This window comes from Methyloversatilis discipulorum (genome assembly GCF_000527135.1).
GTDB lineage: Bacteria > Pseudomonadota > Gammaproteobacteria > Burkholderiales > Rhodocyclaceae > Methyloversatilis > Methyloversatilis discipulorum.
Genome location: NZ_AZUP01000001.1, coordinates 1637739 through 1692124, shown reverse-complemented (window position 1 = coordinate 1692124; position 54386 = coordinate 1637739). Strand labels below are relative to the sequence as shown.

The 54386-nt window shown below is 66.8% G+C and carries 61 protein-coding genes and 1 tRNA gene (2 of these 62 cut by a window edge); 49 read left to right on the top strand and 13 right to left on the bottom strand.

Annotated features, from left to right (window positions below; all coding sequences use genetic code 11):
- The 28 genes from METFAM1_RS0107820 to METFAM1_RS0107675 all read left to right on the top strand — a co-directional run.
- On the top strand, window positions 1-1276 hold the 3' portion of the coding sequence (locus METFAM1_RS0107820; protein WP_024300562.1) for a radical SAM protein. It extends 101 nt beyond the left edge of the window; 1276 of the gene's 1377 nt are visible here — the last part of the coding sequence; its start codon lies off the left edge, out of view; it ends in the stop codon at window positions 1274-1276.
- Window positions 1276-3288, top strand: a complete 2013-nt coding sequence (locus tag METFAM1_RS0107815) for a phage terminase large subunit family protein (RefSeq protein ID WP_019919052.1) — start codon at window positions 1276-1278, stop codon at window positions 3286-3288. The genes METFAM1_RS0107820 and METFAM1_RS0107815 overlap by 1 nt, the downstream gene beginning before the upstream one ends.
- A gap of 2 nt (window positions 3289-3290) precedes the next feature.
- On the top strand, window positions 3291-3575 hold the full coding sequence (locus METFAM1_RS0107810; RefSeq protein WP_019919051.1) for a Mor transcription activator family protein: 285 nt from the start codon (window positions 3291-3293) through the stop codon (window positions 3573-3575).
- The gene (locus METFAM1_RS0107805; protein WP_019919050.1) at window positions 3575-3910 is read left to right on the top strand and encodes a hypothetical protein; all 336 of its coding nucleotides are present in this window, start codon (window positions 3575-3577) and stop codon (window positions 3908-3910) included. Before METFAM1_RS0107810 ends, METFAM1_RS0107805 begins: the two co-directional genes overlap by 1 nt.
- 59 nt (window positions 3911-3969) lie before the next feature.
- Window positions 3970-4584 carry a hypothetical protein gene (locus METFAM1_RS0107800; RefSeq protein WP_024300561.1) on the top strand — a complete coding sequence of 205 codons (615 nt, stop codon included), beginning with the start codon at window positions 3970-3972 and terminating at the stop codon, window positions 4582-4584.
- A 25-nt stretch (window positions 4585-4609) separates the two neighbouring features.
- On the top strand, window positions 4610-4801 hold the full coding sequence (locus METFAM1_RS20815) for a hypothetical protein (RefSeq protein WP_157256680.1): 192 nt from the start codon (window positions 4610-4612) through the stop codon (window positions 4799-4801).
- Between the two features lie 365 nt (window positions 4802-5166).
- A complete protein-coding gene (gene gpW / locus METFAM1_RS0107790) occupies window positions 5167-5415 on the top strand; it encodes a gpW family head-tail joining protein (RefSeq protein ID WP_019919047.1) in 249 nt (82 codons plus the stop codon).
- A gap of 17 nt (window positions 5416-5432) precedes the next feature.
- Window positions 5433-7001 carry a phage portal protein gene (locus METFAM1_RS0107785; protein ID WP_019919046.1) on the top strand — a complete coding sequence of 523 codons (1569 nt, stop codon included), beginning with the start codon at window positions 5433-5435 and terminating at the stop codon, window positions 6999-7001.
- Window positions 6998-8326, top strand: a complete 1329-nt coding sequence (locus METFAM1_RS0107780) for a S49 family peptidase (RefSeq protein ID WP_024300560.1) — start codon at window positions 6998-7000, stop codon at window positions 8324-8326. The genes METFAM1_RS0107785 and METFAM1_RS0107780 overlap by 4 nt, the downstream gene beginning before the upstream one ends.
- Before the next feature lie 39 nt (window positions 8327-8365).
- Entirely contained in the window at window positions 8366-8731 is a 366-nt protein-coding gene (locus tag METFAM1_RS0107775) for a head decoration protein (protein WP_019919044.1), read from the top strand.
- A 34-nt stretch (window positions 8732-8765) separates the two neighbouring features.
- Window positions 8766-9782 (top strand): major capsid protein, encoded by a 1017-nt coding sequence (locus METFAM1_RS0107770; RefSeq protein WP_024300559.1) that lies wholly within the window; start codon window positions 8766-8768, stop codon window positions 9780-9782.
- A 5-nt stretch (window positions 9783-9787) separates the two neighbouring features.
- Window positions 9788-10123, top strand: coding sequence for a hypothetical protein (locus tag METFAM1_RS0107765; protein WP_019919042.1), 336 nt, complete (start codon window positions 9788-9790; stop codon window positions 10121-10123).
- Window positions 10120-10560, top strand: coding sequence for a hypothetical protein (locus tag METFAM1_RS0107760; RefSeq protein ID WP_024300558.1), 441 nt, complete (start codon window positions 10120-10122; stop codon window positions 10558-10560). The genes METFAM1_RS0107765 and METFAM1_RS0107760 overlap by 4 nt, the downstream gene beginning before the upstream one ends.
- An 11-nt stretch (window positions 10561-10571) precedes the next feature.
- On the top strand, window positions 10572-11078 hold the full coding sequence (locus tag METFAM1_RS0107755) for a hypothetical protein (protein ID WP_019919040.1): 507 nt from the start codon (window positions 10572-10574) through the stop codon (window positions 11076-11078).
- A gap of 12 nt (window positions 11079-11090) precedes the next feature.
- Entirely contained in the window at window positions 11091-14129 is a 3039-nt protein-coding gene (locus METFAM1_RS0107745) for a sialate O-acetylesterase (protein WP_051102785.1), read from the top strand.
- Window positions 14126-14488, top strand: coding sequence for a phage fiber-tail adaptor protein (locus METFAM1_RS0107740; RefSeq protein ID WP_019919039.1), 363 nt, complete (start codon window positions 14126-14128; stop codon window positions 14486-14488). Before METFAM1_RS0107745 ends, METFAM1_RS0107740 begins: the two co-directional genes overlap by 4 nt.
- An 11-nt stretch (window positions 14489-14499) precedes the next feature.
- On the top strand, window positions 14500-15261 hold the full coding sequence (locus METFAM1_RS0107735) for a phage tail tube protein (RefSeq protein ID WP_019919038.1): 762 nt from the start codon (window positions 14500-14502) through the stop codon (window positions 15259-15261).
- Window positions 15258-15638, top strand: coding sequence for a hypothetical protein (locus METFAM1_RS0107730; RefSeq protein WP_019919037.1), 381 nt, complete (start codon window positions 15258-15260; stop codon window positions 15636-15638). The genes METFAM1_RS0107735 and METFAM1_RS0107730 overlap by 4 nt, the downstream gene beginning before the upstream one ends.
- A 104-nt stretch (window positions 15639-15742) precedes the next feature.
- The gene (locus METFAM1_RS0107720) at window positions 15743-18613 is read left to right on the top strand and encodes a tape measure protein (RefSeq protein ID WP_019919035.1); all 2871 of its coding nucleotides are present in this window, start codon (window positions 15743-15745) and stop codon (window positions 18611-18613) included.
- Window positions 18610-19134 carry a hypothetical protein gene (locus METFAM1_RS0107715; RefSeq protein WP_024300555.1) on the top strand — a complete coding sequence of 175 codons (525 nt, stop codon included), beginning with the start codon at window positions 18610-18612 and terminating at the stop codon, window positions 19132-19134. Before METFAM1_RS0107720 ends, METFAM1_RS0107715 begins: the two co-directional genes overlap by 4 nt.
- Window positions 19134-20084, top strand: a complete 951-nt coding sequence (locus tag METFAM1_RS0107710) for a hypothetical protein (protein ID WP_019919033.1) — start codon at window positions 19134-19136, stop codon at window positions 20082-20084. Before METFAM1_RS0107715 ends, METFAM1_RS0107710 begins: the two co-directional genes overlap by 1 nt.
- Window positions 20084-22012 (top strand): hypothetical protein, encoded by a 1929-nt coding sequence (locus tag METFAM1_RS0107705; RefSeq protein WP_019919032.1) that lies wholly within the window; start codon window positions 20084-20086, stop codon window positions 22010-22012. The genes METFAM1_RS0107710 and METFAM1_RS0107705 overlap by 1 nt, the downstream gene beginning before the upstream one ends.
- The gene (locus tag METFAM1_RS0107700; protein ID WP_019919031.1) at window positions 22009-22413 is read left to right on the top strand and encodes a hypothetical protein; all 405 of its coding nucleotides are present in this window, start codon (window positions 22009-22011) and stop codon (window positions 22411-22413) included. Before METFAM1_RS0107705 ends, METFAM1_RS0107700 begins: the two co-directional genes overlap by 4 nt.
- 2 nt (window positions 22414-22415) lie before the next feature.
- Window positions 22416-22736: a hypothetical protein gene (locus METFAM1_RS0107695; RefSeq protein ID WP_019919030.1), complete on the top strand. Its 321-nt coding sequence runs from the start codon at window positions 22416-22418 to the stop codon at window positions 22734-22736.
- On the top strand, window positions 22733-24142 hold the full coding sequence (locus tag METFAM1_RS0107690) for a hypothetical protein (protein ID WP_157256679.1): 1410 nt from the start codon (window positions 22733-22735) through the stop codon (window positions 24140-24142). Before METFAM1_RS0107695 ends, METFAM1_RS0107690 begins: the two co-directional genes overlap by 4 nt.
- Window positions 24143-24151: 9 nt before the next feature.
- A complete protein-coding gene (locus METFAM1_RS0107685; RefSeq protein WP_019919028.1) occupies window positions 24152-24388 on the top strand; it encodes a hypothetical protein in 237 nt (78 codons plus the stop codon).
- Complete coding sequence (locus tag METFAM1_RS0107680) at window positions 24381-24893, top strand: glycoside hydrolase family protein (protein ID WP_024300554.1); 513 nt, start codon at window positions 24381-24383, stop codon at window positions 24891-24893. Before METFAM1_RS0107685 ends, METFAM1_RS0107680 begins: the two co-directional genes overlap by 8 nt.
- Complete coding sequence (locus METFAM1_RS0107675; RefSeq protein ID WP_019919026.1) at window positions 24893-25408, top strand: DUF2514 family protein; 516 nt, start codon at window positions 24893-24895, stop codon at window positions 25406-25408. The genes METFAM1_RS0107680 and METFAM1_RS0107675 overlap by 1 nt, the downstream gene beginning before the upstream one ends.
- A gap of 180 nt (window positions 25409-25588) precedes the next feature.
- Here METFAM1_RS0107675 and METFAM1_RS0107670 read toward each other — a convergent pair whose 3' ends face one another.
- On the bottom strand, window positions 25589-25828 hold the full coding sequence (locus METFAM1_RS0107670) for a hypothetical protein (protein WP_157256678.1): 240 nt from the start codon (window positions 25826-25828) through the stop codon (window positions 25589-25591).
- 239 nt (window positions 25829-26067) lie between these two features.
- On the opposite strand from METFAM1_RS0107670, the gene METFAM1_RS20350 reads away from it, so the two are divergent.
- The 12 genes from METFAM1_RS20350 (at window position 26068) to rpoS (ending at window position 33895) form a co-directional block, all read left to right on the top strand.
- Window positions 26068-26913, top strand: a complete 846-nt coding sequence (locus tag METFAM1_RS20350) for an LPD29 domain-containing protein (RefSeq protein WP_051462231.1) — start codon at window positions 26068-26070, stop codon at window positions 26911-26913.
- A gap of 48 nt (window positions 26914-26961) precedes the next feature.
- Complete coding sequence (locus METFAM1_RS0107660; RefSeq protein ID WP_019919023.1) at window positions 26962-27153, top strand: hypothetical protein; 192 nt, start codon at window positions 26962-26964, stop codon at window positions 27151-27153.
- A 53-nt stretch (window positions 27154-27206) separates the two neighbouring features.
- Entirely contained in the window at window positions 27207-27401 is a 195-nt protein-coding gene (locus METFAM1_RS0107655; protein ID WP_019919022.1) for a hypothetical protein, read from the top strand.
- Window positions 27398-27628 carry a hypothetical protein gene (locus METFAM1_RS0107650; RefSeq protein ID WP_019919021.1) on the top strand — a complete coding sequence of 77 codons (231 nt, stop codon included), beginning with the start codon at window positions 27398-27400 and terminating at the stop codon, window positions 27626-27628. The genes METFAM1_RS0107655 and METFAM1_RS0107650 overlap by 4 nt, the downstream gene beginning before the upstream one ends.
- Before the next feature lie 94 nt (window positions 27629-27722).
- Window positions 27723-27866, top strand: coding sequence for a hypothetical protein (locus tag METFAM1_RS21010; RefSeq protein ID WP_198291417.1), 144 nt, complete (start codon window positions 27723-27725; stop codon window positions 27864-27866).
- A gap of 80 nt (window positions 27867-27946) precedes the next feature.
- The gene (locus METFAM1_RS0107640; RefSeq protein ID WP_019919019.1) at window positions 27947-28261 is read left to right on the top strand and encodes a hypothetical protein; all 315 of its coding nucleotides are present in this window, start codon (window positions 27947-27949) and stop codon (window positions 28259-28261) included.
- A 115-nt stretch (window positions 28262-28376) separates the two neighbouring features.
- Window positions 28377-28694 carry a hypothetical protein gene (locus METFAM1_RS0107635; RefSeq protein WP_198291416.1) on the top strand — a complete coding sequence of 106 codons (318 nt, stop codon included), beginning with the start codon at window positions 28377-28379 and terminating at the stop codon, window positions 28692-28694.
- A 331-nt stretch (window positions 28695-29025) separates the two neighbouring features.
- Window positions 29026-30360: an SLC13 family permease gene (locus METFAM1_RS0107630; RefSeq protein ID WP_232419682.1), complete on the top strand. Its 1335-nt coding sequence runs from the start codon at window positions 29026-29028 to the stop codon at window positions 30358-30360.
- A 220-nt stretch (window positions 30361-30580) separates the two neighbouring features.
- Window positions 30581-31324, top strand: a complete 744-nt coding sequence (surE, locus tag METFAM1_RS0107625) for a 5'/3'-nucleotidase SurE (protein WP_019919016.1) — start codon at window positions 30581-30583, stop codon at window positions 31322-31324.
- Window positions 31321-31977, top strand: coding sequence for a protein-L-isoaspartate(D-aspartate) O-methyltransferase (locus tag METFAM1_RS0107620; RefSeq protein ID WP_019919015.1), 657 nt, complete (start codon window positions 31321-31323; stop codon window positions 31975-31977). The genes surE and METFAM1_RS0107620 overlap by 4 nt, the downstream gene beginning before the upstream one ends.
- Window positions 31974-32936 (top strand): peptidoglycan DD-metalloendopeptidase family protein, encoded by a 963-nt coding sequence (locus tag METFAM1_RS0107615; protein WP_019919014.1) that lies wholly within the window; start codon window positions 31974-31976, stop codon window positions 32934-32936. Before METFAM1_RS0107620 ends, METFAM1_RS0107615 begins: the two co-directional genes overlap by 4 nt.
- A 5-nt stretch (window positions 32937-32941) precedes the next feature.
- On the top strand, window positions 32942-33895 hold the full coding sequence (rpoS, locus tag METFAM1_RS0107610; RefSeq protein WP_019919013.1) for an RNA polymerase sigma factor RpoS: 954 nt from the start codon (window positions 32942-32944) through the stop codon (window positions 33893-33895).
- 223 nt (window positions 33896-34118) lie between these two features.
- Here the strand turns inward: rpoS and fliR are convergent, their stop codons facing one another.
- The 5 genes from fliR to METFAM1_RS0107585 form a co-directional block, all read right to left on the bottom strand.
- Window positions 34119-34892 (bottom strand): flagellar biosynthetic protein FliR, encoded by a 774-nt coding sequence (fliR, locus tag METFAM1_RS0107605; protein WP_019919012.1) that lies wholly within the window; start codon window positions 34890-34892, stop codon window positions 34119-34121.
- A 1-nt stretch (window position 34893) separates the two neighbouring features.
- Entirely contained in the window at window positions 34894-35163 is a 270-nt protein-coding gene (gene fliQ, locus METFAM1_RS0107600) for a flagellar biosynthesis protein FliQ (protein WP_019919011.1), read from the bottom strand.
- 13 nt (window positions 35164-35176) lie between these two features.
- Entirely contained in the window at window positions 35177-35929 is a 753-nt protein-coding gene (fliP, locus tag METFAM1_RS0107595; RefSeq protein ID WP_019919010.1) for a flagellar type III secretion system pore protein FliP, read from the bottom strand.
- A complete protein-coding gene (fliO, locus tag METFAM1_RS0107590; protein ID WP_157256677.1) occupies window positions 35926-36327 on the bottom strand; it encodes a flagellar biosynthetic protein FliO in 402 nt (133 codons plus the stop codon). Before fliO ends, fliP begins: the two co-directional genes overlap by 4 nt.
- Window positions 36328-36436: 109 nt before the next feature.
- The gene (locus METFAM1_RS0107585; RefSeq protein ID WP_019919008.1) at window positions 36437-37126 is read right to left on the bottom strand and encodes a Crp/Fnr family transcriptional regulator; all 690 of its coding nucleotides are present in this window, start codon (window positions 37124-37126) and stop codon (window positions 36437-36439) included.
- Between the two features lie 133 nt (window positions 37127-37259).
- Between METFAM1_RS0107585 and METFAM1_RS0107580 the strand changes: the two genes are divergently transcribed.
- Window positions 37260-38084: a quinoprotein dehydrogenase-associated SoxYZ-like carrier gene (locus METFAM1_RS0107580; RefSeq protein WP_019919007.1), complete on the top strand. Its 825-nt coding sequence runs from the start codon at window positions 37260-37262 to the stop codon at window positions 38082-38084.
- A 9-nt stretch (window positions 38085-38093) separates the two neighbouring features.
- On the opposite strand, the gene METFAM1_RS0107575 is transcribed toward METFAM1_RS0107580, so the two are convergent.
- Window positions 38094-38285 carry a YqaE/Pmp3 family membrane protein gene (locus tag METFAM1_RS0107575; protein WP_020163964.1) on the bottom strand — a complete coding sequence of 64 codons (192 nt, stop codon included), beginning with the start codon at window positions 38283-38285 and terminating at the stop codon, window positions 38094-38096.
- Between the two features lie 138 nt (window positions 38286-38423).
- On the opposite strand from METFAM1_RS0107575, the gene METFAM1_RS0107570 reads away from it, so the two are divergent.
- Window positions 38424-40625: a RelA/SpoT family protein gene (locus tag METFAM1_RS0107570; protein ID WP_019919005.1), complete on the top strand. Its 2202-nt coding sequence runs from the start codon at window positions 38424-38426 to the stop codon at window positions 40623-40625.
- A gap of 23 nt (window positions 40626-40648) precedes the next feature.
- Here METFAM1_RS0107570 and METFAM1_RS0107565 read toward each other — a convergent pair whose 3' ends face one another.
- From METFAM1_RS0107565 to METFAM1_RS0107555, 3 genes are all read right to left on the bottom strand, one after another.
- Window positions 40649-41629 (bottom strand): hypothetical protein, encoded by a 981-nt coding sequence (locus METFAM1_RS0107565; protein ID WP_019919004.1) that lies wholly within the window; start codon window positions 41627-41629, stop codon window positions 40649-40651.
- A gap of 82 nt (window positions 41630-41711) precedes the next feature.
- Window positions 41712-41786 (bottom strand) — tRNA-Arg (locus METFAM1_RS0107560).
- A gap of 30 nt (window positions 41787-41816) precedes the next feature.
- The gene (locus METFAM1_RS0107555) at window positions 41817-43247 is read right to left on the bottom strand and encodes a glycosyltransferase family 39 protein (RefSeq protein ID WP_019919003.1); all 1431 of its coding nucleotides are present in this window, start codon (window positions 43245-43247) and stop codon (window positions 41817-41819) included.
- Between the two features lie 86 nt (window positions 43248-43333).
- On the opposite strand from METFAM1_RS0107555, the gene METFAM1_RS0107550 reads away from it, so the two are divergent.
- The 4 genes from METFAM1_RS0107550 to METFAM1_RS0107535 all read left to right on the top strand — a co-directional run bounded on the left by METFAM1_RS0107550 (window position 43334) and on the right by METFAM1_RS0107535 (window position 48544).
- A complete protein-coding gene (locus METFAM1_RS0107550) occupies window positions 43334-44338 on the top strand; it encodes a glycosyltransferase family 2 protein (protein ID WP_019919002.1) in 1005 nt (334 codons plus the stop codon).
- Window positions 44335-45267 (top strand): lysylphosphatidylglycerol synthase transmembrane domain-containing protein, encoded by a 933-nt coding sequence (locus METFAM1_RS0107545; RefSeq protein ID WP_019919001.1) that lies wholly within the window; start codon window positions 44335-44337, stop codon window positions 45265-45267. Before METFAM1_RS0107550 ends, METFAM1_RS0107545 begins: the two co-directional genes overlap by 4 nt.
- Window positions 45268-45331: 64 nt before the next feature.
- Window positions 45332-47221 (top strand): ATP-binding cassette domain-containing protein, encoded by a 1890-nt coding sequence (locus METFAM1_RS0107540; protein WP_024300553.1) that lies wholly within the window; start codon window positions 45332-45334, stop codon window positions 47219-47221.
- Window positions 47222-47410: 189 nt separating this feature from the next.
- Entirely contained in the window at window positions 47411-48544 is a 1134-nt protein-coding gene (locus METFAM1_RS0107535) for a PEP-CTERM sorting domain-containing protein (RefSeq protein ID WP_019918999.1), read from the top strand.
- Between the two features lie 73 nt (window positions 48545-48617).
- On the opposite strand, the gene METFAM1_RS0107530 is transcribed toward METFAM1_RS0107535, so the two are convergent.
- Both METFAM1_RS0107530 and METFAM1_RS0107525 read right to left on the bottom strand, forming a co-directional pair.
- Window positions 48618-49487 carry an HDOD domain-containing protein gene (locus METFAM1_RS0107530; protein WP_019918998.1) on the bottom strand — a complete coding sequence of 290 codons (870 nt, stop codon included), beginning with the start codon at window positions 49485-49487 and terminating at the stop codon, window positions 48618-48620.
- 116 nt (window positions 49488-49603) lie between these two features.
- Window positions 49604-49813: a hypothetical protein gene (locus METFAM1_RS0107525; RefSeq protein ID WP_019918997.1), complete on the bottom strand. Its 210-nt coding sequence runs from the start codon at window positions 49811-49813 to the stop codon at window positions 49604-49606.
- A 115-nt stretch (window positions 49814-49928) separates the two neighbouring features.
- Between METFAM1_RS0107525 and earP the strand changes: the two genes are divergently transcribed.
- From earP to METFAM1_RS0107510, 3 genes are all read left to right on the top strand, one after another.
- Window positions 49929-51059, top strand: a complete 1131-nt coding sequence (gene earP / locus METFAM1_RS0107520; protein ID WP_019918996.1) for an elongation factor P maturation arginine rhamnosyltransferase EarP — start codon at window positions 49929-49931, stop codon at window positions 51057-51059.
- Between the two features lie 80 nt (window positions 51060-51139).
- Complete coding sequence (gene efp, locus METFAM1_RS0107515) at window positions 51140-51697, top strand: elongation factor P (RefSeq protein ID WP_019918995.1); 558 nt, start codon at window positions 51140-51142, stop codon at window positions 51695-51697.
- Between the two features lie 594 nt (window positions 51698-52291).
- Complete coding sequence (locus METFAM1_RS0107510; protein WP_019918994.1) at window positions 52292-52543, top strand: hypothetical protein; 252 nt, start codon at window positions 52292-52294, stop codon at window positions 52541-52543.
- Between the two features lies 1 nt (window position 52544).
- Here METFAM1_RS0107510 and METFAM1_RS0107505 read toward each other — a convergent pair whose 3' ends face one another.
- Window positions 52545-54386: the 3' portion of an ABC transporter ATP-binding protein gene (locus METFAM1_RS0107505; protein ID WP_019918993.1), read on the bottom strand. Its footprint extends 45 nt past the window's final position; 1842 of the gene's 1887 nt are visible here — the last part of the coding sequence; its start codon lies beyond the right edge, outside the window — the gene reads right to left on this strand; it ends in the stop codon at window positions 52545-52547.

The following is a 54386-nucleotide window of genomic DNA, read 5'->3' as shown; positions in this document are numbered from 1 at the left end:
CCTGAACAAGCCCGATCGCGTGTCGGAGCCGAACGACATCGCGCGCGTGCTGAAGTGGTTCGACACCGGCTCCACGGCCATGGAGTTCGAACTGCTGAAGATGGGTCACCCGATCCTGATGAGCAACGACAGCGACCCGTGTGCGAAGAGCAACGCGGCGATTCACCGCTGCATCGTCGAGGCGCTGTCGCCGCTGGGCGTGCGCTTCGCTTACCAGACCCGCGGCGGCGTGCCGGAAGAGGAGCAGCGCATCATCGATCAGGCCCCGACCATGGTCTATGTGTCGCTCACCACCGACGACGAAATGGTGCGTCAGCGGCATGAGCCGGGCGCGCCGCCGCACGCGCAGCGCATGCAGTTCATCCGCCGGCTGCGCGAGGCCGGCCACATGGTGGTGATCGGGCTCAACCCCTTCGTGCCCAAGTGGTGGGGCGACGTCGACGCCTGCTTCGAGCAGCTGGCCGGCTGGGGCGTCACGCACGTGTGGCACCAGGCCATGCACCTGTCGCGCTGGCAGATCAGCGCCATGTCTGAGAAGGCGAGGGCCAAGCATTCAGACCTGATCGACTACGCGTCGAAGAAGGTCGCACCCGACGCGAAGGACTACGCTGCCGCGCTCGATCGCATCGAGGCCATGGGCTTCAACCTGTTCTCCGGCGGCGTCTCGAACAAGCTGGGCTTCTGGGACGAATGGTTCGACCGCCTCGGCTACCCGTGGTCGCCGACGGTCGATGCGCTGGTGCGCGACTGTGACCTCGCTGCCGGTGGCCAGCCGCTCGCCATCGATCTGGCGGAGTTCAACGCCTGGGCCGATATCGGCCTGAAGCGCCCGCGCGCCATCTGGAAAGAGTTTCTGAACGGCTTCGGGCGCAGCGTTCGCAATGCCGGCGAGGACACGCGGGCGCACAGCCAGGCGGAAGCGAACGCCTTCATCTGGCGCTTCGACGAATTCCCGACGCGGTTCCGGCACGCCTGCTTCGCCCGCGTGCTGTACGACGACGCGCACGCCGCCGACCTCGACGGCGTGCCCCTCATGGCAGTGTCGAAAGACGGGTTCGCGGAATGGGAAGTGGGCCATTCCGACGTGACCTTCCTCAACCACCCACTGGAAAGGAAGTGCGATGGCCGAGAACCACTCTGCTCGACAGAAGAGCAGCGGCAAGTACAGCACGCGCAAGGGCCAGATGGTCCGCAAGCGCAGCGCCCCGTACTCGCCGAAGTACCGCGGCACCTAGCAGAAAGCGGGGCAGCTGAGGCTGCCCCGCCGCAGGCCTGATGCAGACCGCACCCGTCACACGCGAGGGCTATGCCGACGTGCGCGCGCTGCTTCAGCGCATCGCCGCGAATGCCATCGCCCCGCGGGAAAACCTGACCGTCAGCCAGTGGTCCGACGCGAAGATCCACCTCACCACGAAGAGCGGTGCGAAGGCCGGCCGGTGGGTCACCGACAACAACCCGCCGCTGCGCGAGCCCATGGACTGCATGAGCGCCCGCAGCCCGGTGAAAGATGTCGCGCTCATGTTCCCGATCCAGTTCGGGAAGTCCGCCGTCGGCACCAACGTCGTCGGCTACTGCATGGAGCACGACCCGGGCCCGATCATGTACGCGCTGCCCGGCGAAGTGTCGATGCGCAAGTGGATCAACCAGAAGTTGAACCCCATGCTGGAAGCCTGCGAAGCGGTGCGCAACACCCTCGTCAGCCTGTCCAGCCGCGACGCCTCGAACACCCGCGAGTTCAAGGACTTTCTCGGCGGGCAACTGAACATTGAGCACGCCGGCAGTCCGCAGCGCCTGAAGTCCTCGACCGTTTTCCGGCTCATCGTCGACGAGGTCGACGAGTTCGCCCGCAATCTGGTCGGCGGCGGCGACCCGATGAAGATGCTGGAAGGCCGCACCTCGGCCTATCCGCTGAACTACAAGCGCCTGTACATCAGCACGCCCGAACTGCTGGGCGTGAGCCGCATCCACGAACTGTTCCTGAAGGGTGACCAGCGGCGCTATCACGTGCCGTGCCCGCACTGCGGCGAAATGCAGCACCTGGAATGGAAGGGCCTGCAGTGGTCCGAAGGCGGCAAGCGCGCCTGGTACGTCTGCCGCGAGAACGGCTGCATCATCGAAGAGCACCACAAGCGCCAGATGATCGCGTTCGGCCGCTGGGTCGCTGCGAACCCCGACGCGGAAATGCGCAGCTACCACATCAACTGTCTGTACTACCAGCCGGACCTTGGCCCCAGCTGGGCACAGATGGCCCAGGACTGGCTCGAAGCCCAGGGCGACCCGGAGAAGACCAAAACCTTCACCAATGACCGCCTGGCGGAGCCGTACGAAGACCCGTCCATGCGAAAGGCGAAAGTCAGCCTCATCAAGGACCGGACAGAGCCTTACAAGCTTCGCCACGCCCCGGCCGGCGTGCTCGCAGTCACCGCAGGCGTGGACACCCAGGACAGCCGGCTTGCCGTTCACATCACCGGCTGGGGCCGAAGCATGGCCTCATGGACCCTTGACTACGTCGAACTGCCGGGCGACCCCGAGGCCGGCGAGGTGTGGGACAGTCTTGTCGAACTGCTCAGCCGACCTATCGAACACGAATGGGGCGGCACGCTGCAGGTGCTCGCCACCGCCATCGACGCCGGTGGCCACCGCACGGAATCGGTGAAGGATTTCGTCCGTAGCGGTCGCATTACCCGTCCCATGTGCATTTTCGGGTCGCCGCAGAACAACGCGCCTGCGCTCGGCAAGGGAAGGCTCGAAGACACGAAGCGCAGCGGCAAGTCAGACCGTCGCGGCCTGCTCATCTACCAGGTCGGCACGGTCGCCATCAAGCACCAGCTGTACGCGCGCCTTTCGACCGACCACGACAAGCAGATCGCCGATCGCCTCGTGCACCTGAGCGAGGATCTGGACGACTTCTACTTCAAGGGCCTTGTGTCCGAGGTCTACAACCCGAAGAAGAACCGGTTCGAGAAGAAGACCGGCGTGCGCAATGAGCCGCTGGACACCTACACCTACTCCTATGCCGCCGCCCTGCACCCGGAACTGCGCCTGCATCGGCACAACCGCGACGACTGGGACCGGCGCGAGCGCGAACTGCGCGCGCTGTCCAGCCCCGGCGCCGTCCAGGCCGCCAGCGAGCGCATCGCCGCCGCCCGCGCACGCGATGAGCAGGATGAGCCCGCGCCCTCGCTCGACGGTCGCCGCGACCCGGTACCGATGCCGGCGCCCATGCCGCAGTCGCGCCCGCGCAACGACGACAGCGACCTTTTCTCACCCATATCGATGATCGGCTGACCATGGCCCGCGAAGAACTCCTCGACGTCATCCGTGAAGAACTCGCCGCCCAGCACCGCCGCCTGAGCGTGCCTGACGACGTCACCGTCGAAGTGTGGAAAGGCCTCGAACACCGGCTGCGCTTCCGTGCCGGCGGCAGCGAACTGACCTACATCCGGCGACGGCAGGACACGTCCGCGCGCGACGCCGACATCCGGCGCCGCTTCAACGGCCGAAATGCCAACGAACTGGGACGTGAACACAACCTATCCGCGCGCTACGTGCGGAAGATCGCGAAGGGGAAGTGATGGACATGATGAATGACCCAGCGAAGCGCGCTGAGTGGGTGTACGGACAGCCCATGGAGCCGTGCCCTAAGTGCGGCAGCTACAACATGAAGCCGCAGATGCCAATCGCCATTAGAAGGCGTGGTGACGAGACCGTGCCGCAGTTGGTGGGCGAATGGGCGCGGGCGACGAAGGCCGGCGCCACGCCGCTCGAAGGGCCGTGCTACTACATGTGCTGGGATTGCGGTCACAAAGCGCCAGCGGTGGACTGCGCCGGGCGCACGTCGGAGGACTGCCGCCAGGACCGCGCGCTGAACGCCGAGATGAAACGACTGTGGAATGAGCAGGAGCGGTGAACACTCAATTCGCAGAAGTACTCCGCGCACTACGTGCGCGAGATCGAGAAGGGGAAGTGATGAACATCCTGAAAGAGATCAACCTTCGAATGAACAGCGGCTTGTGCCCTGGTCGTGGCGCGCTCGGCGAGTGTGCGGCGATCACGGAGATTCACGCGAAGGGCAGCGAGGACAGCTACTTCACGGCCCACCTGTATCTGCACTGCGCTGAAGGCGCACTGACGCCGGAGGAGGTCGCCGGATGGTTCCATCAGGCCGGCTGCCTGGATGTCACCGTCAGCGCTGTCCTGCACGACCCGGACAACAACATCCTGAACGGCGCCAGCATCGACGACGGTGTCCGGCCGTGGGACGTGAGCTACCGCCTGCCTCCACGCTACATCGACCCCGAAAAGGAGGAGGCGGCACACGCGTATCCAGTGTTCAACGCCTTCGAGGCTGAGCCACAGACCGAAACGGATCTGACATGCCGCGACACCAACGACCCGCAGTACTGGGCGAATCGACTCCGCGCCGCGGACAAGGTGGAGTGCGAACGCCTGCTGGACGCCATGTTCGATCTCAGGTTGGGCATGCGCGCCAAAGGCATTCCGACGCCCGGCGCCGATGCGCGCTGTGACGAGGGCATGGCACTCTTCGAAGAGCGGTTCGGGGAGCACTACCTGCCGTTTTGAACGCTGTATCGATCTGGGTGAGGATATGAACAGAGATTCCGACGATGAAGAAGACCGCCAGCGGGACCAGTGGACGCTGGGCGAGTACGACAATGGCGAGACGGGTTGTCCCAATTGCGGGCGCGACCGGCTGTGTCTGTGCCCAAACGGGAAGCACCGCTGCGAGAAGTGCAACTGGTGCCCCGAACTGAAAGGCTACGCGCCGTTCTTCGATTGATCCACAGTGCGAGCAGCAATGAGCAGCGGCGAACAGTCTGAATCGACCGACCAGCTGAGTGCAGACGATCGCAACTTCGCAGGCGAGGAGGTTCCGCGCAACTGTGAGAACTGCGACGGCCTTTACGATGATAGCGACGGCCCGGAGTACGGGCCACCAGTCCCAGCGTGCTCGATCAAGCCCCATATGCACTACCTGAAGCACTTCCCGTTCAAGACGCCTCAGAGGTGCTTTCAGATTGCGTGGTGGCACCTCGTCGATTGGGACGAAGAGGGGGCAGCGATAAGCGCTGACGACTCGGCGGAACTAAAAAAGTGAACTAGTTCCAGTAGAAATGACCGCGGGCGATTGCGACGCTTGCGGTCATGGACCCGCTCCGCTCCCTGCCGCTTGATCGCCTGCAATCGATGCTCGCCGAAGCCATCGAGGCGCGACACAAGCTCGTTACCGGCCCGACCAGCGCCAGCGGCGAGGGTCGCAGCATCCAGTACCAGCAACGCGTGGTGGATGCCGATGCCTACATCGAAAAACTGAATCAGGCGATCACGGCAACGCAGGAGCCCGGGCGTCCGGCCCGCGGCCCGATCTACCTGCAGTCGGGTGGTTGCCGGTGAAGCGCTCTCGCGCTCGCATGAAGGCGCCGTCTCAGTCGGCGTCGATGCACACGGCGCACGTCGGCGCGTCGCGCACCGATGTCGCGCTGTCGAACTGGAACCCGTTCCCCGGCAGTGCCGATTCCGATCTGCTGCCGGACCTCGAACTGCTTATCTCCCGCTCGCGCGATCTGGGCCGGAACAACGGCATCGCGGCCGGTGCGGGCCAGACCTTCAAGGACAACATCGTCGGTTCGGTGCTGCGCCTGGTCGCGGTACCGGATTACCGGCTGCTGGGCTGGGAGCCCGAGCGGGCGCGCGAGTGGGCGAACGTCACGGAACCACTGTTCCGGTCGTGGGCCGACACCACCGACTGCGATGCGGCCGGTGAGCAGGATCTGCTGGGTCTCACCCTTTCGGCGCTGGGCGGCACCTTCGGCAACGGCGACGCGCTGGCCCTGCCGCTGTGGTTGCCCGACCCGCTGTCGCAGTGGTCGACCCGCCTTTCCCTGGTCGAATCGGACCGCCTGTCGACGCCCCCGCAGCTTGAGCACCGCGAGGACATCCGCGGCGGCATCGAGAAGGACTTTTACGGCCGCCCGGTCGCATACCACGTGCGCCGTCGTCACCCGGGCGACGCGATGGCGCGCGATCGCTTCACCGTCAGCGGCCTGAATGAATGGGACCGCATCCCCGCCGCCACGGCGTGGGGCCGCCGCCGCGTCATCCATCTGCATGACAAGGACCGCACGGGCCAGTCGCGCGGCAAGCCCATCGTGTCGGCGGTAATGAAAGAGTTCCACATGGCTGGCAAGTACCAGGCCACGGAACTCGAAGCCGCTGTGTCGAACGCGCTGGTCGCTGCCTTCCTCGAATCGAACCTCGATCAGGAATCGGCAAACGAACTGTTCGGCGACGACCCGCGTGAGGCGTGGGGACAATCGGTCAAGCAGGCGCAGAACCTGCGCCAGATGCGCGGCGCAGCCATCATCCCGTTGCCGGCCGGGGCCAAGATCACGCCGTTCTCGCCGGGCCGTCCGAATGCGGCGTTCGAGGCCTTCATGATCGCGTCGCTGCGCCACATCGCGGCCGGCATGAACATTCCTTACGAACTGCTGCTGAAGGACTTCAGCAAGACGAACTACAGCAGCGCCCGCGCCGCGCTGCTCGAAGCCTGGCGCTACTTCATGGGCCGCCGCGCCTGGCTCATCCGTGTCTGGCTGCGCCCGGTCTATGAACTGTGGCTGGAAGAGGCGGTGAACGCCGGCCGCGTCGATGCGCCGGACTTCTACGAAAAGCGCTACGCCTACTCGCGCTGCCGCTTCATCTTCTCTGGCCGTGGCTGGATCGATCCGGTCAAGGAAGCCGAAGCCGCCGGCATCCGCATGCGCCTCGGCATTTCCACGCTGGAAGCCGAGTGCGCCGAACAGGGGCTGGACTGGGAAGAGGTGCTGGAGCAGCAGGCCGCTGAGCGCGCCGTACGCAAGCGCCTCGGCCTTCCGCTGGACATCCCGTCCGCATCCGGCGCCCCGGCGCCGTCGGCGAGCCAGCGCGACCCGCAACCCAATGAAGAGCGCGATGAAGAGCGCGAGGACGCCGCCGCATGAAAACTTACCCCCACCTCGCCGGAAGGCTCTTCAACACGCCGCTACTGGTGCATGCCCCGGCGCTGGACGCGCTGCTGGCCGGCATCGGCCCGCGCCTGCTCGGCCTCTCCGACGACGCGCTCGCACAGGCGCTGTCGCTTGGCAGCAGTGAGCCGGGAATGTTCTCGACCCGTCGCGGCGAGCGCGTGAAAGAAGCCGGCTGGCCCGGCTATTCCGTCGTCGAAGGCGTGGCCATCGTGTCCGCGAGCGGCGCGCTCGTCCATCGCACCAAGCTCGACGCCGATTGCACGCTGCTGCTGGGCTACAACGATCTGTCCATGGCAACCGAGCACGCCATGCAGAACCCGGACGTCCATGCCGTGCTGCAGGTCTACGACAGCCCGGGCGGCGAAGTGCAGGGCGCCTTCGAGTACGGGCAGCGCATGTTCGACCTGCGCGGCAAGAAGCCGCTCATTGCCATCGCCGACGGCATGGCCGCCAGCGCTGCATATCTGGGCGCGTCCGCAGCCGATGAAGTGGTGGTCAGCCGCACCGGCTATGCCGGCTCCATCGGTGTCGTCATGCGCCACGTCGAAGTGTCGCGCCTGCTGGCGAACGAAGGCATCAAGGTGACGCACATCTTCGCCGGTGCCCACAAGGTCGACGGCAATCAGTTCGAGGTGCTGTCGGCCGCCGTGCAGGCTGAGCTGCAGGCCGAGGTCGACGACCTCTACAGCCAGTTCGTGGGCGCCGTGCTGCAGCACCGCCCGCGCATGACCGACGAAGGCATCCGCAAGACCGAAGCGCGCGTGTTCCGCGGTGTCGCCGCCGTCGCGGCCGGCCTGGCGGACCGCGTGTCGACCACCGACCAGTTGATTTCCGAGTTGGCGGCACGCCGCCCGACTCGTTCCTACGGGCAGCCCGCCCGAGCCACCGCCGAGCAGAAAGGAGACACCACCATGTCCGGCACCCAAGCACAGGCGGGTTCGCAAGCGCCCGCCGCCACCTTCACCCAGGCCGATCTGGACGCCGCGCACGCCCGCGGCCGCGAAGAAGGTGCCAAGGCGGAACGCGAACGTGCATCCGCAATCCTGTCGCACGACGAAGCCAAGGACCGCGGCGCGCTGGCCCTGCAGTGCGTCAGCACCGGTCTGTCGGTCGAGCAGTCGGCCGCGATTCTCGCCGCTGCCCCGAAGGCCGCGCCGGCCGCCGGTGCTGCCAATGGCTTCGCGGCTGCCATGGCCAACGTGCCGAACCCCGATGTCCGGGCGGGCGAGTCCAAGGGCTCGGAGTCCGACCCGAAGGCGATCGCATCCATGTGGGATCGCGCGCACGGCACGGCCTGACCGTTTGCCTGCCCATCCACCTGAACTGGAGACGAAATCATGACTGTTCTCACCGAAGGCCGCCACACCGCGGAATACATCCTGAGCGAGGCCAATGGCCACCGCTCGCGCGAAGTCGGCACGCTGCTCGCCGGCAACAAGCTGGTGCCGGGCACCGTGCTGGGCCGCATCACCGCCAGCAGCAAGCTGACCGTGCTCACGCCGGGCGCGTCCGACGGCTCGCAGACCGCCGCTGGCGTGCTCTATGACGACGTCGACGCCACGTCCGCCGACAAGGCGGCCGTCTACACCGCGCGCGACAGCGAAGTGAAGGGCCTCGCCCTCACCTGGCCGGCCGGCATCAGCGCGCCGAACAAGACCGCGGCCATCACCGCGCTCGCCGCCCTCGGCATCATCGTCCGCTGAGCGGGCGACCCACGGAACATCAGGAGACCCCGCAATGGCTCACATGGACATCTTCAACGACCGTGCTTTCAACATGGTCGACATGACGGCGGCGATCAACAAGCGCCCGCACCTGCCCACCTTCCTGCGCTCGCAGAACCTCTTCACCCCGAAGCCGGTGCGCACGGCATCGGTGTCGATCGAGCGCCAGAACGGCAAGCTTTCGGTCATCCAGACCAGCGAGCGCGGGGCGCCGCCGAAGGTTGCCGACGCCGACAAGCGCGACATCCGCGACTTCCGCACGGTTCGCCTTGCCAAGGGCGACAAGCTGCTCGCAGCCGAGGTCGATGGCATCCGCGCCTTCGGTTCGAGCACCGAGCTTCAGCAGGTGATCGAAGAAGTTGCGCGTCGCCAGACCAATCTGCTGCGCGATCTCGAACTGACGCTGGAGCGCATGCGCCTGGGCGCCGTGCAGGGCATCGTCCTGGACGCTGACAATACGGTCATCCGCAACTGGTACGACGAATGGGGCATCACGCAGCCGGCGGAGATCGATTTCGAACTCGATGTCGAAACCACTGACGTGCGCAAGAAGTGCACGGCGGTTGTTCGTGCCATGGCTCGCGCTTCCGAGGGCTCATGGGTGGATGGCGTCACACAGGTGCATTGCCTGGCCGGCGACGACTTCTACGACGCGCTGACGAATCACGCGAACGTACGTCAGACCTACCTGAACTGGACGGCGGCAGCCGAACTGCGCGAGGGCAACGCCTTCGAGTCGTTCCGTTATGGCGGCATCACCTTCCACAACTACCGCGGTACCGACGACAACAGCACCGTGGCGGTTTCGCCGACGTTGGCGAAGTTCTACCCGGTCAATGCCACCGACGTCTTCCAGGTTGCGCAGTCGCCGGCCGAAACCTTCGATTTCGTGAACACCCCGGGTCAGGAGTTTTACACCTGGATCGTTCGCGACAAGGACCGCAACGCCTGGGTGCAGCCGGAAATCTTCAGCTACCCGCTGCACATCTGCACGCGCCCGCTGATGCTGCAGCGCGCGAAGCTGGCCTGATAGCAATGGGATCCGCCCCCTTCGCCGCCGTGCTTGACGACATCGACCGTCAGACGCAGTCGATGCTGTCGGACGCGCTCGCCACGTGGTTTCCATCCACGGGCGAGCCGGCGTGCGAAGAGGTGTCGGTCATCTTCGGGCTGGAAGAGCACGGCGCCTTCTCGGGCAAGTTCACCGAGGCGATCAAGTACCTGCTCGCCGATCTGCCCCGCCTGGGCAAGGGCGAGTCCATCACTGTCGTGCGTGGCGTTACCGCGGCGGAGTATGTCGTGAGTGACACGGGGCTGCTGTCCGCAACGCGCGGCATCGCCTGGCTGAACAGCAAGCGGGGCTGCGCATGACCCCGAACCGCAACTGGCTCGACGCCGAACCGCTCATCCTGCACCGCCTGCGCGAGCGCTTCCCCGACGCCGAAGTGCTGCCGTGGAAGGACGTGCCGGACAACTTGAGCCAGCTCCCGCTGCCCATGGTCGCCCTGCGCTTCGTCGGCTTCCGCGTCGTGCCGAGTGAACGCCCGCTGCCGCGCGAAGCGCGCCTGCGCGCTGAGTGGCACGTCATCGTCGCCGGCCGCGAAGGCACCGAGCACGACCCGTCGGGCCCGGCCTCGGCCCAGCTGTCCGACCTGTGCGGCCGCGTGCTTGGCGCGCTGCTGGGCTACCGCCCCGAAGGCTTCCCCAAACCCCTCATGCCGATCGACCCCCCCGCCATGTTCCCCGAAGCGGGCGTCGAGTCGCATGCCTGCGGCTTCGGACTCGAGTTCGTGGCTGTCGCAACCTGAAAGGACATCACGTGCCCATCGCACCCACTGACATCGAGTTCCGCCTGTCCGGCGGCGGTTCGAACACCGACCCCAATGCTTCGCTGGGCGGCGCGAAAAGCAGCACCGAAATCGGCACCGGCCTGCACAACCTGTTCGACATCGTCGGCAGCGCCGAATCGGCGGCCGGCGATACCGAGTACCGCTGCTTCTACGTGCACAACGCCCACGCCACGCTGGATCTGGAAAACGCGGTGATCTACATCCAGAGCAACACGCCCAGCGCCGACACCAGCGTCGAGATCGCCGTCGGCAGCTCCGCCGTGAATGGCACGGAACAGACCGTCGCGAACGAATCCACCGCGCCGACGGGCGTCACCTTCAGTTCAGCGGCGAATCTCGGCGCAGCGCTCGCCCTCGGCACCATTCCGGCCGGCGAGCACCGCGCCGTGTGGGTGAAGCGCATCGTGAGTGCCGATGCCGCCGCGTACAACGACGACCAGGTCACCTTGCGCGTGCAGGGCGATACGGCGGCGTAACGGCACGTTCAGATGGCTGTCGCTCACGATCAGCGGACCCTGCCGCTCGCGCGCAATCCGGATAACCCGGCGGCGGCGGGGATCACGCTCGCCTGGGACTTCACCGGCATGGGCAGCCTGCCGGAGGCACAGCCATTCCTGTTCGGCGGCGGCTCAGCCCCCTCGCTGACGGTCAGCGGCAACCGCAGCTATCCGATCTACAACGGCATCCAGGGCGTTCGACCGGGTGGCTCTGGCGCGTCGGGCAGCTACAGCAACCTGACGTTCACCGGTCAGGGCATGCAGGTCGGTACCGGCGACTTCCAAGTCGCCGTGATCTTCACGACCGGTCCGACCCTGCCGACCAGCACGAACACGATCAAGGCGCTGGTCATCCGCAATGACGCTGGAACCGCACTGGTCGATCTGACGATCTCGGAGAGCAACGGCAACGGCTGGTTCCTGAACGCGAACAGCTCGACCGGCGAGGGCACAGCCGTCACCGCCACCATCTACGGCGTCAACAAGACCGTCATTCTGTGGTTCCGTCGCCGCGGCGGCGTGACCAACGTCTGGACGCAGGAGGCGACGCCGACCAGCATCCTCGTTGCGCGCTACAACGCCGGCAGCGACAGCACGGACTGGACCGACACCAGTGCGAAGCGGATCTACATCGCGTGGAATCAGAGCACCACAGCGGTCGTCGACGTCGCGATCCACGGTGTCCGGTTCTGGGGCGGGTCGTCGCTTGACGACGAGGCGACGCGCAACGTCGGCCGCGACTTCTGGGCGCTGGAGGCGAACGAGGTCGAGAGCGACAGCCTGGCGATCACCTCGCCGGCCGCCGGTAGCAGCGTCCCGACCACGACCACTATCACCGGCACGTACACCGGCACCGCGCCAACCGGCGTCGATGTGCAGCACGGCGCAGCGTCCTGGGTGACGCTGTCTGGATTCAGCGCTTCGTCCGGCACATGGTCAGGCGCGGCGGTGCTGGCTGTAGCGTCTGCCGCAGCCCTGCGCGCGCGCTACGGCAACAACACCAGCATCGTATCGGCCGACGTCGCGAACATCACCGTCGAGGCCGACGCCATTGCGTTCACGGTGCCGATGATCGGTGCCGATCCGGACCCAATGGGCGCAGTCGACTACCGCCTGTTCCAGCGCGACGGCGCCAATCAGGCGACGGGCGTGCGCGTCACGGGCACGTATGACGGCGACCCCGAGGGCGCAATCGAGTGGCGCTACAACGGCGGCAGCTGGGCCACGCTCGATGCAACCCCGACCGGCGGCGAGTTCGATGAGGTCGTGACGCTGCAGGGTCCGGCGCAGGGCGCGCTCGAAGTGCGCTTCGCGGCTAACCCGTCCGTCTCGGCCGCACTGTCATACGTCGGCGTGGGCGACCTGTACCTCTGTGCCGGGCAGAGCAACGCCGCCGGCTGGTCGCCGAGCTACCTGCAGCCGGTCGCGCCGGCGGCGAACCCGACCTGGAAGGCCGTCGAATTCGACTTCGCGCACGTCTGGCGCGAGAACTTCGAGACCTCGGCAAAGCCGTTCCACATCCCGTCGGACGCGGTCTACACCGCCTTCAACGCCGGTGGCGCGGGCGACGGGTCGTACTACGGTCACCTCGCGACGCTCGCGATGGAGTCTGGTGTGCCGATCGGTGTTGTTCCGGCCGCGCGGGGCAGCACCAACATTGACCAGTGGAACGCCGGCAGCCCCTCGAACACCGGCACGCTCTACGGCGCCATGCTCGCTACCGCACAGAAGCTTGGCAGCTTCCGCTATGTGCTGTGGTGGCAAGGCGAAGGCTCGATGTCCGATACCGCGACCGGCACCGCGTACGATCCGACGCTGTACGCCGGAAAGCTCGACGAGATCATGGACGCCTTCGCTGCGGCCGGTCAGACCGCGCAATGGGTGCTGACGATGCCCTGCCTGGCGAACCCGACGCCGAAGGACAACGGCGTGCTGCTGCGCGCGGCAATCGCGAGCCTGTTCAGCAACGAGCACGTCGCGGGAGTGCTCGACCTCGATGACCCGACGCCGGCCTACGACACGCTGCACTTCGAGGGCAGCACCGAGATCATCACGATTGCCGAGCGCATGGCCGCGCTGCTGGGCTATGTCACTGCCCCCGTACAGTCCGACACGCAGCTGCGCTGGTCGTTGAAATCCGCCGTATCTGTCGAGGCCGCCATCCGCTGGGCACTGCTTCAGCCGGTCCAGTCCGACGCCGCGCTGCGCTGGTCAATGCTTCAGCCGGCATCGGCCGATCTCATCGCGCGCTGGGCGCTGCAGTCCATCGTCTCCGCGGACCAGGCATTTGCCTGGAATCAGCAGCAGTCGGTGGAGCAGGCGCAGCTCATCGCGTGGAAGCTGCTGCAGGCAGCGCAGGCCGACGCGACCCTGCAGTGGTCAATGCTCGCTGCGGTCAAGTCCGACGTCACCGCCCTCTGGAACATCGCGGCCACGCTGGGCATCGTGTCGGCCGACGTCGCGCTGCGCTGGTCCGCGCTGGCGCCGGTAACCGCCGACGCCTCTATGCACTGGCATCTACTCAACGCCGTCGCGCGCGACATCCCGCTGCCCTGGCACGTCGTCCAGACCATCGCCGCCGACGGCACGCTGCGCTGGGCGATGGTGTCGGCTGTGCAGTCCGACCTCGCCGCGGCCTGGCGTCTGGTCACTGCCGTAAGTGCCGACAGCGTGCTCGCATGGGACATGGCTGCAGCTGTTGGCGTCGTCGCCGCGTCGCTCAGCCTGCACTGGTCGCTCGTCGCGCGCGTGCAGCAGTCCATCAGCGCGCGCTGGTCGCTGCTTGCTTCGGTCGGCGCCGACGCCGACATGCGCTGGGACATCGTCACCGGCGTCATGCGCGAGATCACCGCGCGCTGGGAGGTCATCGCGCAGTTGGTCGCCGCGAACAGCCTCGACCTGTCGTGGTCGCTGATCGCTGTATCTGAATCGGACCTGGTCATCCGCTGGCAAGTCGGCGAGGTGTTTGACCTCGTCGTCCGCAAGCGCTTCGTCGCTGGCGCATCCATTCGAAGGGAGTTTGTTGCATGAGCGCCCCGCACGCCGCGCGCTGGCCGTTCAAGGACCCGCAAGAAGCGTTCGCCTGCGCGTTCGATTTCGCGCGAGAACTGGCCGAGGGCGAAACGCTGAGCGGCACGCCGTCTATCACCGTCGAGGTCGTCGCCGGCACCGACGCTTCGCCCAACTCGATCAAGTCCGGCGCGCCTGTCATCGAAGGCGGCCGCGTGCTCCAGCGCCTCGTCGGTGGCCTGCCAGGCGTCACCTACAGCCTGACCTGCATCGCCAGCACCAGCGAGGGCAACACGCTGGCGCGCGCCGCGATCCTGCCTGTTGAAGTCGCAAGCCGGTGGAACGAGTACCGCCGGGTCATCAACCCCACCACCACCTGAAAGGACACACCATGCTGCAGGCCTCAATTCTGTCCGGCATCCCGGAGATCGCGCTGTATGACCCGGCCATCCCGTTCGACAGCCGCAACTTCCGCGACATCGGCAACGCATCGACGCTGAGCTTCAACTACGACGTCGAGCAGCGGCGCCTGCCGAACTATCGCTCGGCGGCGGGTGGTACCTACGCCTCGGCCGACCGCGTCAATGAAGTCACCGGTCAGATCGATCCGCGCAACTTCAACCCGCAAAACATGGCGCTGGCGCTGTGGGGCAGCGCCACTGATGTTGCCGGTGGTGTGGTCGCCGACGAGGCGCATGTATTCCACGGCGCTGGCACCTTCGTCATGACCGCCCGCATGATCGATACCACCGTCGCGCCCGTCGTCGAGGTCGGTGCGACCGTTGTCGATACCGACGACTACGTCGTCGAGCGCGCCGGCATCCGCTTCAAGGACACGGTGACGACTGTCGGCCTCGCTGCGGACGCCGATATCACCATCAGCTATACCGCCAGTTCCGTCGTCGACATTCAGGCGCTGATCTCGTCGGCGCCTCTGGTCAGTGTGCGGCTGATCGGGGAAGACGCGGTTTCGGGTGAGCCCGTGACTGCGCGCTTCTACAAGGTCAAGCTGGGTCTGTCGAGCGATGTGTCGCTGATCGGCGACGACTTCGGCACCCTCTCGCTCTCGATGACGATGGAAGAGGACGCCACCATCATCGGCAGCGGCCTGTCGAAGTATTTCAAGATCCAGCAACTGGGCGTCGCGGCATGACGCAGCTTGCTGCGGTCAGCGAGGTGCCGACCCGCGAGGCCGGCATCGTCAAGGTGCGCGAGATCACCCTTGCGGAGATTCGTGCGCACCTTGCCGGCGCCGAAGGCCGCGAGCAGGCCGCCGCGGTGGGTGCCGAGTCGCCGGACCGCGGCGACCTGTTCGTCGCGTCGGTGCTGGGCGGCTTCTCGATCAGCGATCTGAAGCGCTTCACCGATCTGGACGACGCGCGGTGCAGCCGGCTCACGCCGTCGGAGTTCCGCGCGGTCTTCGAGACGGTGAAGGCACTGAACCCGGATTTTTTCGCCGTGCTCGACCAGTGGGCAGCCGACCTGGTCGAACGCATGACGTCCGGGCTGACATTGAGCGAGGCGCCCTGATGCTGGAGCAGCTGGGCCACGCCAATGTGTGGAGCTACCCGTACGCGCTCTTTCTGCGCGCGGCCGATGTGGCGAAGAAGGCCCAGGGCAAGGGCGGCTGACGCATGACGGCGCTGAACAAGGACGTTTCGCTCACCCTGGCGTTCAAGACGCTGGGCCTGCGTGATGTGAAAACCATCGCGGGCGACCTGAAGGCGGTGCGCACTGCGCTGGACGAGATCAAGTCCAGCGGCGCGGCGCCTGACGAGATCACGCGCGCCACAGCGGCGGCGCAGCAGCGTGTGGAGAAGCTGAACACCGAATTGCAGGGAGCGGTGGTGCGCACCCGAGACTTGGGCGCAGCATCGGCCGGCCTGTCGAATGCCTACCGCACACTCAATGCGCGGGGGCCAGCTGAACTTCGCCGCGAGATCATGGGCGTGGAAACAGCGCTTCAGCGCGTCAAGGCATCAGCAGCCGGGCCTACCGAAATCGCCCGCGTGTCGGCCATCGCGCAGCAGCGCGTGAACGAACTGCGGGCAGAACTAAACGGAGTGGCGGCGGCGGGGGTGAATGCGGGCAGTAGTGTCGCCGCGCAGCTGGCGGGTGTCGTGTCGGCGGCGGTAGCGGCGCGCGCAGCCTTGTCGGCTGTGCAGTCAGTGATCGAAAAGGGCCTGGCCGCCGAATCGCTGCAGGTGCAGTTCGACTTCGCCTTCAGCGGCGACGTGTCGCGTGCCGGCGAGGAACTGTCGTGGGTGCGTGCCCTGGTCGAAGAACTGGGCCTCGAACTCGAAACCACGGCGCGCAGTTACGCCAAGCTGGCGGCTGCCTCGCGCGGCACCGCGCTGGAAGGTGAGGCCACGCGCGACATCTTCCGCGCCGTGGCCTCCGCCGCCACGGTGATGCGGCTGAGCACCGAGCAGACCGAGGGCGCGCTGCTGGCCATCCAGCAGATGATCAGCAAGGGGAATGTGCAGGCCGAGGAACTGCGCGGCCAGTTGGGCGAGCGCATCCCGGGTGCTTTCCAGATCGCGGCCCGCGCCATCGGCGTCACGACGCAGGAACTCGACGGCATGCTGAAGAAGGGTGAGGTGGTCGCCGCCGACTTCCTTCCGAAGTTCGCCGCCGAACTCGAGCGCAGCGTCGGCGGCAGCCTCGAAACTGCGTCGGATTCGCTGGGCGCGCAGCTCAACCGCATCACGAACCGGCTGACCGAGTTCCAGCAGCGCATCGCGGCGTCCGGAGTGATGGACACGGTCGCGCTGCAGATCGAAAACCTGTTGGCGCGCATCGAAGAGGCGGCCGAGAACGGCGACCTCGACGCCTTCGCGCAGAAGCTGTCCGACGTGATGTCGGACGCCATCAACATCATCGCGGCGGTCACCGATGCTGCCATCGCCCTCGCGGGTGCGCTGGAGGCCCTGGCGCCGGTCATCGCCGGTCTGGCGGTGGTCAAGGCTGCCGGCGCGCTGGGGCTGCTGAATGGCTCGCTGCTCACCATGGCGTCTGCAGCGGCCTCGGCGGGCGCCGGTACCGCGCTCGCGACAGCCGCGGCAGAGCGCTTCCTGTCGGTCATCGGAAAGGGCTCTGCCCTTGTCGTCATCGGCATGTCGACGCAGAAGATCCTCGAACTGGTCGCCGCCATGCGCGAGTACAGCGACGTGACCGAGAAGCTGGCCCGCGACGACCAGAAATTCCTGTCCGAGAACAAGGCCGTGATGGAAGCCACGGCCTTCGCGAAGGACGCTGTCCGCCTGAACTCGGAGCAGATCGCGCAACTCAGCGCCAGCGAGCGCGCGGCCTACGAAGAGCGGCTGAAGTCGGCTGCCGAGTACTACCGCGCCCGCTCGAATCTGGAGAACCGCGCCGCCGCGAACAGCAACGTCACGCCACAGTCGGCCATCGACGCCGCGCGCGACGCGCGCACTTACGAAGACAGCCTGCGCGAACTGGCGAACATCAATAACCGCCGCGTGCAGTTGATTCAGGACTTCAACGCCCGCCAAGCGCAGGCGAAAGACCAGGTGCTGGCGACACTGAAGCAGAAGCTCGGCGCCCAGCTTCAGGCCTACGACGACGCGAACAAGTCACTGGAGAAGGTCCGCAGAAACCGCGAGCAGGCGCTGAAGGCGAACGATGACTTCATTGCATCGCTGCAGCAACCTCGCACGAAGGACAGGGAGGCGAATACCGGCGATGTGCAGGCGCAGATCGCGAAGTCGCGCCAGTCGCTGGCTGCCGGAAGTTTCGATGACGCGATTCGGGCTGGCGAAAGGGCCAAGTCGCTGATCAACGAGATCGACAAAGCCGGCGGGTCCAGCGCTGACGTGCTGAGCTACCTCGCCAAGCAGGTGAAGGCGCTACAGGATCAGGCATTCGCGGGTGCGGAGCAGGCTCAAGAAGCAAAGGTTTCCGCTGTGCAGGAGACCATCAACAAGCTGCGCACCGATGCCGAATGGCTCAAGACCATCAGCGTGGGTTTCGACCAGGCTGGCGCCGCTGCGAGCCTGGATACGCTCGTCGCCGCACTGCAGGAGAAGCTGAAGAACAACCCCGTGGTGCTGCCCGTGGTGACGGTGCCGGCTGGCGGCAGTGGCGCCGACGAAAAGCGCGTCGGCGAGATCCTTGGCGAACTGCCGAAGAAGGCTACCGGCGGAAAGCTGCGAGGTCCCGGTACCGGCACGTCGGACAGCATCCTGATGTGGGGCAGCAATGGCGAGTTCATGGTGCGCCAGCGCGCTGCCCAGTACTACGGCGACAGCTTCATGAACGCCATCAACAACATGCAGCTGCCGCGCTACGCCATGGGCGGCGCCATCGGTGAAAGCGCCTCGCGCGCGACCGCCGGCCTGTCCAGCGCCGTGCAGAACCGCGCGCTGCAGCCGGCCTTCTTCAACATCCCCGGCGTCGGCCAGGTGCCGGTGCAGATCGATCGCGCGACCTCGCGCACCCTCGAACAGAAACTGCGGCGCGAAGCGCTGAAGGTGGGCAGATGAACGCAGGACGTGCCTTTGAACTCGGGGGCGTCGTCGTGCCGATGACCGCCGCCCTTGACCTGCAGCAGCAGATCACAGTCACCGGCGGCGCTTCCACGCGCCGCATGATGAACGGCGCTGCCCTCAAGCAGACCCAGTGGCAGAAGCTGGCGGTCACGCTGAGCGGCAACGGCTGGTGCCCGCTCGGCCTCGATGCGCTCGATTACACCGGCCCGCTCACGCTCAAGTGTGGCTTGCCGCGCGCGATCCGCTCGCAGAGCACGTCCATCGCCCTGCCGGTGGCGCGACGCACCGACGCCGGCTACGAGCCCTTCGCGCACGCCCACCTCGCCGACGGCCGAGAGGTCGAAACCGCTGTGTCGATCGCAGCACACGTTGCCGCCGTCACCGCCGTGGCTGGCGCCGTCAGCTATGCGGTCTGGTACTTCCCGCAACTCACCGTGATCGCCAGCCCGCCCGATGAATCCTTCGACCAGGGCGGCGCCGAATGCTCGTGGTCAATCTCTGCTGAGGAACAGTAATGCTCGCTCTCGATCAAGTGGCAATGATCATCGACAGCACTGGCACCGACGAGGTGCAGTCGATGAGCGGCGCGGCACCGGGATATCGGGCTGTGAGTGCGGTGATCGACACGCTCGGCCTGTCGCTCCCCATCGGCATCTCGTATCGCATCGAAGATGGTGCAGCGTGGGAACTTGGCGTCGGTCGGATCACGTCCGGCGGGTACCTGGAGCGCACGACCGTCACCGCCTCTTCGGCGTCGGGATCGCGGATCAACATCGCCGGCGACCCCGACCCGGCAATCATGTACATCGTCGCCAGTGCGCTCTCGGCGGCAGCCGTTACGCCACACGTCGAAGCGTGGTCCCCGGCACTGGGCGCACAAGTCCGTGAGGACATCGAGGGCGGAACAGCGCTCGGCTCGGGCGCGCTGGTCTTCCAGGAAGACGGGACTGCCCTCGGCGCCATCACCAGTGTCTGGGCCATTGGCGCAACCGCGGTCGGCGCACGCTCTCAGGGCGGCGTGATGGAGTCGGTGTGCTCGGGCTTCTCGGCATCACACGGGGTGCAATGGGCCGGCGCCGCGACGACGACCAATGACGAACCGTCGCCAGCCCGCAGCGCGAGGGGCATAGGCTTTGCCCCGCCGGCCATCAGCGCAATGCTGCTCGATATCCAGGTGGTCGCGTTTCGCACCTCTCCCACGAACGCCATGTACGCCGCGACGATGAAAGCGGGCGTGATGCGGCTTGGGGAGACCGCTGCGCCAGTGATCGTCGATGCCACCACGCCGGAGGTGATCGCCGCAAGTGCGGGCGTGACGTGCAGTATCGACATCGGCGTCAATAGCGATCCGATCGAGTCCGGCCGCGACCAGGAACTCGCTGGCGTGGTGGATGTGCTCGTCACCGGAGCAGCCGGTGAAACCTGGCACTGGGCGGTGGTCATTCGCTCGGCGATGCACGGCTGATGTACGGTCTGCACACATACGGGTCGGCGACGTACGGCTCGGGTCCGCTCGACGACAGTCCGCCCCCCAGTGGTGGGGCGCTGACACTGCCCCTGCGCATCACTGTCGTCGAAGCCGAGTCGATCGCGCTGCCGCTGCGCATCACGCGCGTGCAGGCGCGATCTGTCGCGCTGCCGCTGCGCATCAGTGTCGTTGAAGAGATCGACATCGCGCTGCCGCTGATCATCACCGTGCAGTCGTCGACGATCACCAGCCCGTCGCGCTGGCGGCCCGTCGTTACACTCGGCGGCGTGGATGTCAGCGCGCGCCTGACGGGTGAGATCCGCATCGAGTCCGACGAGGGAGAGGCCCGCATCGCGTCCTTCAGCATAAATCCGGCGCCCGGCCCGCTCACGCTTCCGGACTGGACGGGCGCGGCGGTGACCATAGACATCGCGCAGCAGGACGCCGCCGGCAACGCGATCGACGCGCGCCGCCTCTTCACCGGCGTTGTCGACGTGCCGGATCTGGACGTGACCGAGCGGCTGGTGTCGTTCGAGTGCACCGACCAGCTGCAGCAGGTCGTGCGCAGCCTGCCGAAGGAATGGGTCGACACGAACGTCGGCGGCTACTACTCCGAAGCTGTCAGCGGCGAGTCGTCCGACATGCTGCAGTACGCAGATGCCCGGCTCGCCAGCGTGCCCGCTTCGCTCGACCTCGACCCGTACCAGGCGGCGCGCGTAACGCCGTGGAACATCGAGGACGACCCGGTGCTCGTGCTCACCGAGGCCGACATCATCTTCGGTTCGCTGCGCGTGGAGTTGGCCGGCCGGGCGAACATCCGCAACGAGGTCGAGACGGTGCTGCAGTACCGATTCCCGCGGTTGCGCGCCCGCGTTGCGTCAGCCAATTTTGAGCGCACGATCAATCAGTACACGTCGCAGGGTCTGGACCTGCTGAACCGCGACATGATCGAACAGGCTCTGTCGAGCCCGCAGGGGTGGCAGCTTCTCGGCGAGATCAACATCGTGCCGGTCGACCCCGGCACCTACGAATCATCGGGCAGCGGCGGCACCGTCTACACAGTCATCAGCGCGACGGACGCCCCGCAGCTTTCCTTGGGGTTCGCCGCGCGCTTTGCGAGTCGCTGGGTCCAGTGGGTGACGGAGGAATACCGGCTGACGGTGTCAGCTCAGGCATCGATCGATGCGCTCGGACTGTCGCGCGAATCATCGAACGGCGCCGTACTCGATGCGGAATTCGATGATGGCGTATGGCTAAGTGAGCCGGATGCCGAACCGGTCCTGACTCTGCCGACCACTGGCGACGTGTCTCTCGACTACGGCGGCGCCGGTCGCACTGATCGCGATGCTGCACAGAACGCCGTGCGCACGCTGGTGGCGCAGGCGCGACGACAGATCCTCGCCGCGCACCGCGACACGCGCGTGTCAGCGATGACGCCACTGCATGCCGGCATCGACCCGCGCCGGCGCATCGAGATCGACACGGCCGAAGTGCATGCGCTCGGGAAGGTGGTCGTCGTCACGCACCGCATGGACATCGAAACCGGCGAGCACGATACCGAGTTCGCGATCGCCATTTCGGGCTTTTCGGCTGTCGGGCTGCAGGACGACGACCCCGTCGATGCGCCGGCCGCTCCGGTCGATCCGACGCCCGTGCCTGGCGCTTCGGCTTACGGCTGCCGATGCGACATGTACATCGGGCAAGTGTCGGGCGCGCCGGAGTTCGACGAGGCAAACATGATCGGCTACTCGACCAATGCAAAAGCGGGCGCGGAGTTCGACGCCAATGCCCCGGCCTATCCCTATGCACTGAGTATTGAAGCGCCGGGGATCGAGGCCGCCGTGCGCGACCCGATCACGCTGGCGAAGCCCGCCGGCTACGCAGTCGCAATCCCTCAAGACCTGTTCGAGGTAACCATCCCATGAGCTTCGGATTCTTCGCAGACGCCGGACTGACCATCCCCTTCGCTGGCTCTCTGCGCCACTTCTCGACCCAGGGGGACAGGCTGATCTACTTCGGCAGCCCATCGAGCGGCCAGCAGTTGCAGGACAGCACGGCACCCGGATCAGCCAACGTGCAGGTCAGCATCACCGACAGCGCCAGCGGCTCCGGCCTCGCCGCGGGGTCGATCAAGCTCGCTGCGACCTCGGGCGGCCTTACGTCGGCCACCGGCGGCGCAGCGCTCAGCCTCGGCCACACCGTGCTCGGCGGCGCCGGCAACGCCAAGCCGATCCACATCCGCTTCGACACTTCGGGCGGCACGGTGGGCACCGACTACACCGACCTCGGCCTGGCGGTGAACAACGTCATCGAGTCGGCGGTGTAGCCGTGGGCGACATCTCGAAGGCGCTCGAACGCATCGGCGCACGTGACCTCACCGGCGCCGGCATGACGCAGGGCACGCGCCCGCCCTTTGAGCCAAAGCCCGCGCAGGGCGCGAAGCCGCCAGCGGTGGGCAAGAGCAAGTCCGGCGGCGGGAAAAGCTCAGGCGGTAACAACCTCGTCGAACTGTCGTATGCCACGCGCGAGTATTACGAAGAGCGCTCGATCTTCAGCAGCGACGGAACCATCAGCATGCGCGTGCGGCCGATCAAGGCGATCGTGCTCACCAATGGCCAGCGCTTGGAGTTCAAGGAGCCGCCGCCGTGACGATGGTGTTCGACAGCCTGCACCAGCCGGCCGGCCCGTTCGCGGATCAGGTGATATTCGGCAACTCGCTGCACGGGCTGTGCGTCGGCAATGTCCTGACGCGGCCGAATGGCGCGACGGTGTCGATCGTTCCCCCCTTCGATCTGATGTCCGACTGCTTGGCCGTGCGCCTGGCCGGCGTACCCGACATCGTTCGCACACCCGAGCAGGCCGCGGCCGACCTCGCCGATGGGCTGGTCTGGATACCCGAGGTGCTGCTGCCTGGCGACACGCTGCGCTATTGGTTCTGGCGCAACAGCAGCAAGCGCACGTTCCTCATCGAGCTGATCAATCAAGCGCCGCTGACGTCGGTGTTCATCCGAGTTGTGCCCTACGGTGAGATAGGGGCGGCGCCCGAAACGGCGCGTACATCGTCGTTCGCAGGCTTCACCGTATCCGGCGGTGCGGGTCCGTGGCAGATATGGGATGTATCGGGCGACGGCTCGAAGGCGCTGATCGCGCGGCGCACCTCGTCGCCGTTCGACCCGGTACCCGGTCTTCATCGGCGCATGCTCGGCCTGTCCATCGTCGTGGAATGCTCGCTATCGCAAGGCGGTGACGGCTGGCCAGTGCCGACCGTCACCTTGGTGCGCAGCAGTGAGCAGTGTCTCGGAGCAATCAGCTCATCACTTTCCGAGAGCGGTGTCGCTCCGATCCTTGTCAGTTGGCGCGAGTTCGAGGGGGACGTGCTGGGGCCCTATCAGATCGCGCCCGAGGGGCCTGGCGTCCCGGGAAGCGACAACTTCGTGGCTATCGCAAAGAATGGGGTTGAGTCGGTCAGCACGTCATTCACTCTCGCCGATCGCCTGCTGTCGTGCTGGTACGGAGACGGCGGCGCGGTGCAGTTCCTGACGCTGTCGCTACAGCGTGACGAGACCGGCACACGCGACTATGTGCACACGGTGGCCGGCATGGATCGCACGATCAGCCAGACATCGCTGCTCGAATACACAGCCTCGGCGACCTACACCTACGGCGGTGCGGGTCTGCTCACGGAATCGTGGTCCGGCACATCCGACGGCGTGTCCGGCAATCCCGGATTCCCGTTCGGCATGGCGCCAAACTGGAACGGCGTCGGCCTATCGACGATGACGGCAATCCGCGACCAGTTGTACCTGCCGCAGATCAATCAGCAAACGGCGCAGACCTTCGGCCTTCTGGCGTTCTCGAAAAAGATGTTCGCGCCGTTTCATGCCGTCGGCGATATCTACACCATCGAGCCCGCTCGACATCCTGCTGGCACGACGCCGACTGCGCCGGACCCCGTAACCGTAGCGGGCATCGGCGACGTGCCGGTCTACATCGCCCGCGACCCGCGGACCGGCGCCCTCAGCAGTTGGTCGTCGGTCCCTGTCTGTTTCATCTGAAAGGAAGCCATGGCCACTGCCGAACAGCACGACATCACGGTTGGAGCCGCGAAGGTCGCCAGCGCCTGGGGCGCGATCGCGATCACATCGTGGACCGACATCGCGGCCGCCTTGGCCGCGCTCTACACGCTGCTGATGATCCTCGATCTGTGGTGGCGCCGGTTCGGCCGTAACTGGGCCGAGGAACGCGGGTGGGTGCAGAAGCGAAAGCGGCGCGCCACGGATCGGGAGGACGCAGATGAGTAAGTTCCGCATGGCAGTCTCGGGGCTGTCGGCCTCGGCTGCGCTCATCGTCGCGCTGGCGGTGGGCGAAGGCTACGTCGGCGAGGCCATGATTCCGACGAAGGACGACCGGCCGACGGTCGGCTTCGGCAGCACATTCAAGACCGACGGCACACCGGTGAAGATGGGCGACCGAACGGACCCGGTGCGCGCGCTGATGACGTTGCATGCGCACCTGAGCCGCGAAGAGCGCGCGTTTCGTGCGTCGCTGCCCGATGTTGCGCTCACGCAGGGCGAGTACGACCTTTACATGGACTTTGTCTATCAGTACGGGGCGGCCACCTGGTCGAGCAGCAGCATGCGCCGGGCTCTGATGACCGGCGACTATCGCGCCGCGTGCGACGCGCTGCTCCGGTACCGCTTCGCCGCCGGCTTCGACTGTTCGACACCCGGCAACCGCCGATGTCCGGGCGTCTGGACGCGGCAGCAGGAACGCCACGCGAAATGCCTGGCAGAGCAGGGGGCGTAATGCTCGCCCGCGCACTCCCTTGGCTTCTGGTGGCCGCGCTCGCCCTGGCCGGCGTGCAGACCTACCGCCTCGCCGTCGAGCAGGGCGCACACGCCCGCACGCAACGCGACCACGCGCAGCAGCTGGTCGTGCTGGAGCGCACCGCCAGCGAGGCTATCACCGCGCGCCGCGCCGAAGAAACGCGCCGCTTTTCCGCACTCTGGGAGATCGTGAATGAAACACAAGCCGACCGCGATCGCGCGCGCGCTGACGCTGCTGGCGCTGCCGATGCTGGTGTCAGCCTGCGCCGGCGTATCGCAGCCATCACCGCCGGTTGTCGTGCCACCGCCAGCGATTCCGCCTCTGCCGGTAGCAGCCCGCCAGCCGACAGCACCGCCGATCTGCTCGCCGACCTGCAGCGCCGGCTTGATGAGGCTGCGGAAGGAATTGCTCGACATGCTGACGAAGCACACATCGCCGGCAGAGCCTGCGAGCGCGCCTACGACGCGCTGAAGCCCCCGGATGCGCGTCCGTGACGCACTGACGTTCGCGGCCCGGCTGTTCCGGTCGGGCTACCGGTCGGATGAGGCCGCCGCGCTGTTCGCGCTGGCGCGCGAGCACTACCGGCTGCTGGCCACGATCGCCCGCGTCAGGGACGACCGCAGCGCCTGGCGCCGACAGTCCGTCGATCGCAAGCGGTGTAACTGTGCGTCCTGTCAGTCGGACGGGCCAGCATTGGACACCAACACCCACCACGACTGAGCGTATTCCGTCACCACCCGGGCGGCGTCCTCATGACGCTCGATGCCCGTGATGACCATCCAGTCGGCGTTGACCGCAATCACCTCGGCGCCGTAGAGCGGCAGCAGGACATCGGCCCCGTCGTCGCCCACCACTCGCGCCACGCGCACGTGGCGCTTCCGCACCTGGTCGCGCACGTCCTTGATGATCAGCATGCCGGGCATCATCCGCTGGCGGACGTACCACGACCTCGGCATGTGCATGCCGCGGTTTAGTTTGGGATGGACTTTGCAACGCATCCGGAAACTGTATGGATATACAGTTGTTAGGGCAAGCGCGCCTGTTACAAATTCATGTTGCGATAAACGAATAATCGTGTATTATTCGATTCATGGACAGCGCGCTGCTGTTCATCCGACGCCGGCCGGAAGCCGGCTCTCTACGGAGATACATCATGATTTTTCGCCCTGAATCCATTTCCCCCGCACAAGCGCTCTTCCTGGTCGGTGCCGCTGTCGACTACACCGGCGACATGGCAAACCTGCCGGGCGAAGGCGGCATCGTCGAGGTGTCGTCAGACGGCAAGTACGCGTCCATGATCCTGTCGGACGGCCGTCGTATCTCGCAATTCCCGACAGCGCTCATGGGGCGCCCCGAGAACCGCCGCGGCTGCGCTGTACGCATCATCGTCACGGGCGAAACGCTGAGCGATGACAGCATTGCAAAGTTGCACACGGCCGCCGCACTGCGCGATGCGCAGACGAGGGCCAAGGAACGCGAAGAGGCGAAGGCGCGCGATACGGAGCGGGAGCAGCTGGACGCGCAGTACCCCGATTTCGAGCGGGGCCAGGGTTCCAAGGTCGCCGCGGTCAACATTCGCAAGGTACTGAAAGGCACCTTCCCGAAGGTCAAGTTCTCTGTGCGTTGCGATGGTTCAGCCATTCGGGTTCGGTGGACCGATGGACCGATCGCGCAGGCCGTGACGGAAGCGATTGCACGTTTCGAGGCCGGCCGGTTCGACGGCATGACGGACTGCTACGAGTATCGTCGCGACGTGTGGCACGATCTGTTCGGCAGCGTCCAGTACATTTTCGAGGAGCGCGCCCACAGCGATGCGCTGGTAGAAAAGGCCATCGCTGTCGTCGCAGAGCAGTATGGCGACAAGGATCGGCCGACGGTCGAGCAGTTCAGCAGCGGCGATGCCTACAGGCGTAGCCCGCTGGCAGATTCGCAGATGGCGCCCATGGATTACAGTTGGCAGAATCTTGTTCATCGCGCGCTTCGGCAGTTGGAAGGCTGAAGACGATCACGCCGGGGGGCTTCCCCCGGCTCTCTGAGGAGAGGAACCATGAAAATCGCGCAAGAGGTTGCCGTCTACAGCAACGCACACCGGAACACGTCAGGCATGGGTTTCGGCCCTCGCAATCTCGTGTTGGCTGGCCTCGCCCGCGACCTCGGGCTGAAGCACTGGATCGGCTCGGGCGTGTTCGAGCTTCACCATCCGAAGCGTCGCGCCCCGCTCCTGGTCCTGCCCCAGTGACCGGTAAGCATCACAACTGGCACCGAGCATGGTCAAGGATCTCGCCCGGTCGGTTGCGGCACCAGTCGGGCGCCGAGTTCATCATCACGCGCGGCGATGGATACACCGATGCCCAGGTGTCCGCCGAGACGCTGTCCGTCTTTCAGGAATCTGAACTCGCCCGCGGCGTGCCCCTGCACGACCTGGTCGCGCGGCTGCAGCGCCTGTGCCGCGAGGCCGTGAAGTGGCACGAAAGGAACCCCGCATGACCGACGAACAGTTCGAAGCACTGGCAGCGCTCACGCGCCTGCATGCGCGGTCCGCAGCGCCCCGCGAAGGCGCGCGCCTGGTACTGGTCGAGGGTGTCACCCTGAAAGAGGCTGCTGCGCGCGTGGGCGTGCCGCCGCAGGCCGTGAGCAACGTCCTAGCCCGCTGCCGGCGGACACTGGCGCTTGTGGAAAAAGTCACGCAAAAAGAGGTTGCACTAAACGAATAATCGTGTATTATTCAGTCCATGGACAGCGCATTGCTGACCACCGCCCCGGCGGAACCGGGCATCCTGACAGGAGAACGATCAAATGGAGAAGGCCTTGGACACCATCAAGACGGAAGCTGAAATTGCGAAGCTGATGGCAGAGACCGTGAAGATCAACGCGGAAGCGCGTTGGTACCCGGTGGCGATGGTTTCCGCCGTGGTCGCCGCCGTCGCGGCTGTATCCAAGCTGCTTGCGTAACGTGTGGGCCGGGGATACCCGGCCCTTTTCATTACAACATCCGCCCCGGCGGTTCCGGGAGTCCTGAGAGGAGCAACATCATGGCCCGCTACATCTTCATCGACAGTTTCACCGGTTACATCTTCGGCGACAGCGCCGATATTGGCGGTCGCATCGTCGCCGGCACGCCGGCTGAAGTCGCTGCTGTACTGGATGCATCCATCGGCGAGCACGAGCGCGAGTACGAACTTTTGTCGCGCAACCCGCGTACCACCGACACCGGATACGACGTCTATCGTGCCGACGTAAACGGGTCTGAGGCCGTCCCGATCGTGATCGACGGGCAAGATCGAGAGACCATAAACGCCGTTATCGCTGGCTGCGAGTACGTCGGCTTCCTGGCTGCCCGTGTCTGACGCCCTCATTCACTTGCGCGTCCCAGCCGCTCTGAAGGCGCGCTGGGTACGCGAGAGCCGGGCCGCTGGGATGCGGCTCACTGACTGGATCGTCCAGCACGTGGAGGCGCACAGCATGGACCCGAGACACATCGCCATCGGCATCCCCGAAGGCCTGAAATTCTCTGACCTCAAACTCGCCCGGGACCCGGCAACGGGTGACGTGTCGTTTGACGTTGCGGTGATCGAGCGCATCTGCGAGGCCAACGGTTTGCCGTCCGACTATTTCATGATCCGCCCCGAAGACGCACTGTCCGGCCTGCTCACCAGTTGGTACCGTGCCCACATTGCGGGCGGCGGTGAGCCTGACGCGGTGCAAGAGGATCTTATCGCCGAGGCACGTGAGGAGGATGCGCACGGTGGCGGGTTGTCGTATCAACCTGGGAGCGCGTGACGCTGGGCGATCGTATGCAAGGGAGCGCGCGACTTTTGCGCGACAGCGCTGCACGAAACTGCACTCTGTTGCACATGGTCGCGTGGCGAGCGCCGGCACATGTTGTTGATTCGAAAGCACTTCCATGCGGTCAGCCTGCATGGGGTGCAAGGGGTCGCGAGTTCGAATCCCGCCGCCCCGACCATTTGTTTGTTTCCGGCAGTGCTGATGCACTGGCCGATCTGCTCAAGCCGTTCCGTTCCGGAACGGCTTTTTGCTTTCTGGCGGTCACTGCGGCGGAGCGTTGTTGAGCGCGCCGTAGTGCTGCTCCGCGCGGAGGAAGTCCATGCGCATGTCCGCTCTGTCCGCGCAGATGACTGGCGGCGTGGCGGGGACGTTGATCGCGCTGGCGGTCTATGTCCTTGGTCCGGCCGATGACGCCCTGCGCGCCGGTCTGGCCATCTTTGTGTTCATCGGCGCACTGTGGCTGACCCAGGCGCTGCCGCTGACCCTTACCGCACTGCTGGTGCCGGTGTGCGCGGTACTGTCGGGTCTGATGAGCGTGCAGCAGGCGCTCGCACCTTTTGCCCATCCCATCATTTTCCTGTTCCTCGGTGGCTTCGCGCTCGCCGCCGCATTGTCGCGGCATGGCCTCGATCGTCTGCTCGCACGTCGTGTGATGGCCCTCGCCGGCGGACACCGCCTGCGCGCGCATCTGCTGCTGTTCGTGCTCGTTGCCGCGCTGTCGATGTGGATCAGCAACACGGCGGCGGCCGTCATGGCGCTGCCGCTTGCGCTCGGACTGCTGCCCGCCGCGGCGGATGCGCGCGAGCGCACCTTCGTGCTGCTCGGGGTGCCCTACAGCGCCAGCATTGGCGGCATCGGCACCCTGGTCGGCAGCCCGCCGAACGCCATCGCGGCGGCGCAGGCGGGAATCGGCTTCGCTGAGTGGATGCGCTTCGGCATTCCCGCGGTGCTGCTTCTTATGCCGCTGATGGTCGGTGTGCTGTGGTTGCTGTTGCGGCCACCTGTCGACGGCGATGCACCCGCGGTGGCGGACGAGCATTACGCATGGACACCGGGCGCGCTTCTGACGCTGGTCGTGTTTGCCTGCGCGGTGCTGGCCTGGGTGTTCGGTGCACCGCTCGGTCGCCTGCTCGGTGTGGCCGGCGACATCGATGCGCTGATTGCGCTGATCGTGCTGATCGCACTCGTGTCGGGCCGGGCGGTGGAGTGGAAGGATGTCGAGCGGCAGACCGAGTGGGGCGTGCTGCTGCTGTTCGGCGGCGGGCTTGCGCTCGGTGCCGTGCTTGGGAGCAGCGGTGCAAGCGGCTATCTGTCCGACCGTCTGCTGGGTGTGATGGCCGAAGCGCCGGGCTGGCTGATCGTGCTCGGCGTGGTGGCCTTCGTGGTCATGTTGACGGAACTGGTGAGCAATACCGCGACCGCGGCGCTGCTGGTGCCCATGCTCGTTGCGCTCGCACCCGACGTCGGCCTCGATCCGCGGGGTCTGGCGGTGGCCACGGCGATTTCGGCGTCCTGTGCCTTCATGCTGCCGGTCGCAACGCCGCCGAACGCGCTGGTGTTCGGCACCGGCGCCGTGGCGGCGCGCGACATGATGCGCTGCGGGCTGTTGCTCAACCTGGTCTGCATCCTGGTGATCTCCGCGCTCGTCGGCGTGCTCTGAATGCGTCCGGACGGCTGCGCGCGGCGCCGTGCTATAGTCCGCGGCTGATTTCGCGGGGCTTCGGCAGGGCGTGCGGCGGTGTGCCGGCAAGCCCGACGACAAGGCCTCGCGCCGTTTTCCCATGTGCGTCGCCGACATCCGGACCGCAATCCGGCCGCAGCTCCGGCGCACTCGACCGGCACCCAGGCGTCCGGTCGCAACCTTCGTTCCGCAGCCTTTCATGCGCATCCTGTTGTCCAACGACGACGGCTACTTTGCCCCCGGCCTCGAGGCACTCGCCCGTGCGCTCGGCGAGGTCGGTGACGTGACTGTCGTGGCCCCCGAGGCCGACCGCAGCGGCGCCAGCAATTCGCTTACGCTGGACCGCCCCCTCATCCTGCGCCGCGCGCGCAATGGTTTCTACTATGTCAATGGCACGCCGTCGGATTGCGTGCATCTGGCGGTGACCGGCATGCTCGATCACCTGCCCGACATCGTCGTGTCCGGCATCAACGACGGCGCGAACATGGGCGACGACACGATCTACTCGGGCACGGTCGCCGCCGCCACCGAGGGCTACCTGCTCGGCGTGCCGGCCATCGCGATGTCGATGACGCGCAAGGGCAGCGCGCACTACGACACCGCGGCGCGCATCGCCTGCGATCTGGTGCGCCGTCTGACCGAGCGACCCTTTGCGGCGCCGGTGCTGCTCAATGTGAACGTGCCCGACCTATCGACCGAGGAACTGAAGGGCATACAGATCACCCGTCTCGGCCGGCGCCACAAGGCGGAGCCGGTGGTGCGCACGATCAACCCGCGCAACGAGACTGTCTACTGGGTCGGCGCCGCCGGTGCCGCGCAGGACGCTGGCGACGGCACCGACTTCCACGCAACGGCCAATGGCTTCGCGTCGATCACGCCGCTGCAGATCGACCTCACGCACGTGGCCCAGATGGGGCAGGTCCGGGACTGGCTGGGCGCATGACGTCGAAGGACGAGAGCCTCGCGCTGACGCGCGCACGGGCGCGCATGGTTGATCGACTGCGTGCGTCAGGCATCCGCGACGAGGGCGTGCTGGCGGCGATGCAGGCCATTCCACGCCACCAGTTCGTCGAAGAGGCGCTGCGCAGCCGCGCCTACGAAGACACCGCGCTGCCGCTCGGCTACCAGCAGACCATTTCGCAGCCCTTCATCGTTGCGCGCATGATTGAACTCCTGCGCGTCGGCGGGCGTCCTCTCGGCAAGACGCTCGAAGTCGGCGCGGGCTGTGGTTACCAGGCGGCCGTGCTGTCGAAGCTGGCCAAGGACGTCTATGCCGTCGAGCGCATCGCACCGTTGCTTGAACTGGCCAAGCGCAATCTGCGTCCGCTGCGTCTGCCCAATGTGCGCTTGAAACATGCGGATGGCACCGTCGGTCTGGCTGCCGAAGCGCCCTTCGATACAATCATCGTCGCCGCGGCGGCCACCACCGTTCCGATGCCGCTGCTCGAACAGCTGGCCGAAGGCGGCCGCCTCATCCTACCGGTGGGCGCCGGTGACCAGACGCTGCGCATGATCGAGCATCAGCCGCAGCACCGCTTTGTCGAATCGAAACTGGATGCGGTGCGCTTCGTGCCGCTCCTGCCGGGGGTTGAATGAATAGAAGGCTGTGTGCGCTGTCCGTCGTGAGCCTGCTGCTGGCCGCCTGCGCCGGCACGCGTCCGGCTCCGGTGGAGGATCGCACTTCGGCGCCTGCTGCCGCACCGACGACGGCGCCGGCAGCGACTGCTGCGCCCGCTGCACGTGCCGGCTTCCACATCGTGTCCAAGGGCGAAACGCTTTACAGCATCGCGCTGGAGCACGGTCAGGACTGGCGCGATCTGGTCATCTGGAACCGCATCGAGAACCCCAATCTGATCCGCGTCGGGCAGGAACTGCGCGTCGCGCCGCCGGACGGTGCGGTCGAGATTCGTCCAATCGTGACGCCGGGTGCGGTCGAGTCCCGACCGCTCGAGCCGGCACCGCAGCAAGCGGCGGCGGCCGCTGCACCGGCCACGGAACCGGCTAACAGCCCTGTGCTGAAGCGTGAGCCGCGCGGTGGAGTCGAAGCCTATTCGGAAGAGGCGCTGGCGCGCATGAAGGGGACACCGCTGGCCGCCGCCGCGGCGCCGACACCGGCTGCTGCAGCGGCGGCGGCGACCCCGGCAACACCCGTCGTTGCGCCCGAGTCGTCACGCTCGGAAGACGGCATCGAATGGAGCTGGCCGGCACAGGGCCGCATCATCGGCCGCTTCGGCGACGGATCGAGCAAGGGACTGGACGTCAGCGGCAAGCTCGGCGATCCGGTGCTCGCCGCGGCCGGCGGGCGTGTCGTGTATGCGGGCGAGGCGATGCGTGGTTATGGCAAACTGGTCATCATCAAGCATGACAACACCTATCTGTCCGCGTACGCGCACAACAGCAAAATCCTGGTTCAGGAACGCGACACGGTTAAACGCGGACAAAGGATAGCCGAGCTCGGTGACACCGACACCGAAGCCGGCAAGCCCCGGCTGCACTTCGAAATACGGCGCCAGGGCAAGCCCGTCGATCCGCTGAAGTATCTGCCGCCGAGATAGCCGCCATGTCCGATCTGTCGCTGCCTGATGATGCCGAACCCGTCGAGCCCATCGAGGACGACGCGGCGATCAGCGACATCGACACGCCGGAAGCGGTGGTCGAGGCGGTCGAGCCCGCCGAGGCGGAATTCTTCGGCGATGCGACCCAGCTCTACCTGAACGAGATCGGTGCCAATCCGCTGCTGACGCCGGAAGAGGAGCTGTCGCTGTCGCGCCGCGTGCGCCTCGGCGACTTCGAGGCGCGGCAGATCATGATCGAGCGCAACCTGCGCCTGGTCGTCAATATCGCCAAGCACTACCTGAACCGCGGCATGCCGCTGCTCGATCTGGTCGAGGAGGGCAATCTTGGCCTGATCCACGCGCTGGAGAAGTTTGATCCCGAGCGCGGCTTCCGCTTCTCGACCTACGCCACCTGGTGGATACGGCAGAACATCGAGCGCGCGATCATGAACCAGTCGCGCACGATACGGCTGCCGGTGCACGTGGTGAAGGAGCTTAACCAGGTGCTGCGCGCGATGCGCAGCCTGGAGTCGCGCAGCGGCGGCGACTGCTGCGCCGAGGACATCGCGCAGTTGCTCGCCAAGCCGGTCGAGGACGTACGGCACATCCTGTCGCTGAACGAGCACACTGCCTCGCTCGACGCGCCGCTGGACATCGACCCCTCTCTGTCCATCGGCGAATCGCTGGCCGACGACGAGCAGGACGGGCCGGACGTGCAGATCCAGAACGCCGAAATCGGCTCGCTCGTACACACCTGGATTTCCCAGCTCGGTGACAAGCAGCGCACGGTGATCGAATACCGCTACGGCATCAATGGCTGCGAGATCGCCACGCTGGAAGAGCTGGCAGAGCGACTGGGCCTGACGCGCGAGCGCGTGCGTCAGATCCAGCTCGAGGCGCTGGCACAGCTGCGCAAGATATTGCGGCGGGCGGGGGTGTCGAGGGACGTGCTGTTGTAGCGTCCGAGGGGCGTGAGCTTGGCCCGTTCAGCAGGCGCGAAGCAATGCTTCGCGAAACCCCTGCCTCACCCCCAGGGCTGGCTTTGCACAGCCGGCCCGTTCGGCAGGCGCGATCACGGGTATGCCTTCTGCGTATGCCCGCGCTGATCGACGACCCCAGGGCTGGCCCTGCATGGCCAGCCCGTTCGTCAGGCGCGGCGCAGTGCGCCGCGAAACCCCTGACTCACCCCATCGCCAATTGCGCTACGGTGCGCAGGCCGTAGTCGAACAGTTGCTGCAGTGCCGGCGCGAAGAAGGGCATCGACAGCAGCAGCATGACGAAGCCGGCGATCAGCGTGACCGGGAAGCCGATCGCGAACAGGTTCAGCGTCGGTGCGGCGCGGGTCAGTACGGCCAGTGCGATGTTCACCACCAGCAGCGCCGCGATCACCGGCAGCGCGAGCATCACGCCGGCCGAAAAGATGGTGCTGCCCCAACGTGCGATCGCCATCCAGCCGTTGGCCGGGAACAGGTCGGCGCCGACCGGCCACCATTCGAAGCTGTTGCCGATCACCGCCAGCAGCATCAGGTGGCCGTTGATCGACAGAAAGATGAGCATCGCGAGCAGGCCGAGAAATTCGGAAATCACCGGCGACTGCGCGGCGTTGTCCGGGTCGTAGAACATCGCAAAGCCCAGACCCATCTGCAGACCGATCAGTTCGCCGGCCAGATCGATCGCGGTGAACACGACGCGCATCGAGAAGCCGAGCGCGATGCCGATCAGCATCTGCTGCAGCAGTGCGAGCAGGCCGGGCCATGAGCCGACGATCAGCCCCGAGGGCGGCAGTGCGGGGATCAGCGCCAGCGTCATTGCTGCGCCGAAGCCCATGCGGATGCGCGCCGGAATCGCGCGATTGCTCAGGATGGGTGCGGTCGCGATCAGGCCCAGGATGCGGGCCAGCGGAAACAGGAAGCCCGCCATCCACAGGTCGAGCTGGGCGGCGGACAGATTGATCACGTCAGCCGATCAGCGACGGAATGGACGTATAGAGCCGGCGGATGTAGTCGGTCATCAGCGTGATCATCCACGGCCCGGCCAGCACGATGACCAGGAACACCGCGATCAGCTTCGGGATGAAGGAAAGCGTCATTTCGTTCACCTGGGTCGCCGCCTGGAAGATGCTGACGAGCAGACCGGTGACCAGCGCAGCACCCAGCATCGGCGCCGAAATGATGAGCAGGATTTCGACCGCGTGGCGGCCGATGTCGACGACGGTGGTGGGGGTCATGAGTACGGCTCCTTCAGATCTGGCCGAAGCTGGACACCAGGGTGCCGAGTATCAGGTTCCAGCCATCGACCAGCACGAACAGCATCAGCTTGAACGGCAGCGACACGATGACCGGCGACATCATCATCATGCCCATCGACATCAGCACCGAGGCCACGACCATGTCGATGATGATGAAGGGGATGAATACGATGAAGCCGATCTGGAACGCCGTCTTCAGTTCCGACGTGACGTAGGCGGGCACGACGACGCGCATCGGCAGTTCTTCCTGGCTGGCCACCTTGGGCGTGTTCGACAGCCGCATGAACAGCTCGACGTCAGGCTCGCGCACCTGCTTCAGCATGAAGGTCTTCAGCGGCTTGGAGCCGATGTCCAGCGCCTGCTCGAAGGTGATGCGGTTCTCCGACAGCGGCTGGTAGGCGTTGGCATAGATCTGCTCGCCGACCGGCGCCATGATGAAGAAGGTGAGGAACATCGCCAGCCCGATCAGCACCTGGTTAGGCGGGCTGCTCTGCGTGCCGATGGCCTGGCGCATCAGCGACAGCACGATGATGATGCGGGTGAAGCTGGTCATCATCAGCAGCACCGCCGGCAGGAAGGACAGACTGGTCAGCAGCAGCAGGGTCTGTATCGACAGCGACCAGTTGGTGCCGCCGCCGGGAGCCGGCGTGCTGGTGAGCGCCGGCATCGACTGCGCCAGCACCTCCGGGGCAAGTGCGGCGGCGACTACGCCGGCGCCGAACAGCGGAAGCAGGCGGCGCCTCATGAGCGGGGCGCCTTCAGCCGGGCGAGCAGTGCGCCGAAATCGGCGGCGGCCGGCTGTGCGCCGTCCTGCTGCAGCTCACCGCGCGGCAGCGTGGCGATGCCGGTCACCGAACCGGGCGCGACACCGACCACCAGCCAGTGCTCGCCGATTTCCAGCAGCAGCACGCGCTCGCGCGAGCCGACGGCGATGCCGCCGACCGTGCGTATCGGTGCCGGCCCTGCCAGCTTGCCGCCGGAAATGCGGCGCAGCAGCCACAACACCGCGAACAGCGCCGCCAGCACGACGCCGAGCGCGCCCAGCATCTGGATCACCGCGCCGGCGCCGCTCGTCGGTGTCGTGGGTGCCGTCGCGTCGGCGGCGTGCAGTGCGCCGCTCGATGCGAGCAACAGGAAGGCCATGCGTATCTTCATGGCCGCAGGTTAACGCGCAGGCCGCCTTGGCCAGACCGGGAATAGACCCGGTTTCAGGCGGCAATTTCTGCCGCCGTCGCGTGATCGTCCTCTGTGCTCAGCCCTCGGCGGCCAGCGCCGTCAGCGCCGCGCGCTCGCGCACCTCGATGCGGCCGCGCGTCATCGCGATCCAGTTCCGTCGTTCCCACTGCTTCAGGATGCGGCCGACCGGCTCGCGCGTGCTGCCGAGGTCGGTGGCGATGCGGCTCTGCGTGTCCTCCAGCGCTTCGCCGTCGGCGGTGCGCGCGAGCAGCAGGTCGGCCAGCCGGGCGTCGAGGCGGCGGAATTTCAGTTCGTCGAGCAGGGCGATCATGTCCGACAGCAGCCGGCCATAGTGTTCGAACACGAACTGGCGGAATACGTCCGAGGTGTTCAGCAGCTTGCGGAAGGTGGCGCCCGCGATCGCCACCTCGCGCAGGTCGGTTTCCGCCGTGCTGGCGGCCGGGTAGCGCGCCACGCCGAGCAGGCAGGAGGTGGTGAGCACGCAGGAATCGCCCGGACCTACCCGGTACAGCAGCACTTCGCGGCCGTTCGCCGACAGCCGCTGGATGCGCGACCAGCCCTCGATGCGCAGGATGAAGTTGTTGCAGGCGTCGCCTTCGCGGTAGCCGGTCTCGCCCGCCGACAGCCGCACCTCGAAGCTGTTGGCGAGCAATTCCTCGCGCGCCGCCGGTTCGAGATCGGCAAGCCGCGGGAAGTGCGTGATCCAGTCGCGCCACTGGCCGGGCGCGCCGACGTATCGGCTCATGGCTCCTCCTCCATCCATCTTTGTTGTTGTCGAGGGATGCTATCCCGTCGGTGCGCAGCGAATGTGACTAAGTCGCAGATCGCCGGCCCGGCGGCGCGTTCAATCGCAGCAAACCACAACGGAGGAGACCGCCATGCCCCTGAATTCCTTGCGTGCGCTGCTGTGCGCCTGCGCTGCGCTATGGCTGCTGCCGGCTGCGGCTGCCGACGAGCCCTCGTCCGACACCGAGGTCTGGCAGGGCGTGCGGGCCACGGTGTTCGCCGGACGCGACATCGTTGAGTCGAACGCGGTGATCGAGATCGAAGCGCCCTTCCGCGCCGAAGACGCCGCGGTTGTGCCGGTGGCGCTGCGTGCTCGGATCGACCAGACACCCGAGCGACACATCCGCAAGCTGTGGCTCATCATCGACGGCAACCCGACGCCGGTGGCCGCCGCGATCACGCTGAGCCCGGAGGCGGGGCGCGCCGACATCGAAACCCGCGTCCGCGTAGAGCAATACACCTGGATGCGCGCGGTGGCCGAAACCAGCGACGGCAAGCTGTACGCCTCAAGCAAGTTCGTGCGCGCCTCCGGCGGCTGTTCGGCGCCGGCCGGCAAGGACTTCGAAGAGGCGATGGCGCGGCTGGGCAAGATGAAGCTCAAGGTCGAGAACGACGCCGGAAGCGCCGCGGCCGCGACACTGATGGTCAGTCACCCGAATATGAACGGCATGCAGATGGATCAGGTCACCCGCCACTTCACGCCGGCCCACTTCGTGCGCCGCATCGAGGTGAGCTACGCCGGCCGCACGCTGCTGACGGCCGACGTCGACTTCGCGCTGAGCGAAAACCCGCAGCTACGCTTCCAGTTCAAGCCGCAGGAAGGTGGCGAACTGCAGGCGAAGGTGATCGACTCGAAGGAGCTCACCTTCACCCAGACTGTCGCGGTGAAGGGCGGCGCGCTCGCCAGTTCGAAGTGAGTCGAACGCTCAGCGCCGGCTGAGCGCTTCCTCGATCTTCTTTTCGGTCTTGTACTGGCTCAGCGCATAGACCGCCCACAGCGCGGCCGGAATCCAGCCCAGCAGCGTGAGCTGCAGGATGAGACAGATGATGCCGGCCACCGGGCGGCCGATGGTGAAGAACACCATGAAGGGCAGGAAGATTGCGAGCAGCAGTCGCATGCGGAACTCCGGGCTGGGCGTGTTGAGTGCAACGGTACAAGATTCGCGGCCCGAGTTGAAGCCCGCGGCAGCGCGCGCGGAACCGGCGATGCTGCTCCGCCGCAAGCGGCCTGTCAGCTAATCCGGGATAATCGCGGCATGGTATCTGTCGTTCATTCCCTCTCCAGCGCCGACGCGGCGCGCACCACACTCGAATTGCTGACCGACGGTCTGGGCGACGCCGACGCGGACACGCTGCGCCGCGCCCACGACATGGTGACGCCGCTGTACGCCGAGCGCTGGCTCGGCACCGGCGAGCCGATGCACGAGCACGTGGTCGGCCAGGCGCTGATCTGCGCCTCGCTGCGGCTCGACCTCGAAACCCGGCTCGCGGCCCTGCTGTTTCCGCTGCACGAGGTGCGCGACGATGCCGGCGAACACATCGCCGCCCAGTACGGCCCGGCGGTCGCCGAACTGGTCGCCGGCCTGCAGCGGCTCGACAACCTGCGCCTGATCACCCGCGCGCACGCCTCGCAGAGTGTGACCGGCAGCGACGCCGGCGGCGATCAGGCCGAGGTGCTGCGCAAGATGGTGCTGGCCATGGTGGCCGACGTGCGCGTCGTCATGCTGCGCCTCGCTTCGCGCGTGCAGAGCCTGCGCTGGCTCACCGCCCATCCGAACGACGACCGCCTCGACATGGCGCGCGAATCGCTGGACATCTACGCGCCGCTGGCCAACCGGCTGGGCGTCTGGCAGCTCAAGTGGGAACTGGAAGACCTGTCCTTCCGCTTCCTCGAACCCGACACCTACAAGCGCATCGCCAAGCAGCTCGACGAAAAGCGGGTCGAGCGCGAGGCCTTCATCGCCGACGCCATGGTGAAGCTGAAGGCCGAACTGGAGGCGGCGGGCATCAAGGCCGAAATCCAGGGGCGGCCGAAGCACATCTACAGCATCTGGAACAAGATGCGGGCAAAGAAGCTCGAGTTCTCCGAGGTGTACGACGTGCGCGCGCTGCGCGTGCTGGTCGACTCGGTGCGCGACTGCTACGGCGCGCTCGGCATCGTGCACCAGCTGTGGCATCCGCTGCCGCGCGAGTTCGACGACTACATCGCGCAACCCAAGGGCAACAACTACCAGTCGCTGCACACCGCGGTGATTGCACCCGACGGCCGCTCGCTCGAAGTGCAGATCCGCACGCGCGACATGCACCGCCACGCCGAGATGGGCGTCGCCGCGCACTGGCGCTACAAGGAAGGGTCGGGTCAGGACAAGGACTACGACGACAAGATCGCCTGGCTGCGTCAGCTGCTGTCCTGGCGCGACGAAATCGCCGACCACTCGGAATGGGTGGAGCAGTTCAAGCGCGCCGCGCTCGACGACACCATCTACGTGCTGACGCCGCAGGGCAAGGTGATCGACCTGCCGCAGGGCGCGACCCCGGTCGATTTCGCCTACCGCCTGCACACCGATCTCGGCCACCGCTGCCGCGGTGCCCGCGTGAACGGCCAGCTGGTGCCGCTGAACACGCCGCTCGACAACGGCCAGCGGGTGGAGATCATCGCCGCCAAGCAGGGCGGGCCGTCGCGCGACTGGCTGGTGCCGCAGCAGGGCTACATCACCACGCACAACGCGCGGGTGAAGGTGCGCCGCTGGTTCGCCCAGATCGAGGAAGGCGAAACGCTCGCCCAGGGCCGAACCTGGCTGGCGCGCGAACTGGCGCGCGAAGGCGCCAGCCAGACCAGTCTGGAAGAGCTGTCGCAGAAACTGGGCTACAACAGCGTCGACGCGATGCACATCGCCTGCGCGCACGGCGAGGTCGGGCCGCGCGCCATTCACGTCGCGCTGAAGGGCGAGGAGCCGCCGCCGGAAGAACCGGAAATCAAGCCACGCGCCCCGCGCGCCACCGGCGAGCGCGGCGTGCTGGTCGAGGGCGTGGGCAAGCTGCTGACCCAGCTCGGCCGTTGCTGCAAGCCGGCGCCACCGGACCCGATCTCCGGCTTCGTCACCCGCGGCCGCGGCGTGGCCATCCACCGCAGCGACTGCCCGAACTACATCAATATGGTGGCGCGCAACCCGGAACGGGTGATCGACGCGCAATGGGGCGAAGTGGCCGGCCGTGACCCGGACGCCCGCTTCGCCGCCGACATCCACGTCGAGGCGCACGACCGCCAGGGCCTGCTGCGCGACATTTCCGAAGTGCTGTCGCGCGAGAAGATCAACGTGACTGCGGTCAGCACCCAGTCCAAGGCCGGCATGGCGCGCATGAGCTTCACCGTCGAGATCGCCGGCGTCGGCCAGATCCAGAAGGTGCTCGGGCTGATCCGCGACGTCGACGGCGTGGTCGAGACGCGGCGCGGCTGAACGCCGCGAAGACCGCGGATACCTCAGGCGATGGGAGAACCTGCGTCATTGGCGCGGGACTCCCGATCATGAAGATCGATCACTGCCTTTAGCCGTCGGTCGACGGTGCCCGAGCCCAGCGACTCGACGTAGCGGCACGCTGCGAACTTCGCGGCGCGTGCCTCGTACTCCGCAATCCAGGCGTTACGGCGGGTCATGTGCTCCGAGGCGACCGGCCACACCCCCGGACGCGGGCGCAGATGCGATGGCAGGCCGATACGCCACGGCTTCGCGCTCAGGCGGGCGCGAAAGCAGTGCTGGTTGAGACACATGCGCACGTAGACCGGGTCGGTCTCCACAGCGCGGAAGAATTCCGTGACGTCGGCCTCACTCGGGCTGAAGGGACGATGCGTCGCGAGCAGCCGCAAGCCGGCCGGCGTCCGGTAGATGCGGACGTTCCATTCCGGACGGGATGCCAGAAAGGTCGCGAGCCGTCGGCGGGCACGCATGTCGGCACCACCTCGCGCCCGCGTGCCGATTCGGCGCATCAAGGTCGCGACCGGTGCGCTGAGGACTGCCGAGACGGCCAACAGCAGCAGGCCGAGCAGTACGCTGCCCTGACGCAGGCCGATCAACGCCGCAGCCAGCGCCAGCACTCCGAACGCCGCCAGCACGGGCTGCATCCCCGGGCGCGATTCGAAGTCGACGTCAGCAAAGAGTGCGTTGGGCGAATTCAGACAACGCGCGCCATACGCGTTGCGGGTAATGACTTCTTCGCCGTGACGGGCGAGCACCTCCTCGCGGATCGGGACGCCCTCGGCACCGTTGTACGGCACCTTGGGTTCGTGTCGCGGCAGGTTTTCTCCGGCGATCAGCCGGGCCAAGGCCTCCTCGGCACGACGTTCCGCCATCGCACGGGCCTCCTCGGCGCTGTCCGCGGACCAGCCAAAGCGGCGTACCGTGATCTGACCGGTTGCAGCGCGGTGCTGTCTGCGAGCTTCGGCCCAATGGTCGGGAACGATCATGGCTTGAATTCCAGCGAGGGTGATGCACCCGCGTCCGGGCATGTGGCGCTTGCACAGGCTGCGTCCGGACTGGCGGGAGTGCTGGCGGCCCCAACAGGAATCGAACCTGTACCTACCCCTTAGGAGGGGGTTGTTGTATCCATTCAACTATGGAGCCGCAGGGGCGCGATTGTAACCGCGCGCCGCGTCAGCGGACGAGGGTGTAGCGGTATTCGATCGGCGGGTGGCCGGGGTGGGCGTGGCGGTAGCGCAGGCGGAGCAGGGCGTAGTCGCCCGAGCCGGCGCGGTCGAGCATCGCACGGCCGGCTTCGCCGCGGCCGATCAGCAGATGCGCGCCGGACGGCGGCGGTGGCATTGGCGCTTCGTCCTTCCAGACGACGACCTGCGCCTGCGGAAAGCGTACGCGCAGCACGCCGCCGAGCACCGGGTCGTGGGTGACTATGGGCGCGCGGCCGTCATAGCCCGCGCTGCGCAGTGCGAGCGCCAGTTCGGCCGCCGGTTCGTTCAGTTCGTCCGGCCGGTTGCGCCAGCCGTCGAACACTGGCCGCATGCTGGCCATGAAGAGGTAGAGCAGCGCGAACACGATGAGCGTGCCGCGCAGCCAGCTCAAGTGCGGGTGCGTGGCCAGATGCGGTCGGCAGCAGAAGAAGGCCAGCGGCGCCATGAACAGCAGCGGCTGCAGCCAGCGTCCCTTGAAATGGGTGGCGCCGCCGACCACCACCAGCGCGATCATCAGCAGCGCCAGCAGTCCGAGATAGCGGCCCCACAGGCGGCATTGTGGCGATGCGGTGGCGGGCGCCCAGGCGGCGCGGCCGAAGATCGCGGCGAAGGCGAGCCCGAGTGCGGCCAGAGTGGCCAGCGTGGCGCCGAGCAGGCTGCTCAGTCCGCGCGCGATGCCGCCCGCCAGGCCGGGGGCAGCGTCCAGCTTTTCCAGCGTGCGGGCGCTGGCCAACTGCCAGTTGTCGAGCAGCCACAGCGCGTGCGGAGCAAGTACCACGAGCGCCAGCAGCGCCGCCGCGATCAGCCAGGGGCTGCGCAGCATGGGCCGCGTGTCGCGCGACAGCAGCACCGCCAGCCCGAGTGCGGCCAGATAGACCGCGAAACTGTATTTGGACAGCAGGCCGAGCGCCGCGCACAGGCCGAGCGCGAGGTAGAGCACCGGGCGCGGCTTCTCGATCAGCCGCACGACGACGTAGAGCGTGGCGGCGGCGACCGCGGTGGCCAGCACCGAATGCGTCAGGTCGCGCTGCGATTCCCAGCCGATCTGCGGAATCAGCAGCATGGACGCCGCGGCCAGCAGCGCCAGTGGCGGTGCCATCAGCCGGCGGGCGGCCAGCCAGACGAAGGCATAGGTCGAGGCGAGCAGCGTGTTTTTCAGCAGCGACAGCGACAGCACCGATACGCCGGTCACTTGGAACACCGCCCACTGCAGCCATGTGTAGAGCGGCGGCTGCGTGCCGTAGCCGGCGGCAAGCTGCTGGGTCCACAACGCCTGCTCGGCCTCGTCCAGTTCGAGGGCGTCGGACACCAGCGTGCGGGCCACGACGTGGGCGCCAAAGTAGAGCAGGAGCAGCAGCCACGGGGCGCGGTGCGACGGGGTGGAAGGGGCAGCGTTCATGGCGTCGCAGTGTCGCCGCGCATCTTTAATTTGGCGTTAACCGCGGCGCTGCACGATGACGGCTCTTCATGCCGGATCGTCCGCCCATGCCCCAGGTTCTCGAATTCGCCCAGCCGGAGTTGCCGGTGCGCGCCACCGCCGAGGCGCCGGAGGTATCTGTCGTCGTGCCGGTGTTCAACGAATTCGACAACCTCGGCGATCTGGTCGATCGCATCCACGCCGCACTGGCGCCGACCGGCCGCCGCTTCGAACTGATCGTCGTCGACGACGGTTCGCGCGATGGCAGCGGCGCGCTGCTGACGCGGCTGGTGGCCGAACGCCCATGGCTGCGGCCGGTGCTGCTGGTGCGCAACTACGGTCAGTCGAGCGCACTGCAGGCCGGCTTCGACCGCGTGCGCGGTCGCTACGTGGTGACGCTGGACGGCGACCTGCAGAACGACCCGCTCGACATTCCGGCGATGCTCGACCGCCTCGACGCCGATCCCGACGTCGACATGATTTCCGGCTGGCGCCAGCAGCGGCAGGACAAGGCGCTGTCACGCCGTCTGCCGTCGCTCATCGCCAACAAGCTCATTTCCGCCTCGACCGGCGTGCATCTGCACGACTACGGCTGCGCGTTGAAGGCCTACCGGCGCGACATCATCGACCGCATCCGGCTGTACGGCGAACTGCACCGCTTCATCCCGTCGCTGGCGCGCGACGCCGGTGCGCGCATCGCCGAGGTGCCGGTGCGCCACCATGCGCGCACGCGCGGCGTGTCGAAATACGGCATTGACCGCACCTTCCGCGTCATCCTCGATCTGGTGCTCATCGTCTTCTTCATGCGCTACCGCCAGCGTCCGCTGCACGCCTTCGGCGCACTCGGCCTGTGGCTCGCCACGCCGGGTGCCGCCATCCTCGGCTGGATGGGGCTGCTCAAGCTGTTCGGCCACGACATCGCCGGGCGGCCGCTGCTGATGGCCGGCGTTATGCTGCTGCTGATGGGCGTGCAGCTCATCGTCGCCGGCCTGATCGGCGAACTGCTCATCCGCATTTATCACGAAGGCCGCGGCCGGCCGCAGTACCACGCGCAGGAGCCGGACGCGCGATGACGCGTGGCGCCGTGCTGCGTCTCGCCGCAGCCGGCGTGTTGCTGGCGGCGGTGATCCATGTGGCGGAGCCGGCGGCGCTGGTCGACACCCTGCGGCGAGCCGACCGCGGCTGGCTGCTGGTCGGCCTGTTCGCCGCGCTGCTTTCCAACGTCGCGTCCGCGCTGCGCTGGCGGGCGCTCACCATCTGGCTCGGCGCGGTCGTCGGCCCCGCGTTTGCACTGCTCGCCTACTTCCGTGCGATGGCACTGAATGCGCTGCTGCCGGGGGCGGTCGTCGGCGGCGATCTGTACCGCGCGCTGGCGCTGCGTCAGGCCGGACTGCCGACGCTGGACGCCGGGCTGTCGGTGCTGCTGGACCGCGTCAGCGGTCTGTGGGTGCTGCTCGCACTCGGCGCCGGCGCGTTGCCGTTCGCCGCGTCGTCGATGGCGTTTGCACTGCCGCTGTCGCCGGTCTGGATCGATCTGTCGTGCGCGATGGCCAACGTGCTGCTGCTGACCGCGCCACTGCTGCTGATTGCGCGGCCGATCAGCGGCGGTCGCGCGTTCGCTACGCTGGCGCGCGTGCAATCGCGACTGCGGCGTCCGCGGGTGCTGCAGCAGTACGTGCTGCAGATGGTCGCTTCGCTGGTCGTGCAGGCACTGTCGATTGCTGCGCTCGCCTGCGGCGGCCGCGCGCTCGGGCTCGACCTGTCACCGGCCGTGTGGGCGACGGCGGCGGCACCCATCTTCCTGATGGCGGCGCTGCCGGTCAGCGTCGGCGGCTGGGGTACGCGTGAAGCGGCGGCGGCGGCGGTGCTCGCCGCCTTCGGCGTGCCGGCCGCCCAGGCGGTCGCGGTGGCGCTGATCTACGGCGTGTTCGGTCTGCTGCAGGCCGCGTTCGGTGGCGCGCTGTTCGCCTGCCGGCCGCAAGCAGTGGCGCGCGCCGGCTGAGTCGTCGCCGGGGCAGGGCGTATACTGCGCGCCCGCCTCCGAACCGCCTCACCCGCCGCCCGCCATGCCGCTGATCACCCTAGACAATGCCTGCCTCGCCTTCGGCGACCTGCCGCTGCTGGACCACACCGCGCTCGTGGTCGAACCGGGCGAGCGGCTGGCGCTGATCGGCCGCAATGGCACCGGCAAATCCAGCCTGCTCAAGATCCTCGCGGGTGACGCCGCGCTGGACGACGGCACGGTGTGGCGCCAGCCCGGCACGAAGATCGCCTACGTCGCGCAGGAGCCGCAGTTCGCCGCTGGTGCCCGCGTGTTCGACGCCATCGCACAGGGCTTGGGCGAACTGTCGCAGCTGCTGATCGATTACCACGACGTGGCCGAGGCGGTGGCGCATGGCGACGAGAGCAAGCTCGACCGCATGGCCGAACTGCAGGACGCGCTGGAACACCATCAGGCCTGGCGCTTCGAGCAGCGCATCGAACAGGCGCTGGTCCGGCTCAACCTGCCGGGCGACGCCACTGTGGAATCGCTGTCCGGCGGCATGCTCAAACGCGTGGCACTGGCACGCGCGCTGGTGGCCGAGCCGGACATGCTGCTGCTGGACGAGCCGACCAACCACCTCGACCTCGACGGCATCGCCTGGCTGGAAGCGCTGCTGAACGACTTCCGCGGCGCCAGCCTGGTCATCACCCACGACCGCCGCTTCCTCGACAGCTTCGCCACCCGCATCATCGAACTGGACCGCGGCCTGCTGCGCAGCTACCCAGGCCGCTACGCGCAATACGTGGCGCGCAAGGCCGACGAACTGGCGGCCGAGGCGCTGGAATCGGCGCGCGCCGACAAGCTGCTGGCGCAGGAGGAGGTGTGGATACGCAAGGGCGTCGAGGCGCGGCGCACGCGGGCGCAGTTCCGCGTGAAGCGGCTCGACGAGTTGCGCGCCCGGCGTGAGGCGCGGCGCGAACAGATGGGCCGCGCCCGCATCGGACTGGATCGCGGCGAAGCGTCCGGCGAACTGGTGGCGGAACTCGAAGGCGTCAGCAAGCGCTTCGGCGACCGCCCCATCGTGCGCGACTTCTCGACGCGCATCGTGCGCGGCGACAAGGTGGGCCTGATCGGCCCCAACGGCGCCGGCAAGACTACGCTGCTCAAGCTCATCCTCGGCCAGCTCGAGCCGGACGAAGGCCGCGTGCGTACCGGCAGCCGCATACAGGTGGCCTACTTCGACCAGTTCCGCACCCAGCTCGACGAATCGGCCACGCTGGCCGAGGTGATCAGTCCGGGATCGGATTTCGTCGAGATCGGCGGCAAGCGCACGCACGTGATCGGCTATCTGGGCGACTTCCTGTTCCCGCCGCAACGCGCGCGCGCCAAGGTCGAGTCGCTGTCGGGCGGCGAGCGCAATCGGCTGCTGCTGGCCCGGCTGTTCGCGCGCCCGGCCAATGTGCTGGTGCTGGACGAGCCGACCAACGATCTCGACATGGAAACGCTGGACCTGCTCGAACAGCTGCTGCAGGACTACGACGGCACCGTGCTGCTGGTATCGCACGACCGCGCCTTCCTCGACGCCGTCGTGACGCAGACCATCGCCTATGAGGGCGACGGTCGCTGGCGCGAGTACGTCGGCGGTTACAGCGACTGGGTCGCCCAGCGCCCGGCCGCGCCGGCGTCGCCCGCCGCCACGCCGGCAAAATCAGCTCCGCCAGCACCGGTCAAGGCGGACAAGCCGGTCGCGGCACCGAAGAGCAAGCTCAGCTTCAAGGAGCAGAAGGAACTGGACGGCCTGCCCGACCGTATCGCCGTGCTGGAGGACGAACAGGCGACGCTGACCGCACGCCTGTCGAGCGGCGCACTGGCCGGTCCCGAAGCGGCCGGCGTGTCCACCCGTCTGGGCGCGCTGGCGGCCGAAATCGACGCCGCCATGCTGCGCTGGGAAGAACTGGAATCGCGTCGCTGAGACCGAATTCTGTCGGATTTATTTACAGATCTCGGGCCGGTGAACGGTGCTATCCGAGATAGGTAAAAAACTTCATATATTTCAGTTTTGTGTAACCCCCTGTTTTTCTGGAACGTGACTTGCTACACGGTCGATGACGACTCGGGAAAATTTCCCGTGCCGTCCCGACAAGAACCCAGGAGACAGATCATGGCCACCCCCTTCCGCAAGAAGGTTCGTCTCGCCGCACTGACTGCGGCCCTCGCTAGTGTCACCGGCGCCCAAGCCGCCCCCACCGTCGATCTCGAGAACGTCGGCTGGGTCACCTACGGCGATGCCCGTTCCTACTCGCTGCCCATTTCCGGTCTCGAAGTGATGTCGGGGCCGGGCCAGATCGATATCTTCACCAAGCTTGGTCTGGGCGCGGACGGCCAGACCAGCAATGACACGCCGGGCGTGGACGACGCCTTCGATACGCCGCAGGCGAACACCACCGAGGGCTTCCGCACGACGACCGCAAACGAACCCAACAGTCTGGCCGGTGTGCTCGACGGCAGCTGGGATCGCTCCGGCTGGTGGGATGCCAGCCTGTCGGCGCTCAATGCCGAACTGAACTTCGACGAGAACTCGCTGGTGTTCTTCTTCGCCAATAACGAGATCGGCTCCGGCGAAGACCGCGCCAGTCTGGCGGCGTGGATGCGCGTCGAGGTGTCGCAGATCAGCACTGGCACCATCCTCGGCCGCTTCGACCTGAGCAATGACTTCGACCAGGACGGCGTGTCGGTTTACGGCGGTCTGCCCACCTTCGACGGCTCGGGTGGCTCCGGCATCATTCTCGGCGGCTCTGACCTCTACACCGCGCCCGGAGCGCTGACCGAAGCCGGTCGTGTCGAACCGGTGCTCGCCGATTTCGTGCGCTCCGGTGGCCCGGTCTGTCTGGCAACGGTGCCGGGCGGCGAGATCATCGTCGATTGCGCCGGCCCCTATGACCGCAAGGTCGAGCACAACCTGGGCGGTGACCGCGCTGCCTACGCCATCGTGATGACCGAGCTCGACGCGCTGATCGCCAGCCTGATCGGCGGCGACTTGAGCGACTACGCGATCCATGTCGACTATCGCCTCGGCTGTGGCAGCGAGGACGGCTTCGGCACCGTGCGTGAAGCGCCGCGGCAGAATGAGGACGTCGGCAACTGTTTCGACAATTACGCGCTGAACGGCGGTGACGAGAAGCTGTTCCTCGGCACCCAGGCGCGGCCGGACATCAATGTGCCGGAGCCCGGTTCGCTGGCGCTGATTGCCGCCGCGCTGGCCGGTGTCGGCGTGCTGCGTCGCCGTCGGGGCTGATTGCTGCGCCCGAAGCAGCTTGCTGCTGAATGAAAAAGGCCACCCGCGGGTGGCCTTTTTCATTGTGACGGCGTCAGTCCGCGTCAGGGGCGGCGTGATCGGGCGGCGTCGGTGGCGGCGAGCCGTCCATCGGCAGACCCAGGCGGCCGAGCAGCGTTTCGTGGCTGACGCGCAGCAGCTCCTCGATGTCCTTGAAGTCGTCCGGCAGTGCCGGGTCGTCCCAGCCCTTGGCGCTGTGACGGGCCAGATTGACCGCGTACTGCACGTTGCGCACGCGCGGCGACGGGTGGGCGGAGCCGCCCATCAGTTCGACCAGCAGCCCGGGCAGTCGCCAGGTCTTGGCCAGCGCCAGCTGCAGGTCGTGCGAGGTGACGTTGAACACCACCTTCTGCGCGGCCGCCGTGCGCATGGTCGGATTGGCGCGCAGCAGGTCGCGCAGTTTCAGCGACAGCTTCGGCGCGAACACCCAGCAGAGGATTTCCGCCACGTCATGAAGCAGCGTGGCGACGGTGATTTCGTCGACATCGATGTCGTGGCGCATCAGCGCCCATTCGCGTGCCCAGCCGGACGCCTTGCGCGCCCGCGCGATCACGCGCATGACGCCGAGCAGCGCCTGCGGGTGTGCGTGCAGGTGCTCCTCCAGCGTCGGCATCGACTCGAAGTGATTGAAGAAGGGCGTGATGCCTATCATCATCAGCGCCCGCTCGATGGTCGTGATATCGGTATGCTGGCTGCGGCCGCGCTTGGCTTCGATGAAGGCAAGCACACGCAGCGTCATCAGCGGATCGTGCAGGATGACCTGGGCGATGGTGCGGGCGCTGACCGTGTTTTCGGCCTCCCGCAACTGGGCCAGCTCGCGGGTGGTGCGGGCAAGTACCGGCAGCGGCTTGTCGCTCATGAAAGCGACCCAGCCCTCCAGGGTGGCGTTCGACGCGTCGCGCATGTGTCAGGTCCTGTGGACGATGACCCGTTAACGGCTCCGCATGCCGCCTACTGAAGAGGTGGCGCCATGAAGCCTGTGTCTGTCTGCAAGCTGCGCAGGGCGCTCACCGGCGGGTCTCAGCTTCCGTCGTCGTCCTCGTCGCCGTCAGCGTCCGGCCAGCTGTCGTTGTCGGCGTCGCCATCGGCCTCGGCCACCATCGTCATCGCGTTGATCTGCGCGATCTGGTCAAGCAGGCTCGGCATGGCGGGAATGCGCTCGTCCGACTTCAGCGGACGGCGATGATGGCGAAAACCCAGTGTTTCGGACGTCGGGCGCGGCATGGACATGTCGGGACTCCTGATACTGTTTGACGGTGGTTGATCGCTGCTGCTTTGCTGATTACGACGTTTGACTCGCGGACTTGAAGGCATGTCGCACCCTCTTTGTGAAGATTCCTCACCGATGCAGCACCCGCCACGCCCGGATTGCGACCTGTTCTGCCGTGTCGTCGACAATTTCGGCGACGCCGGCGTCTGCTGGCGCCTCGCCCGCGCGCTGGCGCGCGAGCACGGCTGGACGGTCAGACTGTGGCTGGACGCGCCGCAGGCGCTGGCGCGGATCAAGCCGCAGGGCACTGACGAGCCGGGCGTCGATGTGAGGCACTGGACCGACGATCTCCCCGACTGCGCACCTGCGCACTGTGTCATCGAGGCGTTCGCCTGCCATCTGCCACCGGCCTTCGTCGCGCGGATGGCGGCGCTGCCGGTGCCGCCGCGCTGGATCAATCTCGAGTACCTGACGGCCGAAGACTGGGCGGACGGCTGTCACGGCCTCGCCTCGCAGGACCCGGCCACCGGTCTGACCAAGCACTTCTTCTTTCCCGGCTTCAGCGCACGCACCGGCGGCCTGCTGCGCGAGCGCGACCTGTTCGCCCGACGCGACGCCTGGCGCGCGGATGCGGCGCTGCAACAGGCAACCTGGGCGCGCGTCGGCATGCGGCCGCAGCCCGGGGCGCTCCAGGTATCGCTGTTCAGCTATGAAAGCCCGTCGATCTCGACCCTGGTTGACGCACTGGCTGCAGGCGCCCTGCCGACCCAGTTATGGGTGCCCGAGGGCAGGGCGCTGACCGCGCTGACCGGTGTGCTGGCGCAGCCGCTGGCCGCCGGCGACGAAATCCGGAATGGTGCGCTGCGGATCTGCGCGCTGCCTTTCATGGACCAGGACGACTACGACGCGCTGCTCTGGCACTGCGATCTGAACATCGTGCGCGGCGAGGATTCCTTCGTCCGCGCGCAGTGGGCGGCGCGTCCGTTGCTGTGGCACATCTATCCGCAGGAAGAGAGGGCGCATCTGCCCAAGCTCGATGCCTTTCTCGACCGCTACTCGGCCGGCCTCGACCCGGCGTCGGCAGCACGCCTGCGCGCGCTGCATCACGACTGGAGCGGGGGGGCGGCGATCGCGCCGGCCGACTGGCGCGCCGCGCTTGCCGACCTGCCGCTGCTGACCGCGCACGCGCGGGATTGGGCGACCCGGCTCGCGGCTACAAGCGACCTCGCAAGCCAGCTTGTTTTGTTTAATCAGACACCTATATAATGCCGGGTTTGCCGCGACGGGCGTTGCAACAGGGGTTGCAAAGGTTCGCATGGCGGCCTCAACCCCCACAGGAACACTGCATGAAAACCGCTCAGGAACTGCGCGCCGGCAACGTCGTGAAAATCGGCAATGACGCCATGGTCGTGCTCAAGGCCGAATACAACAAGTCGGGCCGCAACGCCGCCGTCGTCAAGATGAAGATGAAGAACCTGCTGACCGGCTCCGGTCAGGAGACGGTCTACAAGGCTGACGACAAGTTCGACGTGGTCATCCTTGAGCGCCGCGAAGTCACCTACTCGTACTTCGCCGATCCGCTGTACACCTTCATGGATGCCGACTACAACCAGTACGAAGTCGAAGCCGAGAACATGGGCGACGCACTGAACTACATCGAAGACGGCATGGCCTGCGAAGTCGTGTTCTACGAAGGTCGCGCCATTTCGGTCGAACTGCCGAATTCGGTGGTGCGTGAAATCATCTACACCGAGCCGGGCGTCAAGGGCGATACCTCAGGCAAGGTGCTCAAGCCGGCCAAGATCAACACCGGCTACGAAGTGGCCGTGCCGCTGTTCTGCGATATCGGCGACAAGATCGAAATCGACACCCGCACCGGCGAGTACAAGAACCGCGTGAAGTAAGCAGCACGGTCTGACCGCGCCGTTCGGCGGTCAGCGGACGAGAAGAGCCCTGCCTTCGTGCAGGGCTTTTTTTCGTCCGGCGTCGCCGTTCGATATGGGCGGTTCTACGATCGCGAAAGCCATCTGTATCGAAGCCGGCGCCGAGTGGCGGCTACGTCGCGGCCAAGGCCGCTCCCACAGGGAGTGCGCCGGATCTGCGGCCGGCGGCCGAAGCCGGGGTTCTGTGGGAGGGGTCTTCTGACCCCGACAGCGGCCTGAAGCGAAGCCTGCGGACTGCAGCGGCCGTGTCGCGGCCAAGGCCGCTCCCACAGGGAGTGCGCCGGATCTGCGGCCGGCGGCCGAAGCCGGGGTTCTGTGGGAGGGGTCTTCTGACCCCGACAGCGGCCTGAAGCGAAGCCTGCGGACTGCAACAGCCGCGTCGCGGCCAAGGCCGCTCCCACAGACCCGGGACCGGTTCCCGTGATCGACGTTTTCGTTGCACTGCGACAGGAAATCCTTGCGTCGACTTCCTAGACTGAAATCTTTCCGTCAAGCAGCCGTGTCATGCTGCCTGCATTCTCGGAGTTCAGACATCCACAACGAAGGGGATGGTCCATGTCACATATTGCCGATCTGCCGTTTCTGCCGAACGCGCTCGAATCCGAATTCATTCCGCCGCTCGAACTGATCGAGTGCGGCCAGTACCATCTCATCTCATGTGAAACCCAGCTCGCCGCGACCATGGCCTGGCAGGCGGCTGGCGGCAATGCCGACAACGACGGTGCGACGCTGCAGGCGGTGCCGCCGCGCATCGAACGGCGCCGGCGCGCCGAGGTGATCGCCTTCCCCGACCGCCGCGCCGCCTGAGTCAGACCTCGACCGGCTGCGCCGGGTCTTCGTCCACTTCGGGGTCTACCTCGGCACCGAGGAAACCGCCGCTCTGGTGCGCCCACAGCCGGGCGTACAGCCCGCCATGGGCCAGCAGGCTGCGGTGGTCGCCTTCTTCGACGATGCGACCGCGGTCCATCACGATCAGTCTGTCCATCGCTGCGATGGTGGACAGCCGGTGGGCGATCGCCACCACGGTCTTGCCTTCCATCAGCCGGTACAGGCTGGTCTGGATGGCCGCTTCGACCTCGGAGTCGAGCGCGCTGGTCGCTTCGTCGAGCAGCAGGATGGGCGCGTCCTTCAGCATCACGCGGGCGATGGCGATGCGCTGGCGCTGGCCACCGGACAGCTTCACGCCGCGCTCGCCGACGTGGGCGTCGTAGCCACGACGCCCCTTGGGGTCGACCAGGCCCATGATGAAGTCGTGCGCCTCGGCGCGCTTTGCTGCCGCGATCATGTCGGCGTCGGTTGCGTCCGGCCGGCCGTACAGAATGTTGTCGCGCACCGAGCGGTGCAGCAGCGAGGTGTCCTGGGTCACCATGCCGATCTGCGCGCGCAGGCTATCCTGGGTGGCGTTCGCGATGTCCTGTCCGTCGATCAGGATGCGGCCGGACGGCAGGTCGTGGAAGCGCAGCAGCAGGTTGATCAGCGTGGTCTTGCCGGCGCCTGATCGACCGACCACACCGATCTTCTCGCCCGGGCGGATGTGCAGCGTGAGCCGGTCGATCACCGCACCACCGTCCTGGTTGCGCGGCTTTTCGTAGTTGAAGGTGACATCCTCGATGCGGATGTCGCCGCGCGTTACGTGCAGCGGCTGCGCGTCCGGCCGGTCCACCACCGCGTGCGTGCGCGACAGCGTGTTGATGCCGTCACGCACGGTGCCCACCTGTTCGAACAGCGACGCCAGTTCCCACATCACCCAGTGCGAAATGCCGTTCAGCCGCAGCGCCATCGCGGTCGCCGCCGCGACGGCGCCGACGCCGACCTGGCCCTGCATCCACAGCAACAAGGTCATGCCGGCGGTCGATGCGATCAGCGCCATGCTCAGGATGTGGTTCACCACCTCGAAACCGGTGACCAGCCGGAACTGCGCATTGACCGGCCGCATGAACTCGCGCATCGCCTCGCGTGCGTAATCCGACTCGCGGTCGGTGTGCGAGAACAGCTTCACCGTCGCGATATTGGTGTAGGCATCGGTGATGCGGCCGGTCATCAGCGAGCGCGCGTCGGCCTGCGACTGCGCCACCTTGCCGAGCCGCGGCACGAAATACACCATCGCGCACGCGTAAAGCGTGAGCCAGCCGCCGAAAGGCAGCAGCAGCGCGAGGTCGAAGCCACCCACCACGGTCACCATGGTGACGAAGTAGATGATGATGAACACCAGGATGTCGGCCACGATCATCCAGGTGTCGCGTACCGCCAGCGCGGTCTGCATCACCTTGGCGGCGACGCGGCCGGCGAATTCGTCCTGGTAGAAACTCATGCTCTGGCCGAGCATGTGGCGGTGGAAATTCCAGCGCAGCCGCATCGGAAAACTGCCGGCCAGCGCCTGGTGCTTGATCAGGGTCTGCAGCGCGATCACCAGAGGACTGGCGATCAGGATGCCGGCGAGCAGCAGCAGCGTGTCGCCCTCCTGCGCCCACAGTTGCGCCGGTTCGGTCTTGCCCAGCCAGTCGACGATGTCGCCCAGCATGGCGAACAGCAGTGCCTCGAACACGCCGATCAGCGCGGTGCACAGCGTCATCGCCGCGATATAGCCGCGCATGCCCCGCGTGCACGACCACAGGAAGGCGAACAGGTCGTGCGGCGGTGTCGGCGGCTG

Excerpts from the sequence above, each read along its gene's own strand:
- METFAM1_RS0107585 (WP_019919008.1), bottom strand. The coding sequence starts at position 37,126 with ATGAGCCGATACGTCGGCGCGCCCGGCCAGTGGCGCGACTGGATCACG.
- METFAM1_RS0107545 (WP_019919001.1), top strand. The coding sequence starts at position 44,335 with ATGACGCGTGGCGCCGTGCTGCGTCTCGCCGCAGCCGGCGTGTTGCTG.
- METFAM1_RS0107620 (WP_019919015.1), top strand. The coding sequence starts at position 31,321 with ATGACGTCGAAGGACGAGAGCCTCGCGCTGACGCGCGCACGGGCGCGC.
- METFAM1_RS0107815 (WP_019919052.1), top strand. The coding sequence starts at position 1,276 with ATGCAGACCGCACCCGTCACACGCGAGGGCTATGCCGACGTGCGCGCG.
- fliQ (WP_019919011.1), bottom strand. The coding sequence starts at position 35,163 with ATGACCCCCACCACCGTCGTCGACATCGGCCGCCACGCGGTCGAAATC.
- METFAM1_RS0107700 (WP_019919031.1), top strand. The coding sequence starts at position 22,009 with ATGAGCTTCGGATTCTTCGCAGACGCCGGACTGACCATCCCCTTCGCT.
- METFAM1_RS0107570 (WP_019919005.1), top strand. The coding sequence starts at position 38,424 with ATGGTATCTGTCGTTCATTCCCTCTCCAGCGCCGACGCGGCGCGCACC.
- METFAM1_RS0107615 (WP_019919014.1), top strand. The coding sequence starts at position 31,974 with ATGAATAGAAGGCTGTGTGCGCTGTCCGTCGTGAGCCTGCTGCTGGCC.
- earP (WP_019918996.1), top strand. The coding sequence starts at position 49,929 with ATGCAGCACCCGCCACGCCCGGATTGCGACCTGTTCTGCCGTGTCGTC.
- fliP (WP_019919010.1), bottom strand. The coding sequence starts at position 35,929 with ATGAGGCGCCGCCTGCTTCCGCTGTTCGGCGCCGGCGTAGTCGCCGCC.
- surE (WP_019919016.1), top strand. The coding sequence starts at position 30,581 with ATGCGCATCCTGTTGTCCAACGACGACGGCTACTTTGCCCCCGGCCTC.
- METFAM1_RS0107785 (WP_019919046.1), top strand. The coding sequence starts at position 5,433 with ATGAAGGCGCCGTCTCAGTCGGCGTCGATGCACACGGCGCACGTCGGC.
- METFAM1_RS0107630 (WP_232419682.1), top strand. The coding sequence starts at position 29,026 with ATGTCCGCTCTGTCCGCGCAGATGACTGGCGGCGTGGCGGGGACGTTG.
- METFAM1_RS0107765 (WP_019919042.1), top strand. The coding sequence starts at position 9,788 with ATGGGATCCGCCCCCTTCGCCGCCGTGCTTGACGACATCGACCGTCAG.
- METFAM1_RS0107525 (WP_019918997.1), bottom strand. The coding sequence starts at position 49,813 with ATGTCCATGCCGCGCCCGACGTCCGAAACACTGGGTTTTCGCCATCAT.
- METFAM1_RS0107675 (WP_019919026.1), top strand. The coding sequence starts at position 24,893 with ATGCTCGCCCGCGCACTCCCTTGGCTTCTGGTGGCCGCGCTCGCCCTG.
- METFAM1_RS20815 (WP_157256680.1), top strand. The coding sequence starts at position 4,610 with ATGAACAGAGATTCCGACGATGAAGAAGACCGCCAGCGGGACCAGTGG.
- METFAM1_RS20350 (WP_051462231.1), top strand. The coding sequence starts at position 26,068 with ATGATTTTTCGCCCTGAATCCATTTCCCCCGCACAAGCGCTCTTCCTG.
- METFAM1_RS0107510 (WP_019918994.1), top strand. The coding sequence starts at position 52,292 with ATGTCACATATTGCCGATCTGCCGTTTCTGCCGAACGCGCTCGAATCC.
- METFAM1_RS0107705 (WP_019919032.1), top strand. The coding sequence starts at position 20,084 with ATGTACGGTCTGCACACATACGGGTCGGCGACGTACGGCTCGGGTCCG.
- METFAM1_RS0107565 (WP_019919004.1), bottom strand. The coding sequence starts at position 41,629 with ATGATCGTTCCCGACCATTGGGCCGAAGCTCGCAGACAGCACCGCGCT.
- METFAM1_RS0107800 (WP_024300561.1), top strand. The coding sequence starts at position 3,970 with ATGAACATCCTGAAAGAGATCAACCTTCGAATGAACAGCGGCTTGTGC.
- METFAM1_RS0107780 (WP_024300560.1), top strand. The coding sequence starts at position 6,998 with ATGAAAACTTACCCCCACCTCGCCGGAAGGCTCTTCAACACGCCGCTA.
- METFAM1_RS0107760 (WP_024300558.1), top strand. The coding sequence starts at position 10,120 with ATGACCCCGAACCGCAACTGGCTCGACGCCGAACCGCTCATCCTGCAC.
- METFAM1_RS0107810 (WP_019919051.1), top strand. The coding sequence starts at position 3,291 with ATGGCCCGCGAAGAACTCCTCGACGTCATCCGTGAAGAACTCGCCGCC.
- METFAM1_RS0107670 (WP_157256678.1), bottom strand. The coding sequence starts at position 25,828 with ATGCTGATCATCAAGGACGTGCGCGACCAGGTGCGGAAGCGCCACGTG.
- METFAM1_RS0107715 (WP_024300555.1), top strand. The coding sequence starts at position 18,610 with ATGAACGCAGGACGTGCCTTTGAACTCGGGGGCGTCGTCGTGCCGATG.
- METFAM1_RS0107640 (WP_019919019.1), top strand. The coding sequence starts at position 27,947 with ATGGCCCGCTACATCTTCATCGACAGTTTCACCGGTTACATCTTCGGC.
- METFAM1_RS0107530 (WP_019918998.1), bottom strand. The coding sequence starts at position 49,487 with ATGCGCGACGCGTCGAACGCCACCCTGGAGGGCTGGGTCGCTTTCATG.
- efp (WP_019918995.1), top strand. The coding sequence starts at position 51,140 with ATGAAAACCGCTCAGGAACTGCGCGCCGGCAACGTCGTGAAAATCGGC.
- METFAM1_RS0107660 (WP_019919023.1), top strand. The coding sequence starts at position 26,962 with ATGAAAATCGCGCAAGAGGTTGCCGTCTACAGCAACGCACACCGGAAC.
- gpW (WP_019919047.1), top strand. The coding sequence starts at position 5,167 with ATGGACCCGCTCCGCTCCCTGCCGCTTGATCGCCTGCAATCGATGCTC.
- fliO (WP_157256677.1), bottom strand. The coding sequence starts at position 36,327 with ATGGCCTTCCTGTTGCTCGCATCGAGCGGCGCACTGCACGCCGCCGAC.
- METFAM1_RS0107685 (WP_019919028.1), top strand. The coding sequence starts at position 24,152 with ATGGCCACTGCCGAACAGCACGACATCACGGTTGGAGCCGCGAAGGTC.
- METFAM1_RS0107680 (WP_024300554.1), top strand. The coding sequence starts at position 24,381 with ATGAGTAAGTTCCGCATGGCAGTCTCGGGGCTGTCGGCCTCGGCTGCG.
- METFAM1_RS0107770 (WP_024300559.1), top strand. The coding sequence starts at position 8,766 with ATGGCTCACATGGACATCTTCAACGACCGTGCTTTCAACATGGTCGAC.
- METFAM1_RS0107635 (WP_198291416.1), top strand. The coding sequence starts at position 28,377 with ATGGACCCGAGACACATCGCCATCGGCATCCCCGAAGGCCTGAAATTC.
- METFAM1_RS0107535 (WP_019918999.1), top strand. The coding sequence starts at position 47,411 with ATGGCCACCCCCTTCCGCAAGAAGGTTCGTCTCGCCGCACTGACTGCG.
- METFAM1_RS0107650 (WP_019919021.1), top strand. The coding sequence starts at position 27,398 with ATGACCGACGAACAGTTCGAAGCACTGGCAGCGCTCACGCGCCTGCAT.
- METFAM1_RS0107805 (WP_019919050.1), top strand. The coding sequence starts at position 3,575 with ATGGACATGATGAATGACCCAGCGAAGCGCGCTGAGTGGGTGTACGGA.
- METFAM1_RS0107580 (WP_019919007.1), top strand. The coding sequence starts at position 37,260 with ATGCCCCTGAATTCCTTGCGTGCGCTGCTGTGCGCCTGCGCTGCGCTA.
- METFAM1_RS0107730 (WP_019919037.1), top strand. The coding sequence starts at position 15,258 with ATGACGCAGCTTGCTGCGGTCAGCGAGGTGCCGACCCGCGAGGCCGGC.
- METFAM1_RS0107555 (WP_019919003.1), bottom strand. The coding sequence starts at position 43,247 with ATGAACGCTGCCCCTTCCACCCCGTCGCACCGCGCCCCGTGGCTGCTG.
- METFAM1_RS0107550 (WP_019919002.1), top strand. The coding sequence starts at position 43,334 with ATGCCCCAGGTTCTCGAATTCGCCCAGCCGGAGTTGCCGGTGCGCGCC.
- rpoS (WP_019919013.1), top strand. The coding sequence starts at position 32,942 with ATGTCCGATCTGTCGCTGCCTGATGATGCCGAACCCGTCGAGCCCATC.
- METFAM1_RS0107740 (WP_019919039.1), top strand. The coding sequence starts at position 14,126 with ATGAGCGCCCCGCACGCCGCGCGCTGGCCGTTCAAGGACCCGCAAGAA.
- METFAM1_RS0107735 (WP_019919038.1), top strand. The coding sequence starts at position 14,500 with ATGCTGCAGGCCTCAATTCTGTCCGGCATCCCGGAGATCGCGCTGTAT.
- METFAM1_RS0107575 (WP_020163964.1), bottom strand. The coding sequence starts at position 38,285 with ATGCGACTGCTGCTCGCAATCTTCCTGCCCTTCATGGTGTTCTTCACC.
- METFAM1_RS0107745 (WP_051102785.1), top strand. The coding sequence starts at position 11,091 with ATGGCTGTCGCTCACGATCAGCGGACCCTGCCGCTCGCGCGCAATCCG.
- METFAM1_RS0107540 (WP_024300553.1), top strand. The coding sequence starts at position 45,332 with ATGCCGCTGATCACCCTAGACAATGCCTGCCTCGCCTTCGGCGACCTG.
- METFAM1_RS0107710 (WP_019919033.1), top strand. The coding sequence starts at position 19,134 with ATGCTCGCTCTCGATCAAGTGGCAATGATCATCGACAGCACTGGCACC.
- METFAM1_RS0107775 (WP_019919044.1), top strand. The coding sequence starts at position 8,366 with ATGACTGTTCTCACCGAAGGCCGCCACACCGCGGAATACATCCTGAGC.
- METFAM1_RS0107720 (WP_019919035.1), top strand. The coding sequence starts at position 15,743 with ATGACGGCGCTGAACAAGGACGTTTCGCTCACCCTGGCGTTCAAGACG.